Raw genomic sequence first — 56,374 nt, forward strand, 5'->3', positions numbered from 1 at the left:
GCATTGTCATCAAGAGCCATGGCGGCGCCAATGCAGACGGCATCGCTGCTGCCATCGAGGTCGGCTATGATATGGCCAAGAATGGCCTCAATCAGAAAATAGAAAACGATCTTAAGAAATATCATGCCAAGCGGTTACCCCCGATGGGGCCGGAAGCCGCATGAGCAAAGAGGTTTAGCCAGAATGATCCGTTCAGTGGTTCGCGGGTTCGGAGCCGCACTTCCGAAACGCGTAATGACCAATCGCGAGATGGAAGATGTCGTCGATACGTCTGACGAATGGATCGTCCAGCGCACCGGCATCCGCCAGCGACATATCGCAAGCGATGACGAAACCACGTCTTCGCTTGGCGAGCGGGCTGCGCGTGCGGCGCTCGACAAGGCCGGCCTGACGCCTTCCGATATCGATCTCATCATCTGCGCCACCTCGACGCCGGACAACACCTTCCCGGCCACGGCGGTCAATATCCAGAACCGTCTCGGCATGCACCACGGCTTCGCCTTCGACGTTCAGGCAGTCTGCACAGGCTTTGTCTATGCCGTGACGACGGCCGACGCCTATATCCGTGGCGGCCTCGCCAGGCGTGCCCTCGTGATCGGTGCGGAAACCTTCTCGCGCATCCTCGACTGGAACGACCGCACCACCTGCGTGCTGTTCGGCGACGGCGCCGGCGCGATCGTGATCGAGGCTGCCGAAGGGGAGGGTACGACAGCTGATCGAGGCATCCTGACGGCGCATCTTCGCTCCGATGGCTCGCACAAGGAGAAACTTTTCGTCGATGGCGGCCCGTCTACCACCGGCACGGTCGGCAAGCTGCGCATGGAAGGCCGCGAAGTCTTCAAATATGCCGTCGGCATGATCACTGACGTAATCCAGGCCGCCTTCGATTCGACCGGCACGACCGCAGAAGATCTCGACTGGCTGGTGCCGCACCAGGCCAACCGTCGCATCATCGACGGATCCGCCAAGAAGCTGCACATCGCCCCGGAGAAGGTCGTCATCACAGTCGATATGCACGGCAACACCTCAGCCGCCTCGATCCCGCTCGCACTTGCCACTGCAGCAGGGGATGGACGCATCAAGAAAGGCGATCTGGTGATGCTGGAGGCAATGGGCGGCGGCTTCACCTGGGGTGCTTTGCTGCTGCGCTGGTGACGGTGAAGAATCGCAAAAAACTGGCGACGAACAAGAGCTTGACCGTAAGGCGCAAGACAAATAGTCTTTGCTCGCTTTTAAAAAATATTTTGTAGAATTGGCGGGGAGACCATGAGCGGAAAGACAGTGACGCGAGCAGACCTGGCGGAATCGGTTTTCCGGAAGGTCGGTCTCTCCAGGACCGAATCCGCCGAACTCGTCGAGACCGTCCTCGACGAAATCTGCAACGCCATCGTCCGTGGCGAAACCGTCAAGCTTTCCTCCTTCGCAACCTTCCAGGTCCGCGATAAGAACGAGCGCATCGGCCGCAATCCCAAGACGGGCGAAGAAGTGCCGATCTCGCCCCGCCGGGTGATGACCTTCAAGGCTTCGAACGTCCTGAAGACCCGTATTCTCAAGGCGCACACCCTGCGCAAGGTCAAGCAGAAGCCCGCAAATCCTGCCATGTAAGAGCGCAAGGGGATAAGGTGATTTCCTGTTCCTGATTGCTGCTTCCCGATCATTTTTCCAACCGCACTTTCCCGCTTGTGGGCTATGCGAAGACATGACTTGAATTCAACGCCGCAAACCGTTGAAATATGATGAGTCGCGGTTTGGACCGCCACCGGTGATCGCGTAGGGAGTACGACCTTGGACAAGAGCCCCGATGCTTTCCGAACAATCAGCGAAGTTGCTGACGATCTCGATCTGCCGCAACACGTTCTGCGTTTTTGGGAAACGCGCTTTCCGCAGATAAAGCCGATGAAAAGGGGCGGAGGGCGCCGCTATTACCGGCCGGAAGACGTGGATCTGCTGAAGGGTATCCGGCATCTCCTTTACGACCACGGCTATACGATCAAGGGCGTTCAGAAGCTCCTGAAGACCAACGGCAACAAGTTCGTCGTCGCTGTCGCGCAGGGTGATCTTGCCAGCGTCGAGGCGCTTGCCGCCGGTGGCAGGGACAGCGCCCCGGGCGAACCGCGCGTCGGCATTGCGGAGGAGGATCAACTGGTCGGCCGTGCAAAGCCGCCGATTACCCGCCGCTTCTTCAATTTCGTCGCCGGTGACGACGATCAGTCTGAAGTTTCGATCGGCAAGTCGAGCGTCAGCAAGGAGGACAGGGCGCTTCTGCAGGAGGCACTCTACGATCTTCTGGAATGCAAGCGCCTTCTCGATCAGGTGCGCTAAACGCCTTGTCCGCCGAGAATGTCATTGCCGGCTCGCCGGAGGCGGGCGCGAAGCTCTGGCTTCGCGCCCGATCGCATCACTCGAGAATCTGGATGACGCGGTGCGTCTGGGGTTCGACGATTACCCTGCGATTGTTGACGACTGTATAAGCATAGCCGTCCATCTCCGGGACCTCGTGAATTTCGACGGTTTCCGGAAGCGTCGTTCCAACAACGACGTCGCCCTCATAGACGACAGAAGGGACCTGCTGCTCCATCACATAGGTGCGAACTTCCCCCGGCAGCACGATGGAGCCGGTGGGCGCGGGGTCGACGATTATCGTACTCTGCGCGAGGGCGGCAGAGCAGACCGTCAGCGTTGCGGCGGCCGTAGCCAGCATGGTCTTGCGCATAGGACAAATCTCCTTTTCCTACCCAGCCTTGATGAAAAACGCCCGCATGGATCGGATGTTCCGGAAAAGGACCAGTTGCTGGTGCTCCTGCGCGCGTGGCACTGACCTTGGCAAAGCCACCGGCATCTGTTTAGAGAAGAGCGCACGAAGGTTCGTGCGCTGAGAACCACCAGGAGAACCAGGAAGATCCAACCTTGATCTCCGTCCGAATTTCTGTTTCCAGAGCCCCATCTTCACAAGGAATTCCCCCCGTGTCCTCTTCCAATGTACCCGGCAAGGCCTACGATGCATTTCTCTTCGACATGGACGGCACGCTGCTTAACTCGATAGCGGTCGTCGAGCGTGTCTGGGGCGATTGGGCAAAGGATCACGGCCTCGAGCCGGAAGTGTTCCTGAAGACGATCCACGGCGTGCGTGCCAGTGACACCATCCGTCAACTGGCACTTCCTGGTGTGGATGCGGTGCTTGAAGCGAAAAAACTGTTGATCGAGGAAATGGCAGACGTCGACGGTATCGTGCAGATCCCCGGCGCAATCCGCTTTCTGGACGGCATTCCCGCCGACAGATGGGCTATCGTGACTTCCGCCCCATTTGAACTCGCCAAGCGACGCATGGCCGCCGCCGGTATCCCGATGCCGAAGGTCATCGTCACCGGCGAGGAAGTCCAGGCAGGCAAGCCCAGCCCCGAATGCTACCTGCTCGGCGCCAGCCGCCTGGGTGTCGATCCGAAACGCTGCTTGGTCTTTGAAGACGCGGTTGCGGGCATACTTGCGGGAGAAGGTGCAGGAGCCGATGTGACCGTCATTACCGCGACACATGCCACGCCCTTCGAAACGCCGCATTTCTCGATTGCGGATTACGAGGCATGGACCGTAGAGACAGTCGGCGGCATCGGCATCGGAATCGTCGGAGCCTAAGCGGCACATCGGCTTTTTGCGCGCAGTGCGGCTTTTTCCGCTTGCATTGGGCGACACGAAAAACTAAACGAAACAAGCTGTTTCGGCAGGTCGAGGCGTTGCGCAATCACGTAGCGCGCTTGACTGGGTCAAGCGGGCGCTTGGTTCGACAAAAGGACCGGCGAGACGTTGAGCCCTACCGAATGAGGCATGTGACGGAATGTAGCGCAGTCTGGTAGCGCACTTGACTGGGGGTCAAGGGGTCGTCGGTTCAAATCCGGCCATTCCGAGATTTTCACTCGTTGGTTCAACGAGTATGTTCGGGCATCCGGAAAAGCGGCTGGTTGGGCAACGCCCGACTGGCCGCTTTTTCTGTCCGGACCAATCACTTCGGGCTCTGAGCCAGACTGAAATAGCCATGCGCCTGGTGCGGTTGATCCCAGTGTAGCCGCCAGCACGACCACGACACGTGGAAGTTCCATGCAAAGCAACTGCTCTGCCTTGGACAAGTCGCGGACTGTCGCTGGGGGCGGCGACGTCCAATAGCGATCTTGTCCAGGGAATGGTCGAATCGCATCGCCTTTCTTGCTTGTGTCCACTCAATCGACGCTGTCGACCACATCGCGCCGTCTTACGAGCTTGAGGCTCCGGTCCGGCTGAATGATGTAGGTTTCCTCCACCCATCGGCCGGTCGGGTCGATAAACTGATGGGGGAGAACAGAGCCGGGCGGCGATTTGGTAAGGCGCGCCTGTGGCTGGCCTCCATATGTGATGCTTCCGCGTATTGGCTCAATTCCTTGCGAGTCGCTGGTGCAGCCAGACAACGCCAATGCAGCTATCAAAGTCGTCCGTCGAATTCCCATTACAGTCGGCCCTCTAATGTTTTTCTGCGCAACAGCGCAATGTTTCCCTATCGCGCGCCTCCGGCGCAGGAAGTAAATGGTGCGCTGTTTTATATGGGAAAGCATAAGCTTGATTGGCATGCAAAATAAAAACAGGCAGAACGCCAGTCAGGAGGCGCACCGGAAACCAGCCTGCGACCGCAGACATTTGTACCAGTTGCCAAGCCTGAAATCGGCGCGCATATTATCTGCATCGTCGGCCATGGATGGGCGCCTGGCGAATGATGCGGTTGTGCTTTCGCCCTCATGGGAAGTGCGGCTTGATGCTCGATGCAACTTTTCATCCCCGTGATCTGCCGCTCTTTTCGGAGGACCTGGATCTGATTTCCGAAGTGTTGGATGTCGTCTGCAAGGCGAGGGGCCTAAGCCGCAACACGCCGGAAGCCGAGCACCTCGGCGCGCTGATTATCCAACTCTATCGCCAGGGCGCCAAGGACAGCACCAAACTCACCGCGCTTGCGAAAGCCTATCTCTAGAAGCCCTCAGAAGCCCTCATTTTTCCTCGACCGAAATGCCGTTCTGGCCGATGCGGAGTTCGATGCCATCGGGCTTGCGTTCCTCATTGAAAATATAAGCGCCAAGGCCGATGACGACGACGACCAGGGCGCCGATGACGAAATAGAGACCATTGTAGCGGTTCAAGATGTTTTCCCCAACGTTTTGATATCGAAGAAAAAACGCGTAACGAGCCGGTTGGTTCCCCGTGCGGGCCGCCTTCAGTCGTCGTTGGCGGCGTTGAGGTTTTCGGGGCGAATGCCGTCATCGTTTGACGTGCGCGCCCGCAGACGCACGCCGGGGCCGCCTTCGTCCTGATTGCCGCTTGCGATAAAGATCACGCCGGCTGCTTCCAGCGCGTGCTTGGCGGCTAGGAATGCGCCAGGCTCGCCCATTCCGTCGCCGTCTTCGAGTGCCTCTACAGCTTCCGGCGTCAGGCCGGACGCAGCGGCTAGTTCATCGATGCTCATACCGGTCATGGCGCGAGCGCCGCGTATCTGCATTCCTGTAATCATGCTTGGAAGTTTAGCGCGAATGCCGCCGTTCTCAAGTAGTTAGGCCGCGCTATGTCCGGGGAAATTCTGCCGATAGCGATGTTCGAGTGCTGCGCACCCCCAGACGATGCCGAAGAGCAGATAGACATGCCGCCAATGGTCGATGTCGATCACGTTGCCGATGACCGCGTGGCCGATGACGCAGATCCAGGCGATCATCAGATAAGGTTGCCAAGGCCGGTTCCTGAGCAGGTTCTTGAAGCCGAGGTAAAGCGTCCACACAAGCAGCGACACATAGGAGACAAAGCCGAGCCATCCGTAGGTCGTCAGCGTCTTCAGCCAGATATTGTGCTCGTCTTCCGGAAAGATGGTACCGAACACCATTGGGCCTAGACCGAGCGGTCTCTCCATCATCATCTGAAAACCGATCCGGTGGCGGTCGAAACGACCGAGATACTCGCCGTCATACTCTTGGACGAGTTGTGCGCGCGTGCTGAATAGATCGGCAACTTGCGGGAGTTGAAGCGCGATTAGAAGGGCTGCCACCATCAAAACGATCGCCAGAAGCGAGAGGATGAGGATGCGCAGCCGGAATGCGCCGCTTCGCTCCTTCAGCAGCATCAGGAAGATGAGCAGCACCACGCCGAGCAGGAAGAGACCCCAGGCGGCGCGCGAGAATGACAGGAATACTCCGAGCGCAACGATCAGCAGCGCGGCGGCGCGGACCGGCGAGGTCTTCAGGTCGCGCGTCAAAATGCCGTGGATCAGATAGAGAGACGGTACCACGAGGAACGGTCCGAAGACGTTCGGATCCTGGAATGCGCCCTTTGCGCGGTCGTAGAGCGTAAAGACCTCGGCGCCGGGAAAGGCATGGAAATATCCAAGTATGCCGAGCAACGAGGTGATGACGGCTGCAAAGACCCAAGCATTGAAGATCAGCGGCAGCCGCTTGGCGCTGTCTTCGATAATGGCCGCATAGAAGACCGAGGTCAGGGCAAGGAAGGTAGAGACCGCGACATACATCGGCCCGCCAGTCAGGTCCTTCATTTGCGTCAGCGAAAGCATGCCGCCGACATTGAAGGTCACGAGCAGGGTCAGAAGCATCGCGGTGAAACGCGAGATCCGCAGACCGAGGATGAACCAGATGCCGACGAGGCCGGCCATCCACAGTTCGTAAGGGGCAGGCTCATTGATGACGAAGCCAGCGAGGAAGACGCCGAAGGCAACCATCGCCGAGCCGATCAATCGCAGTGCGGCGCGCTGCGGTTGGGCGACGCGCGAATATGCCGCCTCGATCGCGCTCAATAGGCGTTTTCCGTGTTGAGCAGCCGCACCGGCGTCAGGAACAATATCTTGAGATCGAACCAGAGCGACCAGTTCTCGATATAGTAGAGGTCGTAGGCAGTGCGGAACTTGATCTTGTCGTCATTGTCGATCTCGCCGCGCCAGCCGTTGATCTGCGCCCACCCGGTCACGCCGGGCTTGACGCGGTGACGGGCGAAATAGCCTTCGACGATGTCGCCCCAGGCGCGATCTTTGGTCTGGGCAAGTACTGCGTGCGGCCGGGGCCCGACGAGCGAGAGATCGCCTTTCAGCACATTGAACAGTTGCGGTAATTCATCGATCGAGGATTTGCGGATGAAGCGGCCGACCGATGTCACGCGCGGATCGCCCTTGGTCACAACGACCTTGGCGTTGTGATCGCTCATGTTTGTGTACATCGAGCGGAACTTGAAGACGTTGATGACCTCATTGTTGAAGCCGTGCCGCTTCTGCATGAAGAAGATTGGACCCTTGGACGTCAGCTTGATTGCAATGGCCGTCAGGATCATCACCGGCCAGAGCAGGGCAAGCGCAAGCGATGCGAAGAAGAGGTCGAAGCCGCGTTTGGCGACCGAGTCCCAATCGCGGATCGGCTTCTTGAAAATGTCGAGCATCGGCACGGAGCCGATATGCGAATAGGCACGCGGCCGGAACCGCAGGCGGTTGGCGTGTGCAGCAAGGCGGATATCGACCGGCAGGATCCAGAGTTTTTTGAGAAGCTGCAGGATGCGGGCTTCGGCGCTGAGCGGCAATGCGATGATCAGCATGTCGATCCGGGTCAGCCGTACGAATTCGACCAGTTCGGCAACGGTGCCGAGCTTCGGATAGCCGGCGACCATGATCGGCGAGCGCTTTTCGCCCCGGTCGTCGAAGATGCCGCATATGCGGATGTCGTTGTCCGCCTGCTGCTCGAGAACGCGGATCAGATCCTTGGCAGGTTCGCCGCCGCCGACAATCACGGCGCGACGCTCCATGACGCCGTTGCGAGCCCAGTTGCGAATACCGTAGGCGACCAGGAAGCGTGAGCCGAGCAGGAAGGTTGAGGCAAGCGTGAACCAGGCGACATGCAGGCTTACCTGGCCCCAGGCAAGATCGCGGAAGAGCGAAAAGATCGCTTCCGTTGCGGCAAAGCCAGCCGCCCAGGCGGCGAAGATGCGCGGCAGCAGGCGAATGCGAGCCCGCAGCGCGGGAATGGAATAGGTATCGGCAAGCTGGAGCGCCAAGACGCCAAGGGCCGCCGCGGCGGCTGCGATGCCCGCCCGCTCGCCAAGGCTTTCGCTGCCGTCTCCAGGCCAGATCAGGAAGGCAAGCAGCCCGATTGCGAATTGCGAGAAGAATTCGAAGAGGCGCAGCTGGCCGATGACCATCGATGGCGAACGTGTTGCCTTGCGGAACTGTTCGGCGATCTGCCGGGCATAGGCGTTGATCTCTCCGGGCGTTTCCTTTCCGCCACCGTCTGTGTTGGCAGCGGAAACCCGCTTGCGCAGGGCCTCCACGTCGAACTGATCGCTCTTTTCTGCTTTGTTCATGGGGCTTCAGTCGCTCGTTGTTTCGAACGGCATTAGCAGAAAGGCACTAAGAAAGATTTACGGATGCCTCGTGGGATTCGGAGGCTGAGGGCCCCTCGACGAGCGCGTGGTACAGCTTCAGGACATCTCTTGCCATCACCGACGAGGAAAAAACGGACTTCACCGAGTCGATCGAAGGCATGACGGCATTGTGCCAGCCCGGTGTCGTCAGCGCATCGGCCATGACGCGGGCTAGGTCATCCGCGTTGTCGGGCGCGACCAGGGCAGGGCTGCTCCTGCCGAGCACTTCCGGAATGCCGCCGACGCGGCTGGCAATGACGGTCTTTCCGGCGCCAAGTCCTTCCAGGATGATGTAGGGCATGGCTTCGGCGCGCGATGGCACCACCAGGGTTTGCGCCATCGCGAAGGCTTCCTGCACACGCATCGGCGGCAGCATGCCGATACGCTTGCCGAGGCCGCGCTCGACCATCATGTCGCGATATTTCTCGCGATCCGGCCCGTCGCCGATCATCAGCGCGGAAAGAGGGCGCCCAATCAGCCGCTCGGTCCTGGCAAATGCATCCACAAACAGATCAGGACCCTTAAGGTCCCGGAGCATTCCGACATAGATGAAATGGACCGCATCGGATCGTGTAGGAATGGTCTGGAAATCCCGCTCCCCGATCCCGTTGTAGATCAGCCGCGTCATGGATCTCGGCCGGCCCACTTTCTTTGCATAGGTGTCTCGTTCGTATTCGCAGATGAAGACGAGGGCATCCGTAAAATATTCCTGCAACCGCTCCATCCGCAGAACGAACTGTCCGCTGAGCGACGAACGGGAATAGTGCAGGCTTCCGCCGTGGGCGGTATAGAGGCGGGCTACGCGATACCTGTTCACCCGCAAGGCTGAGCCGACAAGGCGCGCGAGCACGCCGCCCTTGGCGCCGTGTCCGTGCAGCACGTCCGGCCGCAAACTTTTGATCTTCTTGTATGTCTCCCATATCACGCCGATATCGGAAAGCGCGACGGAACGCCGGATCGGTATGCGCGTCAGCCCGAGCGAGAGAAAGGGGCGGATATCGTCGAAAAGCCGGTCCTCGTGCTCGCCGCCGGTGGAACTGTCGCAGAGGATGCCGATCTCATGTCCGGCCGTGCTGTGTTCTTCCACCAGATCGCGGACGTGGCGAAATATCCCGCCTACGGGCGATCTGAAACAATGGAGTATGCGGAGGGGGCGCGGTTCTGCCATCAGCGATCAGAACAGCCGTTCGCGGACATAGATCGTGTCACCGGCGATAATCGAGGACGAAATGTTAACACGCCCGGTCAGCACCTGACCGTTGATCTTGCGAGTGACGTCGACCGTGCCCTGATTGGCGCGGGAGGTGAAGCCGCCGGCAACGGCGATCGCGTTCTGCACCGTCATGCCCGGCACATAGGAATACTGGCCCGGCTGGCCGACTTCACCCATGATGAAGATGGAGCGGTAGCGGTCGACATCGATCGTCACATCGGGATCGCGCAGATATCCCTGCTGCAGCTTCTGGGCGATTTGGCCGGAAAGCTGCTGCAGCGTGCGTCCGCGCGCCGGCACCTGTCCGACGAGCGGGAAGGCGATGTAGCCTGCCTGATCGACCATATAGGTATTGGTCATGCTCGGCTGATCGAAAACGGTGATGCGCAGGCGGTCGCCGCTGTCGAGCGTATAGGGCTGGATCGTTGCCTGATTGAAAGCTCTCGGCGCTGGCTTATAGGTGTTGCAGCCGCTCAGTGCCGCCGTCATGGCGACAAGGCTCAGAGCCAGAAGCGTCTTGGGCTGGACAAAAAGCATCCGCGTTATGCTCACAGGAAACGAACTCGATCCTGCCGTTATCGATCCGTTAGGGTTAATGGCTGGTAAAAGATGCACGGCATTTTTTTGCTTTCTGCCCGGCCACGCTTTGTTCTGCTAATGCGGGCAACATTAACCGTCGGGTTACTATAGTCCTTTACGCTTCGCGCCATGTTTGTTCTCGGAGTACGAGTATGTCCGGCGTGACGGGTAATCAGGATGTGGACATCGACCTTGGCCAGCTCGTTCGAGCCGTCTGGGCCTTCCGGCTGAAAGTCCTCGCCGTCACGCTGATCGGGGCAGGGGTCGCATTTGCCGGCGCCAAGATGATCTCGCCGAAATACAGAGCCGAAACGCGTCTGCTGATCGAGCAGCGTGCACCGGCTTTCGCAAACACCCAGTCGAACGACGGCAACGGCGGACCGCTGCTCGACGAGTTGAACATTGCGAGCCAGGTTCAGCTTCTGCAGTCTGCCGATATCATCAAGCAGGTCATCAACAGCGAAAAGCTCTATGAGCTGCCCGAATTCGACGATGCCGTCAACGGCTCTGCGTTGAGCGACATCCTTGTGGCACTGCATCTCAAGAAGAACCCGCTTGAAAATCTGCCCGAAGAACGCGTGATCGATGCATTCATCGAGCGTCTTCAAGTCTACCAAGTCCCCGGTTCGCGCGTCATCGGCATCACCTTCACGTCGAAGGATCCGAAGATTGCTGCGCGCATTCCGAATGCCATGGCGAATGTCTATCTCGCGACGCAGAGCGGTGCCAAACTCGATACGAACTCGGAGGCCACTCGTTGGCTTGAGCCGGAAATCGAGAACCTTCGCCAGAAGGTAAACGACGCCGAGCAGAAGGTTGCCGAGTACCGCGCCAAACACGGTCTCCTGCCGACGAACGGCGGCAGCAACTTTCCGCAGCAGCAGCTGAACGATATCTCCGTCGAGCTGACCCGCGTACGCGGCGAAAAGGCCAATGCCGAGGCGCGCGCCCAGTCCGTCCGCAACGCGCTCGCCTCCGGTGAGGCGTCCGACACGTTGCCCGACATCATGTCCTCGCAGTCCATGCAGCGGCTGAAGGCTACTGAGTCGGGCCTACAGTCGCAGATTTCCGATCTCAGCACGTCGTTGCTCAACAACCACCCGAAGTTGAAGAGCCTGCGGGCGCAGCTTGCCGACATCAAAGCTCAGATCCGCCAGGAAACGCAAAAGATCCTGGCCAGCGTCGAGAGCGAGGCGAAGGTCGCCGGTCTTCGTGCTGCCGAACTCGAGCGCCAGTCCGGCACGTTGCGGGCAAACAGCGCACAGGCGGGCGAAGACGAGGTCGGCCTCAACGCCCTGCAGCGCGAGGCAAATGCCCAGCGCCAGCTGCTTGAAACTTACCTCGCTCGCTACCGGGAAGCCGCTTCCCGCGCCGACAGCAATTCGAGTCCGGCAGATGCGCGCATCGTCTCGCGCGCCATCGAGCCTGTCGATCCTTTTTTCCCGAAGGTCGTGCCGATCGTTGCCGTCGCTGCCGTCGCGACGTTGATCATGAGCGCCATCGTCATCATGCTCGTCGAACTCTTCAGTGGCCGGGCGCTGCGTCCGGTCGACGGCAACGTCGAGCCTGCCTCGCCGATCGAAGAAAAAACGCAGGCCGCCGTGCCGAAAGCCAAGCGTGATATCAAGCCCAGCATGCTTTCGGCACCGGTGGAAGAGGAGCCTGGGCCGCAGGCGCCTCCACCTCTGCAAGACGAAAACGAATTCTCGATCAGCTCTGTCGCCGACTATCTCACGAGCAGCCGGGCAACGCTCGCTGTTGCGATATCGCCGACTGGTGACGACGGTTCCGCGGCGACCGTTTCGCTCGCCCGTGCGCTTGCCGATGTCGGTCAGCGCGTGGTTCTGGTCGACATGACCGGCTCCGGCTATCCGACCAAGCTGATGGGCGACGACCCGAATGCGCCGGGCGTGACCGATCTGCTGTGCGGCGCTGCCGCTTTCGGCGAAACGATCCATGGCGACCGTTACTCAGACGCTCATCTGATCCCGCAGGGCATCAGCGACATCCGCCAGGCGATGCGCGGGGCAGACCGGCTTTCGCTGCTGCTCGACGCATTGGCCTCAGCCTATGATCTCGTGATTGTCGAGTGCGGCGCAGCCGATGTTGCCGGTGTCTCCCGCCTGACGCGCAGCAAGGATGTCGAGATCATCCTTTCCATGCCAGTCGTGATCGAAGAGGACTTCGTCTTCGCGATGACGGAATTCGAAAAGGCGGGTTATCAGCGCGTCGTGTTGATGTCGGGCGACGAAACAATAGCGCAGGACCTCCCGCGCCGGGCGGCCTGATCAGACGCCGATCTTTGAACGAGCGCGCTGTGCGAATATATAGAGGCCGGGCCGTGCCTTGATGTGGGCCTTGCTCCGCGTGATGGCCCAATGCGCAAGTCCGGCGATATTTCCAGACAAGGACAGCGGCAGCACCACATCGTGATGATCCGTTTCGATCGGTGCCCAAGAACGTTTGTAGACCTGATCGCCGAGACCGAAATCGAAGAGCGCGACGCCTTTCCCGTGCAATCTCGAAATCATCTGCCAAAAGAGGAATTCACCCGGACTTGCATCCTTTGCAATGCTTTCGTTGATCGAACTGAACTGGCAGATCACATGATCGCCCTTGCGCGAGATGCCGGATAGCGCGGCGATATGCCCTTCGTTTTCGCCCTTGAGGCGGATCGCGTGCATCTCGAGGCCGAAGTCGTCGCCGTGGCGAATGTCGATCAGGCCATGGAGAAAAGTCCGTGTTTTGGGGTCGGCAAACACGTCGGGCAGCCCGAGCGCCTTGAAGCGCTCGGCCTTTTGAGCGAAGAACTGGTCAAGAAGGGCGTGCTGCTCGCCGGCCGTCCCGCCAGCGACATAGTCGAATCCGCCGATGGATTCGAGCCGCTTCGACTGCACCCGGAACTTCTTCCGGCGGCTCTTGGAGTTCAACTGCTTGAGCGTCGCCTCGAAATTTTCAAGCAGCGGCAGCTGATAGGCGTGGTTCTGGTTCTGCACCAACGGCAACAGACCGAGCAAGCTCTTCCGGCCGCGCCAATCCAGCGGGATGTTCTGCAAGAGCAGCAGATCGGCCTTGCCGCGAAGGGCGTGACGAAGGCCCTCGGCAAAGCGATACGGGTCAACGGCGTCTTTGAGGAAACGCTTCGTGAAAAGTCCGGTATTGATATTGCTGTGATCGGCGCCGATGAATTTCGCGATCCGCACGCCATGGCTGCGCTCGATTTCGATCGGCAGGATAAAGGCCGTTTCTGACCCGCAGACGCCCCGCAAAATGACGAGCGGTCGTCGATGGGCCTCGATCCAGCTACGGCACCAGTCATAGCCCTGATGGAGAGAGGTCAGATTGTCCCGCTCCAGGGCGCGCCAATCCTTTTCCAGCATTGCAATCGTGTCGAAGACCGAGACATCCAGTTCCGCGTTCGGCGAGCGAAGGCTCGCAGAGCCTGCCTCGGCTTTCGCCGCTTCGTCGAGCAGCTGTTGATGGATATCGAGCTTGTGCGTCTGCACGGGTCTTCTCCGGTCAAGATGGCTTGACGGGAAGCATAAGGGGCGAGCGCCTTCATTTGGCTTAAATGCAAAGGGGCAGACTGTCTTTTCCGCTAATCACGGTTATTTCGGCGTTAACGGCGTTCACTTCTGCCGCGGACCGGCCATCCATTTGATGATCAGCATCGCCGGCAGGACCCAGACCAGGCCCGTCAGCGAGAAATAGAGGAGGTGAACCCACCACGACGATCCCCCGAGTGCCGCGACGGCGATCGTGTTCGCCAAAAGCGCATAAAGAAGCACGAGAACGACGATGAGGATCGTGCCGATGAATTTGCGCAAGCGGACGGGCATGAATTCTCTTTCCGGGCTGTGTGGACCCGCGCGACGGCATGCCGCAAAGGTTCGGGGCTTGTTTTGCATGAGGCGTTGGGGCAAATCAACTGCCGGAAAGAAGGAGTGATCATGGCCGTCGCGAATTTGACCACGGAACAGTCAATCTTGAGCGAGGTCCGCAGGTTGGACCGGAACCGCCGTGCATTGCGCGTCTGGCTGGGATTCGTGCTCGTCGCGCTCGTCTGTCTCGTGCTCGTCGGCGGCGCCACGCGTCTTACCAATTCGGGCCTTTCGATCACGGAATGGAAGCCTATCCACGGCGTCGTTCCGCCTGTCACTGCTGCTGAATGGGAGGAGGAATTCAAGCTCTACCAGCGCATTCCCGAATTCCAGCAGCTAAACAGCCACATGACCGTGGAGGATTTCAAGACCATTTTCTGGTGGGAATGGGCGCACCGGCTGATCGCCCGCGCGATCGGGGTCATCTTCGCTCTGCCGCTTGTTTTTTTCTGGCTGACGGGCATGGTCGAGCGGCGGCTGCGCTGGCCTCTAGCCGGCATCCTGGCGCTCGGCGGCCTGCAGGGTTTCATCGGCTGGTGGATGGTCTCATCCGGTCTTTCGGTGCGCACCGACGTCAGCCAGTATCGCCTCGCGACGCACCTCGTCATGGCCTGTCTGATCTTCACTGCCTGCATGTGGATCATGCGCGGACTTTCCCCGCATTCGAACGACGCCGCGCCGACCGAAGGCTCGCGGACATGGGCGGCGATAATTGCTGTTTTCGCGCTCTTCCAGATCTATCTTGGCGCGCTGGTGGCCGGCCTTGACGCCGGCTTCGCCTACAATACCTGGCCGCTGATGGACGGCGCGATCATCCCCTCCGATCTTCTCATCCAAAAGCCCGCCTGGCTCAACTTCTTCGAGAATCCGAAGACCGTTCAATTCACCCATCGCGCCGGCGCCTACGTGCTTTTCGCGCTCACTTTCGTCAACATGGTGGTTGCGCTTCGCGCAGCTCCCCAAACCACCCACGCCCGGCGTGCTGTCGTCCTCTTCGCACTCGTCACGCTGCAGGCGGCAATCGGCATCGCCACTATCCTCCTGCAGGTCCCGCTTCATTGGGGTCTTTTGCACCAGGCAGGCGCCTTGATCGTTTTGGGCTTCGCCGTCGCCAACTGGCGCGGCTACTACGGCGAGTTTTCGCACGACACGATGATTGCGGAAAGGGACTGAGCCGGAGGGTGCGTCAGGCGCTTACCGCAAAGCTCCGTCGAGCGCTGGCATGCCGATGATGGCGGCCGCAGCGATGAGCAGATAGCAGATCAGCCGGAACGTGCTTTCCTTCGCCAAGCCGAACAGCTTCGAGCCGCCATAAAGGCCGAGCGCGTAGCCCGGCAGGATGACGAGCGTCAGAGCAAAGACGGGCTGCACGAAAAGACCCAAGGCATAATAGCTGATTGCGCTGAAGCAGGTGGAGATCGAGAAGTAGAGGATGACATTCGCCCGCACGCGGGTGAAGTCGCTCTTGCCGCCGAGCCAATAGGCAACGACCGGTGGGCCGCCAAGCTGTGCCGCGCCGCTGAAAAGGCCGGCGATCAGGCCGACCCCGGCGCTCAGCGGCGCTCGCGGCTCGCCATGATGACGCCAGCCCGACACCAGGAGCGCCAGCAGCGAGATGGCGACGGCGGTGATGATCCATCGGAGCGTCAGAGGATCCATCAGCGCAAGCGCAACTGTGCCCGCAGGAACGCCGAGAGCAGCGCCGATCGCCATTGCGAAGACTTCAGGCCGGTTGGCGCTGCGCCAGGCAGGCGGGATCATTCCAAGTGTCGCAAGCCCGTCGATGATAAGCAAAACGGGAGAAACCAGCTTCGGGCCGACGATCGCGCCGCCCAGTGGAATGAAGATCAGCGCCGCCCCGAAGCCCGAAAAGCCGCGTGCGAGCCCGGCAATGAAGGCAAAGAGGATCAGCCCATAGATGCCGTGATCCGGCAGCGCAGCGCAAAACCATTCGGCAACGCCGGCCGAAAGCGTATCGATCGGCATGTCCGCGGAGCTCCGGAAGGCTTACGAGGCGAGCATCAGATCCATGTTTTGGACGGCCGCACCCGAGGCGCCCTTGCCAAGATTGTCGAGCAGAGCGACGAGGTTGACCTGACTGGTGCCCGGCGTGCCGAACACGAAGAGCTTCATCGTGTCCTTCCCGGCAAGCTCGACGGCATCGATCCGGGCAAGTGCCCGACTCTCCTCGAGCGGGACGACCGTGACGATATCCTGACCGGCATAATGGGCCGTCAGGGCCGCATGGATGCTTTCGAGCTTCGCATTGCCCGAGAGAGCGTCGAGATGCAGCGGCACCTGGACGATCATGCCCTGCGGGAATTTGCCGACCGAAGGCGAGAAGATTGGCGCTCGGTCGAGCAGGCCATGGATTTTCATCTCCGGCACATGCTTGTGTGTCAGCGGCAAGCCATAGAGGAAATGCGGCGCGGTGATTTTATCGTCGCGGCTCTGGTCTTCGATCTGCGCGATCATCTGCTTGCCGCCGCCGGTATAGCCGGAGACCGCATTGACGGTAACTGGATAGCCGTCGGGCAGAATGCCTGCAGCTCGCAACGGCCGGATGAGGCCGATGGCGCCTGTCGGGTAGCAGCCGGGGTTGGCGACAAAACGGGCGGCCCTGATCTTTTCGGCCTGCTCCTTGTCCATTTCGGCAAACCCATAGGCCCAGCCGGGATTGACGCGGAAGGCGGTCGACGTGTCGATAACGCGGACATTGTTGTTGGCCGAAACCATCTGGACGGCTGCCTTCGACGCATCGTCGGGCAGACATAGGATGGCGATATCGGCGCTGTTCAGCATGTCCTCCCGCATCGCGGCATTGCGGCGCTCAGCTTCCGGAATGGACACGAGCTCGACATCGCGGCGGCCGGCCATGCGCGTGCGGATCTGCAGGCCCGTCGTGCCGTGTTCGCCGTCGATGAAGATTTTCGGTGCCATGATAATCCTGCGCTTTCAACGAGTTCGAATTGCTTCCGGAGTCAGTGTCTCATGAAGTTGATTCAGTCTGATAACCGCCCAGGGCGGCTGCGTGCCTCTCGGCGCAGAGGCCCAGCATATACATCGCGACCGTCGCCCCTGCAATGGCGGTGATATCGGCGTGATCATAAGGCGGCGAGACCTCGACCACGTCTGCGCCGCGGATATCGAGCTGCTGCAGGCGCTGCAGGACCGAAAGGATCTTGGCGCTCGACGGCCCCCCTGCAACTGGAGTGCCGGTACCTGGGGCATAGGCCGGATCGAGGCAGTCGACATCAAAAGTCAGATAGGCCGGAGCGTCCTTGGTGTGCGAGACGATTGCCGAGGCGATCTCAGCGGCATTCATTTCTTCGACCTGATGGCCGTAGAGGATGCGGATGCCGCAATCCTCCGGCGCGTGGGTGCGGATGCCGATCTGGATGGATCGCTCCGGATTGATTATGCCGTCACGGGCAGCGCGTGCGACGAAGGAGCCGTGATCGATCCGCCGATTGTCGTCGAGCCAGGTATCCTGATGCGCGTCGAACTGCACCAGCGCCAGCGGACCATGCCTGGCTGCATGGGCCTTCAGGATCGGCCATGTGACATAGTGGTCGCCGCCGAGCGTGAGCAGGAAGGCGCCGCTATCAAGAATCGTATTCGCCTGCCGCTCGATTGCCGCCGGCGCCTCCTGGTGATTGCCGTAGTCAAGCAGGCAGTCGCCGTAGTCGATCACCGCCATTTCGGCGAAGAGATCGCGATTGAAGGGATATTGTGCATCGTTGTCGAAGATCGCCGAGGCGCGGCGGATCGCCTGCGGCCCGAAGCGCGTTCCTGGCCGGTTGGAGGTTGCCGCATCGAAGGGGATGCCCCAGACGACGGCGTCCACGCCTGAAAGAACCTTGGTGAACCGACGCCGCATGAAGGAGAGGGCTCCAGCAAATGTCGGGTCAGTGGCCGAGGATGTGAGGCTGGTCGCCATAAAAGCGTGATCGATCGACTTCTCTGCCATGGCGTCCCTCCATCACATGTTGGCGGGACGTTGGACAATCAGCCTCGACAAGGCAAGCCCCGAACGAAACGAAATTCCTGTCCTCAGGACGCCTTGGCTTCGAATGCCGGCGGAAAGTCGCCGAGCGCCTTGGCCTCGTTGATGCGGGCGCCGATATCTTCCTCGATGATCGACTCCAACTGCGAAAAGCTTTCGATCACGTAGTAGATCGGCTGGACGATATCGATCCGGTAGGGCGTTCTCAGCGCTGTCATCAGGTCGAAGGACCGGAATTCGCATGCCTTGCCTTCCATTGCTGCCCGCGTCTCGCTGGGCGAGGAGACGATACCGGCGCCGAAGCAGCGGCGCCCTTGCGGCGTGTTGATGAGACCGAATTCCACAGTGAACCAGAAAATCCGAAACAGGTGCCAGGAATACCCCTTGCCGAGGCCGACGGCCTTCTCGCCGAAGCGGCGCACGAAATTGGCGTAGCTTTTGTTGGTCAGCAGCGGGCAATGGCCGAAGACCTCGTGGAAGATGTCCGGCTCTTCGATATAGTCGATATGCTCGCGACGCCGGATGAACGTCGCCAGCGGAAACTTGCCCTGCGACAGCAATTCATAGAAGCGCGACGGCGGGATCAGGGCTGGGACGCCTTCGACGCCGAAGCCGGTGGTCTCGCTCAGACGCCGATTGACGTCGCCAAGCTGCGGAACCTTGTCCGGCTTCAGCCCGAGAGTCGTCACGCCGTCCAAATATTCCCGGCAGGCCTTGTCTGCGAGCAGCGTCATCTGGCGCTGATAGAGCTCGCTCCAGATTTGGTCTTCCTCAGCGGTGTAGTGATAGATGCCGTGCGCATCCGGCAGATTTGCCGTGTAGGTGCTCTCCTTGGTCATGAGCGGCCTCCCGTCCTCTGATCCAATGAGCCGGGTAATTCCGACCCCGGCTGTCATGTCACCATTATATCCCTGGGAATGCGGGTAAACATTTCAGCATTGCCGGATTATGGTTAGAAAATGGGAGAAAAATCCGTGAGGAGGGTAAAGAGTGAAAGAAAACTTGAAGGCGGCCCGCAAGCTCCTGCAGCTTGTGCAGGCCGGCAGCAGTCTGTCGCTCGCCGAGCTGGCGGAAAAGGCCGGCATGTCGCAAAGCACCGCATGGCGCAAGATGCAGGAACTGGAGACGGAAGGCGTCATTCGCAAGCGTGTGGCGCTGCTCGATCCGGCAAAGCTCGATCTCAAGCTCTGCATCATCGCCCATGTAACCTTGGAGGACCACCACGAAGAGGCGATCGAAGCCTTCGCCGCCGCAGTGCGCGACCGGCCCGAGATCATGGAATGCTATGCGCTATCGGGGACGTTCGACTATATGCTGAAGATCAGGGCGCGCGACGTCGAGGCCTACGAGGCGTTCATGACGCGCTACCTGATGCGCAATCCACATGTTCGCAATGTGGTTTCGAGCTTCGTCCTGCGCGAACTCAAGTCGACGACAGAGCTGCCGATCTGAGGGCCGGCTGCGATCGGTGGCATATGAAAAGGCCGGGGAGAACCCGGCCTTCGCAAAATCCGTATTCTGGAGCGATTAGCGCTTCGAGAACTGGAACGAGCGGCGGGCCTTGGCCTTGCCGTACTTTTTACGCTCGACGACGCGGCTGTCGCGGGTCAGGAAGCCGCCCTTCTTGAGCACGCCGCGAAGGCCCGGCTCGAAGTAGGTGAGGGCCTTCGAGAGACCGTGACGAACGGCACCGGCCTGGCCGGAAAGACCGCCGCCTGCAACCGTTGCGACAATGTCGAACTGGCCGTCGCGGGCTGCAGCGACAATCGGCTGGCGCAGGATCATCTGCAGGACCGGACGGGCGAAGTATGCCGTGAAGTCCTTGCCGTTGACGGTGATCTTGCCGGAGCCGGCCTTGAGCCAAACACGGGCTACGGCGTCCTTACGCTTGCCGGTCGCATAGGAGCGGCCAAGCGAGTCGACCTTGCGGACGTGAACCGGAGCAGCTGCTTCCGACGACGTGCCGAGATCCTTCAGGGAAGAGAGGTCAGCCATTATCAGGCGCTCCTTACGTTCTTCTTGTTCAGCTTGGCGACGTCGAGGACGGTCGGCTGCTGTGCTTCATGGGGATGGTTGGAACCGGAGTAAACGCGGAGGTTCTTCATCTGGCGGCGGCCGAGGGGACCACGCGGGACCATGCGCTCGACGGCCTTCTCCAGGACGCGTTCCGGAAAGCGGCCTTCGATGATCTGGCGAGCGGTGCGCTCCTTGATGCCGCCGGCATAACCGGTGTGCCAGTAGTAGACCTTGTCGGAATACTTCTTGCCGGTGAAAACGACCTTGTCGGCATTGATGACGATAACGTTGTCGCCGTCGTCAACGTGAGGGGTGAAGGTTGCCTTGTGCTTGCCGCGCAGACGCATGGCGATGAGGGAAGCTAGGCGGCCAACGACAAGCCCTTCGGCGTCGATGATCACCCACTTCTTCTCCACCTCTGCGGGCTTCTGGGAGAAGGTTGCCATAGTAATTCTCTCTTTCGGATCCCTGAGCCCGAGGGCCAAGGGCGTTTCTTGTTGCTTGGTTTGACGCGCTCACAAGCCCGCCAAAAAGAAAGCAGCCGGGTAAGGCTGCGTTTCTGGCGCGGTGTATAGAGGGAAAGCCCCTGGCGGTCAATACCACCTATCTGCGCCAGTGTAAAAAATGCAAAGTAAAATCAACGTGTTGGTAATGTGGTAATATGATACCGCAAATTTATCGCGGTGGAATCGAATAAGTTGCCGTCGCATGGGCCACCAATTCGGCGGGATCTTCCTGGAAAATGCTGGCTTCGATAACGGCGAGACGCTTTCCGAGCTTGAGGATCCGGCAGGTGCAGGTGGTCGGCTGCGGCTTAGGCAGGCGCAGGAAATTGATGTTGAGGCTGGTGGTCACGGCAAGTGCGACCGGGCCGACATGGGCAAGCACCGCGGCATAGGCGGTGACGTCAGCCAGCGTGAAGAGGGCAGGACCGGACACGGTGCCGCCAGGGCGCAGATGCCTTTCGGACGGATCGAACCGCGTCGAGACGCTGCCGGGGGTAATGTCCGTCACGGTAAAGACGCGCCCGTCCGTGTGGATCTGCGGGAAATCGGTCTCCAGAAACTGGTGGACCTCCTCGATCGTCATGACCGGCTGCATCGCTTCTCCTCGAAATTGACGATAGCTTGTGAGAACTGTTAGCACGAAATCGCAATGCAAGGAGTTAGTACCATGGCCGAAGTCGTATCCTTCCGGAAGGGCGCAAACGAGGATGGGAGCGTCCCCGTTACAAGCTCGCTTTGCGATGGCGTGCTGCGGCTTACGCTCAACAACCCGCCGGCGAACGTCCTCTCGATCGCGGTGATGGAACTGTTGATGGGCGAGCTTCAAAAAGCTGCTGACGACGGCGAAGTTCGCGTCGTGGTCATTGCCTCGACCGGAAAGGTGTTCTCTGCGGGGCACGATCTCAAGGAGATGACCGAGCATCGGGCCGACGCCGATGGCGGGGTAGCCTTTTTCGAGGAGACATTCGCGCTTGCAGCCGATCTCATGCTGGAGATCACCCGCCTGCCGAAGCCGGTGATCGCCGAGATCGACGGGCTTGCGACCGCAGCCGGCTGTCAGCTCGTAGCCTCCTGTGATCTTGCGATCTGTACCGACACCGCGACCTTCTGCACACCCGGCGTCAATATCGGGCTGTTTTGCTCGACGCCAATGGTTGCCGTCACCCGCGTCGCGCACCGCAAGCAGGCGATGGAAATGCTGCTGACCGGAGAAACCATCGATGCTTCGACCGCCAAGGACTTCGGCCTCGTCAACCGTATCGTGCCCAAGCAGTATCTGACGCAGGTCGTGGCCAAATACGCTTCCGTCATCGCTTCGAAATCACCCTTGACACTGAAGATCGGCAAAGAGGCCTTCTACCGCCAGATCGAAATGCCGATAGAGGAAGCATATGGCCATGCGGCCCAGGTGATGGTTGACAACATGATGACTGCGGACGCCGAAGAGGGCATCGGCGCCTTTCTTGCAAAACGGATGCCGCGCTGGACCGGCGAGTAGCGCTCGACATTTCCCGCGACGCGTGGACAAGACCAGTCGTTGCTCCATCATGCGAAATCGCTCGACGAGTTAGCGATCGGAAAGGTCAGTGGGCAATCCACATTCGATGGCGCTTGGCGCTTGTGTTCGCTTCGAAAACGTCAAGTAATCCGCAGCTTGGGCAAACGGCAATCTGCTTTCGATCTGGCTGTGAAAGGGCGTGGAGATGGGCGGTCGGCTTCAAGAAAGGGTCTTCAAACGCAATCTGCCGCGCAGCTTTTACCCGAGTTTCAGGATCAACCCGCCGCTCGCGATGATCACGCCTGCCAGATAACGCCACGGGCCGGCTTTCTCCTTCAGGACCAGCACCGAAATGATGAGGGCAAAGAGGATCGACGTTTCTCGCAGCGCGGCGACTGTGGCGACGGGCGCCTTGGTCATGGCCCAAAGGGCAAACCCGTAGGAGGCGATCGAACCGGCGCCGCCAATCAGACCGCGCCACCAATTGTAACGGAAATGGATCGCGACTGGAACAAGGCCGCGGCGTGAGATCGCCCATGCGAAGAGCAGCACAGGCGGCAGCAGCGCCATCCACAGCGTATAGGACACGGCATTGCCGGAAACGCGCGCGCCGATGCCGTCGACATAGGTATAGGTGGCGATAACGCAGGCATTGACGAGCGCGAGCATGATGGCATGCTTGCTGCCGCCCCGCGCCTCGAAGGCAAGGGTCAGAATGCCGGCGCAGATCGTCATCGTGCCGATGAGCGCGCCGCCCGACAGGCTTTCGTTCAACACCAAGGCGCTTGTGGCGCTGATGAGGAGCGGCGCGCAGCCGCGCATCAGCGGATAGACGAGACCGATATCGCCTGCACGGTAGGCCGCCGCGACCAATTGAAAATAGGCAAATTGCAAGACGGCCGACGCGCCGATGAAAGGCCAGGCCGTTGGCTGCGGCAGCGGCAGGAAGGGCAGGAGCGGCAGCGCCGCCACTGCTCCGCCGGCCGATACGAGCGCCGCGTCCAGCGACTTGTTGGTCCCCGCCTTGATGATCGCGTTCCATGTTGCATGCAGGAATGCACCGAAGAGAACGAGCAGAATGACGTCGAGGGGCACGATGCGGACCGGAATGGGAGAAACGAAAAGGCCATCTGGGGAGAATGGGTATGGGCCGTGTTGATGCGAAAATCAATCTTGCGATCGGATTATGCAACCGATGGGTTGTCTCCTGTTTGAAATTGACAATTGTCATGCTCGGTTCTGCCGTTTACGCGCAGCAACGACAGGCTCGGGGCGCGCGCTCGAAATACGTTTATTTTAGCGGCCAACACTCAACTATGAGGTGTTCCTAATGGACGCAGGAACGGAATAGGAACAAAGCAAATACAAAAGAAGTCTAATAGATGATAATATTTCTCCGCTTAGTTCATCTCAAATTATACTTCTGTAATAAAGATTTTATTCTATAATATTGCTATATCCATATTGATACAAATCCAAGTAGCAATCGAACCGCTTCTCCGGAAGCTGGGTGTTTCCGGCACCTGCGAAATCGTTTCCGGGTGGCGATCGAAAGCTACAGGGAGTTGTTTGGTATGAAGAACATCCCGTCGAGATTGTCGATACTCTGGCAGTTGAGGACCGGGCACGAACGATCGTCTCTCGTCGGTATGTTCTTCCACTCCGCATATTCGTTGGAATCGCAGTACCGACTGTTGCGGACGTAGCGATCGTAAATCGGCAGGCCGCGAGGCGAGGTCCAGCGGAAGATGACGGCGCCCTGATTGTGGATGGCGGCGCGTGCACTTTGGCAGGTCATGGACATCGGATTGTAGCGGGAGATTGCCAGCGATGGTGAAGCCGCAAGAAATATTGCCGCGGCGAGAGCGAGTTTTTTCATCGTTTTTCCTCCCTTGGGAACCCGGACGCCTATATATACGCCCGAAGGAACTGTCAGTTTCAGCTCTCTGCAAATAATGTCGACTGGAGGAAAGATGATGAATCACGACCGTTATCCGGACGATTACATTGCCGGAATTCTGAACTCCGTAAAGACGATCGCGCTGACTGGGGCGTCGCCTAATCCGGCCCGCCCGAGCAACGGCGTGATGGGCTATCTCCTGTCGCGCGGGTACAATGTCATTCCCGTCAACCCCGGGCAGGCGGGTAAGCAGATCCAGGGCCAGCTCGTCTATGCCCGGCTTGCCGATATCCCGGTGCCGGTCGATATGGTCGATGTATTCCGCGCCTCGGAATATCTCCATGGCGTCGTGGATGAGGCACTGGCTCTTGCCTTGCGACCGAAGGTGATTTGGTCGCAGCTCGGCGTGCGTGATGATGCAGCCGCGGCGAAGGCGGAGGCAGCTGGCATAAAAATCGTGATGGACCGCTGCCCGGCAATCGAAATCCCGCGCCTTGCCGCGTGAGTGCACGGATTTTTCCCCAGACGCCCGATGGTTGAAATGCAAAGCTGTTAACATTTGCACATCGTAGTCTATGCTCCGCCATCGATAGCGACGGGAGGACGTAATGGCGACGAGCGATCCGGGTTTCAACACGCTGGCAATCCATGCCGGTGCACAGCCGGATCCGGTGACGGGCGCGCGCGCAACGCCGATCTATCAGACGACGGCCTTCGTCTTCAACGATTCCGATCACGCGGCCTCGCTCTTTGGCCTGCAGGCCTTCGGCAATATCTATACGCGCATCATGAACCCCACGCAGGCGGTTTTGGAGGAGCGCGTGGCAGCCCTTGAAGGCGGAACGGCAGCGCTTGCGGTAGCTTCTGGTCACGCAGCGCAGGTCATTGTCTTTCATACGATGATGCGTCCGGGAGAGAATTTCGTCGCCGCCAGGCAGCTTTACGGCGGCTCGATCAATCAGTTCGGCAATGCCTTCGGGAATTTCGGCTGGCAGGTGCGCTGGGCCGATTGCGACGATCCGGCAAGCTTCCAAAACCAGATCGATGAGAAGACACGGGCGATCTTCATCGAAAGCCTGGCCAATCCCGGCGGGACCTTCGTCGATATCGCAGCGATCGCCGAGGTGGCCCATCGGCACGGCCTGCCGCTGATCGTCGACAACACGATGGCCACGCCTTACCTCGTCCGGCCGATCGAGCATGGCGCCGACATCGTCGTGCATTCGCTGACGAAGTTCCTCGGTGGCCATGGCAATTCCATGGGCGGCATCATCGTCGATGGCGGCACCTTCGACTGGTCGAAGTCCGGCAACTATCCGATGCTGTCCGCCCCGCGCCCCGAATATAACGGCATGGTACTGCATTCGACCTTCGGCAATTTCGCCTTCGCGATCGCTGCCCGCGTGCTCGGCCTTCGCGACCTCGGACCGGCCATTTCGCCCTTCAACGCCTTCCTGATCCTCACCGGCATCGAAACACTGCCGCTCAGAATGCAGCGCCACAGCGACAATGCCATAGCGGTCGCCAAATGGCTGAAAGCCCACAGCAAGATCGCCTGGGTGAACTATGCGGGTCTCGAAGACCATGCAAACCACCCCCTGCAGCAGCGCTATTCGCCGAAGGGTGCTGGCTCGGTCTTCACCTTCGGTGTCAAGGGCGGCTATGAGGTGGGTAAGGCCCTGGTGGAAGGCCTCGAGCTCTTCTCACACCTCGCCAATATCGGCGATACGCGCTCTCTGGTCATCCACCCGGCTTCGACCACCCATCGCCAGCTCACCGACGAACAAAGGACCGCTGCCGGCGCCGGTCCCGATGTCGTCCGCATCTCGATCGGCATCGAGGACGTGAAGGACATCATCGCCGACCTCGAACGATCGCTTTCGAAGATCTAATATCGTCTGACGCGTACGTCAGTACCTCTGACAACTTTTTCGAGCAGGTTGTATTCGATTTCACCGCCCAGAAACCCCCGAAAACAGGCCTCTCGGCGGTCGAACCTTTTCTCAACCTGCTTCGTGGACCGGCCGTACGTCCGCTGGTCACTTTAGGGAAGGGGTTGTGCCGATCTTGTTGGGCGAACCAGGTTCGTAAGCACAAACCGCTTCAAGTAATTTGATCGTTAGCTCGTGAGCCTGGCCCGGGATGTGGGAGAACTTCTCGCGAAAGAAAAGCTTGCCCATCATCGTCTCGGCAAATCGCGAGTCCATCTTCCCGGCGACATCCAAAACAACGGCGGCAAGTGGCCAACGCCATCGAGTATCCTGCGAGAGCAGAGAACTTCCGAGCGATGTCAGATGCTGCGGAATGATCAATATGCATTTCGTCCAGGAACGAATTCTGGAGGCCTTCATCTTGTCCACGGGCGGTCCACAGTCGAGATTGACGTAGTCACCATCTCTGGAGATCAGCCGTCCGCCTTTAGTGGAGTTGGCATCGGCCGGACGCTAATCAATTTGGAAGAAACTACCCGGGCAGGTCAGCGGCGAGCAGATTGTGTTCGCTCATTATATTATAATTAGCTAATTTAAATTGAGATGGTTTTCCACTATTGAAACCGCCATCCGGTCCTATTCTCGCGCCGGCCAATTCGTCCGTACGCCTCTTTTTTTCACACTATCAATCGACTTTTTGGGGAGGGTGACATGCACGTGTGGAGAAAAGCATCCACAGGGCACCGCATTATCGCTGAATTGCTTGGCGGTCTTTTGATGGCTGCGACAATATTCGATGTCGCCTTGGCCGGCGAGCTTGTGGATATGCAGCTAGTGATCGCGGCTGACGTTTCGACATCAATGGATGCGGAGGAAAAGGCGCTCCAGCAGCGGGGCTTCGTCGAGGCGTTTCGGCGCCCGGAAATTATCGAAGCAATCATTGCAGGCAGGAACGGCCGGATCGCCGTCGCTTATGTCGAATGGGGCGGCGATGGAGAGCGAAGGCTGGTCATCCCATGGACCACCATAACGAGTGAGATGGATTCGTGGCTTTTTTCGCTGAAGCTTGAGGCGAATTTACCGGCAACGATAAGCCGGGGCACGTCCATCAGCGGCATGCTTTCCTATGCCGATTATCTGATCCGCTCCAGCGGCTATGAGGCGACGCGCTCGCTCATCAATATCTCCGGCGACGGCGTCAACAACAAGGGGCGCGATGTCATGCCCGTCCGCGCCGGCGTCCTTGCCCGCGGCATCACCATCAATGCCTTACCTGTTGTGTATGGCGGATTGCCGGGGGATGAGGAAGAGGCCATATCGCCCGAAAACCTGCTTGCCTATTTTAGGAGCGAGGTGATCGGCGGGCCAGACGCCTTTGCGGAACCGGTCGCAGCTCCCGAGCAATATTCGCCGGCAATCTACCGAAAACTTTTGCGCGAAATCTCCAACATGAGCGAAATCGCAGCGATCGGTGACAAGGCCCTTCATCGCTGAGCTTTGGCCGATAACCGTCACCACGCCAGATTCAGCGCATCCAGCCCGTGGAAGTGGTAGACGTCCTTCACAGACGGCGTCTTCGCCAGCTTGAGGCCGGGCAGCCGTTCGAAGAGGATCGGCAGGACGACATTGAGTTCGAGCCTGGCGAGCGGCGCGCCGATGCAGAAGTGGATCCCGGCGCCGAAGGAGAGGTTCGGCGCTTCGTTGCGGTCGGGCCTGAAGCTCAGCGGATCGGTGAATTTCGCCGGATCAAGATTGGCGGCGGCAAGGATCAGGCTCACCTTGTCGCCGCGCTTGAAGGAGATGCCATCGATCTCGACGGGCTCCAAGGCCCAGCGCTGGAAGATATGCACCGGCGCGCAGATACGCAGCGTTTCCTCGATGGTGCGCTCCGTTGCCGCTTCGTCTTTGAACAGTTCGGCGGCATCACAGCCGCTTTCCAGAATGACGCGGACCGAGTTGCCTATCTGATGCACGGTCGCCTCGTGGCCGGCATTGAGAAGCACGATGGTCGTCGAAACCAGCTCGGCATCGGTCAGATACTGGCCCTTGTGCTCCGTGTGGATCATGTGCGTCAGCAGATCGTCTCTCGGGCTGGCGCGACGCTCGGCAATCACCGTCTTCACATAATCAGAAAAATCGCTTGCGGCTCGATCGGCGCCGTCCTCGTCTTGGCGCGTGCGGCCGAAAAGATACATGCGGATGTAGGCATGTGACCATGCTAGAAGCTGCGGTCCCATCTCTTCCCGAATGCCGATCATGCGGGCGATCATCGTCACGGGGATGATATCGGCGAAGGCAGAAAGCAGCTCGACCTCGCCCCTGTCCTTGAAGCCGTCGATGAGCCTGTTGGCGAGCTCCGCAAGCTCCGGCTTCATCTTCTCGACATGGCGTGAGACGAAGGCGCGGTTGACGAGGGTGCGCAGGCGCGTGTGCTCCGGCGGCTCGAGTTCGAGCAGCGAGTAGCGCTCGGCCAGATCGAAATTTGCCAGATGCTGCTCCGGCTCGGCAAGGCCCAGCTCTTCGCGCGTCGCCATATGCAGGATCTGGCGGCCGAAGCGTCGGTCGCGCAGCAATGCGTTCACATGGTCGTAGCCGGTAAAGAACCATTGCTTCTGCTGTTCCCAGTAAAAGGTCGGACAGTGGCGGTGCAGCGCTGCATAGACGGCGTTCGGATTGCCGTAGAAAGCCGGATCGCTGCTGTCGAGAAAAACGCGGCGGGTGGCGGGGTCGATCGAGAAAAAGGGCGCTATCATCATGTTCCGAGGCTTAGCGGATTTGACAGGCCTCGAAAAGATGGATCGGAAGGTCAGCCGGCCCGTGACAGCGAACCCATCCGCCGGAGCGCGTCGACCTGATCGTCAACCGTCGGGACCAGTTCGCCCGCATTCCTACCCGTTTGCGCAGGTGCGGGGGCTGCGGCTTCTTCCGCTCCGAAAATGACGCTGCAATTCCGGCCAGCGGCCTTTGCCGCATAGAGTGCCCGGTCGGCTGCGGAAATCAGCTTGTCCATATTGGTTTCGGCCGCAGAGCTCAGCGCAATGCCGATGCTGACGGTAGCCGGCACGATCGCCTCGCCGGTTGCGACCGGCACGCGGCAGAATTCGGCGCGGATCGATTCGGCAAGCGCCTCTGCTTCTATCTGGTCGGCAACGATCGCGAATGCCGCGAATTCCTCGCCTCCCATGCGGCCGAAGACGCTGTCCGGCACGAACTGGCGCGCGGTCCTCGCAAATGCCGAAAGAACGGCGTCGCCCGCCTGATGGCCGAAACGGTCGTTGACGCGTTTGAAATGATCGAGATCGAAAAGCAAAACCGCGATCTGCCGCTTGTCGTCGAAGGCCTTCTCCTGCATTGCATCGAACCGGGTGAAAAGGCCGCGCCGGTTCCAGACCCCGGTTAGTGAATCGGTGAGGCTCAAGGCGCGCAGGTGCTTTTGCGAACGTTCCATGATCATGCGGCAGGTGAGTGCGAAGGCGATCGTCAGCAGGAAGGCACTCGCCATCGCAGCCGCGCCGCTGTAATTGGTCGCTTCCGCGTCGCTCGGCAAGGTCACGGCCATCGTCAAAGCCACGGCAAAGCAAAGCCATGCCTGGACGATGAAGACGGCGGCAAGTTTGCCGCGCGTCGGTTCGCGACGCATGCCGGCGTTGCAGACGGCCATGGCAAGGCCGGTGGCGCCGGTCGCCGAAGCGAGATTGTAAAGGATGACGCGGTTGCCGTAGTCGTCGTGGACCCAGGGCAGGTAAACGCCGCCAAGCCATATCGCCGGCGGCAGCAGCGCCCACCATTCGATCTTCCGGCGATCGAGCGCCATGAAGCCTGCAACCCAGGCGCTCTGGCCGAGGAGTGCGGTCGCGTTGCCCGCCTCGATCGACAGGATATCGGGGATTTGGTTGCGCAGCGCGATCATGGCAAAACCGGTGCCGCTCAAAAGGAAGCCTAGTCCCCAATAAAGATAGGCTCTGTTACGCACGTTATGGCGCCATGCCATGAACAAAAGCAAAGCGAGCGTCATGGCTTCCGAGCACCAGATGGCTAATCCTGTCGTAACATTAAACACGGCAACACCCCTTGAAATGCGGGCATTCTCGCCGCTGAAATTCTCCAGTCGATTAATCCCGGGACGCCTTGTGCCCTATATTCGCCATTAGGCTTTCCACAATGTAAACCGCCTTAGAGCTGTCCGAATGCATTTAGCTTTCGTTCATCCTGTCGCGGACAAAAGCTGTGAGCGTTCTTGCCGGCCTCTCCCGGTCAAGCGGCAACTGGGAGATAGCCCTGTCAAGAGGTTCATCCTTCGAAGGCTCGCCTTCTTAACGTTATCCTTATGCGTGTCTTGAAGAAGAGGGCGGTGACACTCTATGTAGGGATGAAGCATTTTCTTTGATTCCCGGCGGCAGCCGGCAGACGTTGGCAAAGGACGCACATGAGAAACCCAGTCGATACCGCTATGGCCCTCGTGCCGATGGTCGTGGAACAGACCAATCGCGGTGAACGCTCCTACGACATCTATTCCCGCCTGCTGAAGGAACGCATCATCTTCCTGACCGGGGCTGTCGAGGATCATATGGCGACGCTCGTTTGCGCCCAGCTTCTCTTCCTCGAGGCCGAAAACCCGAAGAAGGAAATCGCGCTCTATATCAATTCGCCGGGCGGCGTCGTGACTGCCGGCATGGCGATCTATGACACGATGCAGTTCATCAAGCCCGCGGTTTCGACCCTGTGCATCGGCCAGGCTGCCTCGATGGGCTCGCTGCTTCTGGCCGCCGGCCACAAGGATATGCGCTTTGCCACCCCGAATTCCCGCATCATGGTTCACCAGCCCTCCGGCGGCTTTCAGGGGCAGGCATCCGACATCGAGCGCCACGCCAAGGATATCCTGAAGATGAAGCGCCGGCTGAACGAGGTCTACGTGAAGCATACGGGCCGCAGCTACGAAGAAGTTGAAAAGACCCTCGACCGCGACCACTTCATGGATGCCGACGAGGCTCAGGTCTGGGGCGTGATCGACAAGGTCCTGACGTCGCGCATCGAAATGGAAGGCGATCAGGCCTAGTAATTAATAGGGATGGTGTTTTTGCCGCCACAGTTCTATCCCATTTGTGATTGAACAAGGGGTTTCATGCGGTAGCGAAGACGCTAATAGTAACTATTAATGCTATGTTGAAATTCTATGACATAGCATTCGGCATTCGAAGGGGAGTTCGTTGCCGCCGGAACCCGGGCATGTTTTGGTTGGGTACCGGTATTTACCCCTTAAAGCCTTGGCCGGCTGATGCTCCGGTGGGAGCAGGCCGGCGGGCCATTGAGTGGACCGCGATTTCACCTTGAAATGCGGCGTGCTGGAAGGAAAGTGATATGAGCAAGGTCAGCGGCAGCAACGGCGGCGACTCCAAGAATACCCTGTATTGTTCGTTCTGCGGAAAGAGCCAGCACGAAGTCCGGAAGCTAATCGCCGGGCCGACCGTCTTCATCTGCGATGAATGCGTCGAACTGTGCATGGACATCATCCGCGAGGAGAACAAGTCCTCGATGGTCAAGTCCCGCGACGGCGTTCCCACGCCCCAGGACATCATCAAGGTTCTCGACGAATACGTCATCGGCCAGCGGCAGGCGAAAAAGATACTGTCGGTTGCCGTCCACAACCATTACAAGCGCCTGGCACATGCCACCAAGAACAGTGAAGTCGAACTGGCGAAGTCGAACATCATGTTGGTCGGCCCGACCGGCTGCGGCAAGACCTATCTCGCCCAGACGCTCGCCCGCATCATCGACGTTCCCTTCACGATGGCCGATGCAACGACGCTGACCGAAGCCGGCTATGTCGGTGAAGACGTCGAAAACATCATCCTGAAGCTTCTGCAGTCTGCGGACTACAATGTCGAGCGCGCCCAGCGTGGTATTGTCTATATCGACGAGGTCGACAAGATTTCCCGCAAGTCCGACAATCCCTCGATCACTCGCGACGTGTCGGGCGAGGGCGTGCAGCAGGCGCTTTTGAAGATCATGGAAGGCACGGTCGCTTCCGTTCCCCCGCAGGGCGGCCGCAAGCATCCGCAGCAGGAATTCCTGCAGGTCGACACGACGAACATCCTGTTCATCTGCGGCGGCGCCTTCGCGGGTCTCGACAAGATCATCTCGGCACGCGGTGAAAAGACCTCGATCGGCTTTGGTGCGACCGTCAAGGCGCCGGACGACCGCCGCGTCGGCGAAGTGCTGCGCGAACTCGAACCGGAAGATCTGGTGAAGTTCGGCCTCATTCCGGAATTCATCGGGCGTCTGCCGGTTCTGGCAACGCTCGAAGACCTCGACGAGGATGCGCTGATCCAGATTCTGTCGGAACCGAAGAACGCCCTCATCAAGCAGTATCAGCGCTTGTTCGAGATGGAAGACGTCGAACTCACTTTCCACGAGGATGCGCTGCGCGAAATCGCCCGCAAGGCGATCGTACGCAAGACGGGTGCCCGTGGCCTTCGCTCGATCATGGAGAAGATCCTGCTCGATACGATGTTCGAACTGCCGGCGCTCGAAGGCGTTCGCGAAGTTGTTATCTCCGAGGAAGTCGCGCGCGGTTCTGCCCGTCCGCTCTACATCTATGCGGATCGTCAGGAGGAAAAGGCAAACGCCTCGGCCTGATGCAGGTCCTCGTATGGTTAGATTTAGGGGCTTGCCGAAGGCGGGCCCCTTTCTATTTGAAAAACCGTGAACGGTCCTGTTAATAATGGCTGGCAAGACTGGGAAAATACTATTGTTGACGTTGCGGAATGCTCCGTCCTTGGCGATGATGGAACGATTCCATAGCGGGTTCTCCGGCCTTGTGTTTTAGCCGGTTCGGAAGGGTGAGCTCCGATCCAGTTAGGTGTTTCATTGTACTAGCATGGCGTTGTAATAAAGCTGTCACAACCGTGGAACGCGGACAGTAGCGTGGCTTGAAATGCATAGTCAGAACCTCCACTTGTAGCCACAAGTGAGAGTGCCGCCGGTCGCATGCGGCCGCGCAAAGAGCCCGGAAACGGGACGATGGAAAGGAAATAAAATGACGAAGAAAACGTCTGTAGCGAGCAGCACTGCCTATCCTGTTTTGCCCCTGCGCGACATCGTGGTCTTCCCCCATATGATCGTGCCGCTGTTCGTCGGACGGGAAAAGTCGATCCGGGCGCTTGAAGAGGTCATGGGGTCTGACAAGCAGATCATGCTGGTCACCCAGATCAACGCGAGCGACGATGATCCGGATCCTTCAGCAATTCATAATGTCGGCACGGTTGCCAACGTTCTTCAGCTCCTGAAGCTGCCCGACGGCACCGTGAAGGTTCTAGTCGAAGGCCGCGCCCGTGCCGAGATCGATGCCTATACCAGCCGCGAGGATTTTTACGAGGCGCTCGGCCATGTGCTCGAAGAGCCGCATGACGACCCCGTCGAGCTCGAAGCACTGTCGCGCTCCGTCGTTTCGGAGTTCGAGAGCTATGTAAAGCTCAACAAGAAGATCTCGCCTGAAGTGGTCGGCGCTGCCAGCCAGATCGACGATTATTCAAAACTCGCCGATACGGTGGCGTCGCACCTGTCGATCAAGATTACCGAAAAGCAGGAGATGCTGGAAACCACGAGCGTCAAGGCTCGCCTCGAAAAGGCGCTCGGTTTCATGGAAGGCGAGATTTCGGTCCTGCAGGTCGAAAAGCGCATCCGCTCGCGCGTCAAGCGCCAGATGGAGAAGACCCAGCGCGAATACTACCTGAATGAGCAGATGAAGGCGATCCAGAAGGAGCTCGGGGACGGCGAAGAAGGCCGCGACGAGATGGCCGAACTGGAAGAGCGCATTTCAAAGACCAAGCTTTCCAAGGAAGCGCGCGAGAAGGCCGACGCCGAGCTGAAGAAGCTGCGCCAGATGAGCCCGATGTCTGCAGAAGCAACTGTCGTGCGCAACTATCTCGACTGGCTGCTCGGCATTCCGTGGGGCAAGAAATCGAAGATCAAGTCGGACCTCAACCACGCAGAACAGATCCTCGAAGCCGATCATTTCGGCCTGGACAAGGTCAAAGAGCGGATCGTCGAGTATCTCGCCGTGCAGGCGCGTGCAGCCAAGCTCAAGGGCCCGATCCTGTGCCTGGTCGGACCTCCGGGCGTCGGCAAGACCTCGCTTGCGCAGTCGATTGCCAAGGCGACCGGCCGTGAGTATGTCCGCATGGCGCTTGGCGGCGTTCGCGACGAAGCCGAAATCCGCGGTCACCGCCGCACCTATATCGGCTCGATGCCAGGCAAGGTCATCCAGTCGATGAAGAAGGCCAAGAAGTCCAATCCGCTCTTCCTGCTCGACGAGATCGACAAGATGGGCATGGATTTCCGCGGCGATCCGTCCTCGGCCCTGCTCGAAGTTCTCGACCCGGCCCAGAACTCGACCTTCATGGATCACTACCTGGAAGTCGAATACGACCTGTCGGACGTGATGTTCATCACGACGGCAAATACGCTGAACATTCCGGCGCCTCTGATGGATCGCATGGAGATCATCCGTATCGCCGGCTACACCGAGGATGAAAAGCGCGAAATTGCCAAGCGGCACCTGCTGCCCAAGGCCATCAAGGAACATGCGTTGCAGCCGGAAGAATTTTCGGTCAGCGACGATGCCCTGATGGCAATCAGCCAGCAATACACCCGCGAAGCCGGCGTGCGTAACTTTGAACGCGAACTTATGAAGCTCGCCCGCAAGGCAGTGACCGAGATCATCAAGGGCAAGGCGAAGTCGGTCGCCGTCACGGCTGCCAACATCGACGACTATCTGGGCGTTCCACGCTTCCGCCACGGCGAAGCCGAGCGCGAGGATCAGGTCGGCGTGGTCACCGGTCTTGCCTGGACGGAAGTCGGCGGCGAACTGTTGACGATCGAAGGCGTGATGATGCCGGGCAAGGGCCGCATGACCGTCACTGGCAACCTGAAGGAAGTCATGAAGGAGTCTATCTCCGCTGCGGCCTCGTACGTTCGTTCGCGCGCTGTCGACTTCGGCATCGAGCCGCCGCGCTTCGACAAGAGCGACATCCACGTGCACGTGCCGGAAGGCGCCACGCCGAAGGATGGTCCGTCGGCCGGTGTCGCCATGGCAACCGCGATCGTCTCGATCATGACCGGTATTCCGGTCAACAAGGATGTCGCCATGACCGGGGAGATCACCCTTCGCGGCCGCGTTCTACCGATCGGCGGCCTGAAGGAGAAGCTGCTTGCAGCGCTTCGCGGCGGTATCAAGAAGGTGCTAATTCCGGAAGAAAATGCCAAGGATCTGGCGGAGATTCCGGACAACGTGAAGAACAACATGGAGATCATCCCGGTATCCCGAATGGGCGAGGTGATCAAGCATGCGCTGGTTCGCAGGCCCGAGCCGATCGAGTGGGATGGAACGGTTGAAACTCCGGTCATCGCGACCGTTGAGGGCCTCGACGAGACAGGTGCGGCCATCGCTCACTGAGCGCTGCCTGCCACATTTATGTCAAAATGCTGCAAAACTCGGAAAAGGCTGGCTTAAAACGCCAGCCTTTTTTGTGAAAACGTCACAGAACCGCTTGCTTTTCCTTGATTTGCAGGGCTTTTGGGTTGCGGCGGGCCTGATGAAACTTATTCTGTGCCTGGCTTACAGATTTGAGTCGTTTCGAACCATTGAAAGGGGTGGAAACATGAACAAGAATGAACTCGTGTCCGCAGTTGCCGAAAAGGCTGGCCTCACCAAGGCTGACGCTGCTTCTGCTGTCGACGCTGTTTTCGACGTTGTCCAGGGTGAACTGAAGAAGAAGGGCGACATTCGTCTCGCCGGCTTCGGCAGCTTCACCGTTTCTCATCGCGCTGCCACCAAGGGCCGCAATCCGTCCACCGGCGCCGAAGTCAATATTCCGGCTCGCAACGTGCCGAAGTTCACGCCCGGAAAGGGCCTGAAGGATGCCGTTAACGGCTAATCAGATTTCTGGCCGCCGGATAACGAGACCGGCAGCCCAGGTTTGGAAGGGTTCGGCGAAAGCCGGACCCTTTTCAGTTTGCCGCAGGTCTTGCCGGCTCTTCAATTGTTCGACGCTGCTCTGGGGCGCATCCTCGCCGATCAACCAGGTCTAATGGGCATCGAGCGGAAGCTGTCGCGGTCTGGCTGCTGGTTTGCTTCTGAGGCATGCGCAACGAACTGCCGCGCGCAAACGCTGCATGGACAAGTCGCTTCAAATCGCGCCGCCTGTCATGTGTCTGTCATCAGCGTCCCTCAAAGATCCACCGTTTCGAAATGTTCGACATATGGGGGATTTCATGACCATTTCATCGCGCAAGGCGACGCTGGCTGCCATGCTGATCGCGTCCGTTGCTTCCCCGGCCGCTGCGGAGCCTGTTTTCAATCGTATTGCGTCCTTCCCGGTTGCCGCAAACCTGCCCGCCGGCAAGGACAAGCTTTCCACGACATCCGCCGAAATCATCACCGCCACTGATGACGGCAGGACGCTGATTTACAGCGACAGCCCCCTCGGTGCGATCGGCTTCGTGGACATCGTCGATGCCATGGCCCCCAAGGCCGGGGGCGTATTGATGATGGACGGCGAGCCGACATCCGTTACGTCGGCCGCCGGCAAGGTGCTGGTTGCCGTTAACACCGGCGAAAGCAAGCAGAAGCCTTCCGGCCGCCTGGCAATCGTCGACGTTGTCACAAAAAAGATCGAGAACACCTGCGATCTCGGCGGTCAGCCGGATTCGATCGCGCTCAACAAGGACAAGACGCTCGGAACCATCGCCATCGAAAACGAGCGCGACGAAGACGTCAACGACGGCAAGATCCCGCAGATGCCGGCAGGTGGTCTCGTTATTTTCCAGGTCAAGGACGGAACAGTCGATTGCGGCACGATCAAGCACGTTGCGTTGACCGGTCTCTCGGCCATCGCGCCCGAGGACCCGGAGCCAGAATTCGTCGCCTTCAACGGTCAGGACGAGATCGCACTGACACTGCAGGAAAATAACGAGATCATCATCATTGACGGCAAAACCGCACAGGTGAAGACGCATTTCTCCGCAGGCAGCACGGACCTTTCCGGTATCGACACGAAGAAGGACGGGGCGCTGAGGTTTGCTGGCGAACTGAAAGGCATTCTGCGCGAACCCGACGCTGTGAAATGGCTGGACGACAACCGTATCGTCGTCGCCAACGAAGGCGATTACGAAGGCGGCTCGCGCGGATTCACGATCTTCGACAAGGCCGGCAAGCTTCTCTACGAATCCGGCAGCACTTTCGAGCGTGCCGTGGCTGATCTCGGCCATTATCCGGACGGCCGCTCTTCTTCGAAGGGCGTCGAAGCGGAGGGGCTGGAAGCAGCCACCTTCGGCGGCCAGCAATATTTCTTCGTGCTTGCAGAACGCGCTTCTGTTGTCGGCGTCTACAAGGACACGGGCGCCGACCCGGAACTTTTGCAGATCTTGCCATCTGGCGTTTCGCCGGAAGGCGCTGTCGCCATTCCCTCGCGCAACCTCCTTGCGACCGCCAACGAAGTCGACCTCGGCAAGGACGGCGGCCCGCGCTCGCATGTCATGATCTACGAGCTTGCCGAAGGCGAGAAGGCCTATCCGCAGATCGTCGCTGCCCAGAAGGATGGCAACCCTGTCGGCTTTGCCGCCCTTTCGGGCCTTGCTGCCGTTCCGGAAATGCCCGGCAAGGTCTTTGCGGTCAGCGACAGCGTGCTCGGCATGCAGCCGACGATCTACACGATCGACGCGACGCACAAGCCCGCCGTCATCACCCAGACGCTGACGGTCAAGCGTGACGGTGCTTTCGCCCAGAAGCTCGACATCGAGGGGATCGCCGTCGATGAGAAGGGCTGGTTCTGGCTCGCTTCCGAAGGCAATAGCGAAAAGCTGCTGCCTCACGCACTCTACCACGTCAATCCGAAGGGCGAGATCAAGGCCGAGATCGCCCTGCCGAAGGAGCTGATCGCCAACGAAATCCGCTACGGTTTCGAAGGTGTGACGATCATCGGCTCGGGAGATGATGCAACGCTGTGGATGGCAATTCAGCGCGAATGGAAGGACGACGAAAAGGGCTTCGTCAAGCTCGTCTCCTACAATCCGAAGACCAAGGAATGGGGCGGGGTGCGCTATCCTCTCGACAGGTCCGAAAACGGCTGGGTCGGCCTTTCGGAAATCTCTGCCCACGGCGACAGCGTCTATATCATCGAGCGCGACAACCTCGTGGGCGATGCAGCGAAATTGAAGAAGCTCTATAAGGTGGCGATCGCCGACCTCAAGCCCGCCAAGCTCGGCGGCGAGCTGCCGACAGTCAAGAAGACAGAAGCCTACGACTTCGTAAACGAGCTGAAGAGAGCCACCAATGGCTACGTGCTCGACAAGATCGAGGGCTTCACCTTCGACGCCGGCGGTAAGGTCTATGCCGTCACCGACAACGACGGGGTGAGCGACTCCTCAGGTGAAACCCTGTTCTTCCCGGTCAATTTGGTCGGCATGAACTGAGGTCCCCGAAAGAAAGAAATGGCCGGTAGCCCGGCCATTTCCAAGGCCGATCGGTTGCGTTACCAGCGCTGATGCACATGCGGTGCAACCAGCCGCTCATAGATCTCGCGCGTCGCATCCATCACGTCGTGGGAAAGCGGCGCAAGATCTGCGGCGGCTGCGTTTGCCCTTGCCTGTTCGGCGTTGCGCGCGCCGGGGATGACCACGGTCACGGCATCGTTCATCAGTATCCAACGCAGCGCAAAGGCTGCCATGGAGGTGCCCTGCGGCACCAGCTTGCGCACCTCCTCGACCGCCTGCAGGCCGACTTCGAAGGGCACGCCCGCGAAAGTCTCACCGACATCGAAGGCCTCGCCATGGCGGTTGAAATTGCGGTGGTCGTCGCTTGCAAACTTGGTGTCGCGGCTGATCTTGCCGGAGAGCAGGCCGCTTGCGAGCGGCACGCGGGCGATCACGGCGACGTTCCTGCGGCGGGCTTCCTGGAAGAACAGGCGATCGGGGCGCTGACGGAATATGTTGTAGATGATCTGGATGCTTTCAACGCCCGGAAACTCGATCGCTTTCAAGCCTTCCTCCACCGTCGAAACGCTGACGCCATAGCCCTTGATCTTGCCGGCCCTCTGCAGCTCGTTGAGACCGTCGAAGGCTTCCTGACGGTAAAGCACCTCCGTCGGCGGGCAGTGGAGCTGGACGAGATCGAGACTGTCGACCTGCAGGTTCTTCAGGCTGCGGTCGATGAAGCCCTCGAGATTGGCCTTGGTATAGCCGCCCGCGACATGCGGGTTCAGCCTACGGCCGGCCTTGGTGGCGACCATCGGGCGCGTGCCGCCACGGTTTCTTACAACGTCGGCGACGATTTTCTCTGACCGGCCGTCGCCATAAACGTCCGCCGTGTCGATGAAGGTGACGCCGGCATCGAGTGCCGCGTTGAGGGCCGTCCGGCCGTCAGTCACGCTGACATCGCCCCAGGAACCGCCTATCTGCCATGCGCCGAACCCGACATTGCTGACTGAAAACGGCATGCGGCCGAAAGAATGCTGTTTCATGGGAATCCTCCATTCGTGATGAAAAGCTCGCGGCGTATCAGCCGGGCACCGGGCGGGTAAGCGCTTGCGGGGAAAATAGGGCGCAGACCTTGCTTATTCGAGAACGGTGCCGATGGTCTGGCATATCTTCCCGCTCCACTTCAAATGGTTCGACTGGTGACCTACTTTCTGCAGAGGACGCGCCGGATCAAACAACCAAGAGGCAACGGCATGGAAATCAAGACAGCCGGTTCCCGGCCATCGGCGAAGGCTTCGCCGGACTATTTCGCTGGCACCGTACGGCTCGATCCGTTGATCGAAGCGCCGGATCCGGCCCGCGTGAGGGTCGTGCACGTGACATTCGAGCCGGGAGCACGCACCGCCTGGCACACGCATCCTCTGGGCCAGACACTGATCGTCACGTCCGGCAAGGGGCTTGTGCAGAGCTGGGGCGGCGAAATCCGAGAAATCCGGCCGGGCGACACCGTCTGGTTCGCCGCGGGCGAAAAGCACTGGCATGGCGCAGCCCCGGAAACGGCGATGACGCATATCGCCATCCAGGAATCACTGAATGGCAGCGTGGCCGACTGGATGGAACAGGTCAGTGACGAGCAATATGCCGGAAATGCCTGAAGCGGCTTCAGACACGAGAAAAAGGGTCGGAAGTCCTGTCAATGTTAAGCTCTTGTGCGAGGGCTGGACTTCGCTTTGAAAACAATTTCCGGACTGTCATGGTTTTGTCTCCAAACCTGCTTGACACTCAAATGCGAACCCCTTAGTTAGCCGCTCATCGAAGCGGCCTGTCCGTTTTGACAAGGATGCGAAAGCTCCGGATGACTTGAAATGAAGTGCGGGTGTAGCTCAGTCGGTTAGAGTGCCGGCCTGTCACGCCGGAGGTCGCGGGTTCGAGCCCCGTCACTCGCGCCATTTTAAGATGTGCCGCAAGGCGCTTCCGGTCTTTCCGTCAAGATGCGCGGGTGTAGCTCAGTCGGTTAGAGTGCCGGCCTGTCACGCCGGAGGTCGCGGGTTCGAGCCCCGTCACTCGCGCCATTCTTTTCTCCGAGCCATGCAGTTTTTGGTTGGCTGCCATGCATCCTCCCGCAACTTGTGCGTATTTGTCGCGACATCGTTGCATCTGCTTGATAATGTCGCATCCTCGCAGGTGGAATTGGCTTTCTAAAAGTCTTGCGCCATGGCTCCGGCTGCGCTAACGACGGCTTGTTGCAACGCACGTTCGCTTGCCGGGCATTTGCCCGTTGCGCTGCCTGGCGCATTCGGCAAGCAGGGATGAACATGATGACTGAACTGCTCAGTTCCTATATTCCGATCGCCATCTTCATCGGCATTGCCCTCGTCATCGGCCTGGCGCTTCTGATTGCGCCGTTTGCCGTGGCCTTCAAGGCGCCCGATTCGGAAAAGCTTTCCGCATACGAATGCGGCTTCAACGCCTTTGACGATGCTCGCATGAAATTCGACATCCGCTTCTATCTCGTGTCGATTCTCTTCATCATCTTCGACCTCGAAGTCGCCTTCCTCTTCCCATGGGCCGTTTCCTTCGGCGCCATCGGCTGGTTCGGCTTCTGGTCCATGATGGTGTTTCTTCTCGTGCTCACCGTCGGCTTTATCTATGAATGGAAGAAGGGAGCCCTGGAATGGCAGTGACCCCCTCAAGCAACCACGCGCTCGTGGCGCCGCAGCCGAAGGGGATCCTCGATCCCGCAACCGGCAAGCCGATCGGCAGCAACGACGCGTTCTTCGGCGAGATCAACAACGAACTGGCCGACAAGGGTTTTCTCGTCACCTCGACCGACGAACTGATCAACTGGGCGCGTACCGGCTCGCTGATGTGGATGACCTTCGGTCTAGCGTGCTGCGCCGTCGAAATGATGCAGCTGTCGATGCCGCGTTACGACGTCGAACGTTTCGGCTTTGCACCGCGCGCTTCGCCGCGCCAGTCGGACGTGATGATTGTCGCTGGCACGCTCACCAACAAGATGGCGCCCGCGCTGCGCAAGGTCTATGACCAGATGCCCGAGCCGCGTTACGTGATCTCGATGGGCTCCTGCGCCAATGGTGGTGGATACTATCACTATTCTTATTCGGTGGTGCGCGGCTGCGACCGCGTCGTGCCGATCGACATCTACGTGCCTGGCTGTCCCCCCACAGCGGAGGCGCTGCTTTACGGCGTGCTTTTGCTGCAGAAGAAGATCCGGCGCACCGGCACGATCGAGCGGTAAGGGTTAAGGACAAGACACATGAGCGAAGCCCTCACTGAGCTTTCGTCCTATCTCTCGGAAGCGCGTGGCAGCCTGATTGCCGCGACGCAACTGAAATTCGGCGAACTGACACTGACGACGACGGGCGAAAACCTGATCGCGCTTCTGACGTTCCTGCGCGATGACGCCAAGTGCGGTTTCATCAATCTGACGGACGTCTGCGGCGTGGATTGGCCGCAGCGCGAAAAGCGTTTCGACGTTGTGTATCATCTTTTGTCGCCGAAGCAGAACTCGCGCATCCGCGTGAAGGTCGCGACCGACGAGGATACGCCGGTTCCTTCGGCCTGCGCGGTCTATCCCGGCGCCGACTGGTTCGAGCGCGAGGCCTGGGACATGTACGGCATTCTCTTCACCGGGCACCCGGATCTCCGCCGCATCCTGACCGACTACGGTTTCGAAGGACATCCACTTCGCAAGGACTTTCCGACGACCGGCTTCGTCGAAGTCCGTTATGACGATGCGGCAAAGCGGGTCGTTTACGAGCCGGTGGAACTGAAGCAGGAATTCCGCAACTTCGACTTCATGTCGCCTTGGGAGGGCACCGAGTACGTGCTGCCAGGCGATGAGAAGGCGAAGCAGTAGAAGCAAATAGCGAGCAGCGACCAGCTGGAAGGGGTGGCAGACGATAAACTTCTACAAGGATCTCAAGGTCTGGCAGTTGTCGATCGGCGGCAGACTGCTATCGAATGACCGGGGATTTTTCCAAGGAGGAGATTTACGGTCTGACGACCCAGATTTGTCCAGGTTCGTCGAAGGAATCGGAAACAAATATTCATTTCTCACCGCGTTGTTTTGCTCGGCGAGATTGAGTTCAGGCAGATGACCGAAAACTGCGACGAGATCAGAGGGATGTTCACGGCGCTGTTACGGAGTCTCCAGGAGAAACAATGAAACGGAACGAAACTTTTCGCTATTCGCCATCCGCCATTCGCCTAACCAGCGGCGCACTTGGCCTGGAGTTCGCAGCATGACCGAACATAACGTCCGCAACTTCAACATCAATTTCGGACCACAGCATCCGGCGGCGCACGGCGTTCTTCGTCTTGTCCTGGAGCTTGACGGCGAGATCGTGGAGCGCGTCGATCCGCATATCGGCCTGCTGCATCGCGGTACCGAGAAGTTGATCGAAACGAAGACTTACCTGCAGGCCGTTCCCTATTTCGACCGCCTCGACTATGTGGCGCCGATGAACCAGGAACATGCCTACGCGCTGGCCGTCGAAAAGCTGCTCGGCATCGAGATCCCGATTCGCGGTCAGCTGATCCGAGTCCTCTATTCGGAAATCGGCCGTATCCTGTCGCATCTCCTCAACGTCACGACCCAAGCCATGGACGTCGGCGCGCTGACGCCGCCGCTTTGGGGCTTCGAAGAGCGTGAAAAGCTGATGGTGTTTTATGAGCGCGCGTCCGGCTCGCGCATGCATGCGGCTTATTTTCGTCCAGGCGGCGTCCATCAGGATCTGCCGGAAAAACTCGTTCAGGATATCGGCGACTGGTGCGATCCGTTCCTGAAGGCGTTGGATGACATTGACGATCTTCTGACCGGCAACCGCATCTTCAAGCAACGCAACGTCGATATCGGCGTCGTATCGCTGGAAGATTGCTGGGCTTGGGGCTTCTCGGGCGTCATGGTCCGCGGTTCGGGCGCGGCCTGGGATCTTCGCCGCGCGCAGCCTTACGAGTGCTATTCCGATCTCGAGTTCGATATCCCGATCGGCAAGAACGGCGACTGTTATGACCGTTATCTGATCCGCATGATCGAAATGCGCGAATCGGTCCGCATCATGAAGCAGTGCGTAAACCGCCTGCTTGGCGATGCAAGCACTGGACCGTTCTCGTCGGTCGACGGCAAGGTCGTGCCGCCAAAGCGCGGCGAGATGAAGCGCTCCATGGAAGCTCTGATCCATCACTTCAAGCTCTATACCGAAGGCTACCACGTTCCCGCCGGCGAAGTTTATGCCGCCGTGGAGGCGCCGAAGGGCGAGTTCGGGGTCTATCTCGTCTCCGACGGCTCCAACAAGCCGTATCGCTGCAAGATCAAGGCTCCGGGCTATGCCCATCTTCAGGCGATGGATTTCATGTGCCGCGGCCACCAGTTGGCTGACGTCGCTGCCATTCTCGGCTCGCTCGACATCGTGTTCGGCGAGGTTGACCGCTGATGCAGCTTGCCGCGCTTTCAGCCGCCGTTTTCCTCATGGCATCCGGAGCGTTCGCTCAGGATAATCAGGGATTCGGCCAGAAGCTGGGCGCGCAGGATGTGGCGCCTCCGAGCGGCCAGGCCTCCATGGGCGAGCTATTGTCCAGGGGCTATGAAATCAAGGCTGCCGTTCCGAACGGCAACAAGTTCGTTGTGTTTATGCAGAAAGACCAGTCGGCCTATGCTTGCGAGATGCAGTCTCTGACCGCCTCGCGGTGTGGGACCCTAAACTGACAAGGCGTGAGGAAGAATGTCCGTTCGTCGACTAGCCGAAGATCAATTCCAGCCTGCCGCATTCGCCTTCAATGACGAAAACGCGGCTTGGGCGGACAAAACGATCAAGAAATATCCCGCAGGCCGTCAGCAGTCGGCGGTCATCCCGCTGTTGATGCGGGCGCAGGAACAGGACGGCTGGGTCACCCGCGCGGCGATCGAGAAAGTCGCCAACATGCTGGACATGGCCTATATCCGTGTCCTCGAAGTCGCGACCTTCTACACCCAGTTCCAGTTGGGTCCGGTCGGCACGCGTGCGCACGTCCAGGTCTGCGGCACGACGCCCTGCATGCTGCGCGGATCTGAGGGCCTGATGAAGGTCTGCAAGAGCAAGATCCACGATCATCCGTTCGAGCGCAATGCCGAAGGCACGCTCTCCTGGGAGGAGGTCGAATGTCTCGGGGCCTGTGTGAACGCACCGATGGTGATGATCGGCAAGGACACCTACGAAGACCTGACGCCGGAGCGCCTGGAAGAGATCATCGACACGTTCAATGCCGGCAATGGGGCGAGCATCAAGCCCGGGCCGCAGATCGACCGTCATTTTTCCTCGCCTGAAGGCGGTCCGACGACGCTTCTGGCGCCGGATCCCAAGCCGAAGGCTTCCGCAAGGAAGGCCATCAACGATGCCGTCAGTCTTCCGCCTTCCGAGGCCGGCCGTCCAAGGAGCGGGGACGCTGAAACCAATCCGGTGCTGAAGACGCCCCATACCGCGCCGAAGGCCGCGGCCAAGAATGTCAAGGCCGTCGAAGCTGCGCCGCTGCCTGCACCGGCCGAAAAGCCCGCAAAGGCAGCCGCTGCTCCAGCCGCCGGCAAGCCGGCGCTGACCGACAAGAACCGCCCGGTCGGCATCGAAAAGCCGGCAGCTGCGGACGATCTCAAGCTGATCTCGGGCGTCGATCCGAAGATCGAGGCCATTTTGAACGAACTCGGCATCTTCACCTACGCGCAGGTCGCAGGCTGGAAGAAGGCCGAACGCGAGTGGGTCGATGGATACTTGAACTTCAATGGCCGCATCGAGCGCGACGACTGGGCCAAGCAGGCCAAGGCGCTCGCCAAGGGCGGCGAAGCGGAATATATCAAGGTCTTTGGCAAGAAGCCGCGGTAAGAGGTGTGAACAATGTTACAAGATAAGGACCGCATCTTTACCAACATCTACGGCCTCAAGGACAAGTCCCTGAGAGGCGCGATGAGCCGCGGCCACTGGGACGGCACCAAGCAGATCCTCGAAAAGGGCCGCGACTGGATCGTCAACGAGATGAAGGCGTCCGGCCTTCGCGGCCGTGGCGGCGCAGGTTTTCCGACCGGTCTCAAATGGTCCTTCATGCCGAAGGAAAGCGATGGCCGGCCGCACTATCTCGTCGTCAATGCCGACGAGTCAGAGCCCGGCACCTGCAAGGACCGCGACATCATGCGCCACGATCCGCATACGCTGATCGAAGGCTGCGTGATTGCGAGTTTCGCCATGGGCGCCAACGCCGCCTACATCTATGTCCGCGGCGAATACATCCGTGAGCGCGAGGCGCTACAGGCGGCGATCGACGAATGCTATGATGCGGGCCTTCTCGGCAAGAACAACAAGCTCGGATGGGACATGGAAATCTATGTCCATCACGGCGCCGGCGCTTACATCTGCGGCGAAGAAACCGCACTGCTCGAAAGCCTTGAGGGCAAGAAGGGGCAGCCGCGCCTGAAGCCGCCGTTCCCGGCCAATATGGGTCTCTACGGCTGCCCGACGACTGTCAACAACGTCGAATCGATCGCCGTTGCCCCGACGATCCTTCGCCGCGGGGCCGGCTGGTTCTCCTCGATCGGCCGTCCGAACAATGTCGGCACCAAACTTTTCATGCTCTCCGGCCACGTCAACAAGCCGTGCACGGTCGAAGAGGAAATGGGCATCACCTTCCGCGAGCTTGTCGACCGTCACGCCGGTGGCATTCGCGGCGGCTGGGACAACCTGCTCGCCGTCATTCCGGGCGGCGCCTCGTGCCCGATCGTGCCCGCCAAGGACATCATCGACTGCCCGATGGATTTCGACGGCCTGCGCGCTGTCGGTTCGTCCTTTGGCACGGCCGCCGCGATCGTCATGGACAAGTCCACGGACGTCATCAAGGCGATCGCCCGCATCTCGGCTTTCTTCAAGCACGAAAGCTGCGGTCAGTGCACGCCGTGCCGCGAAGGCACTGGCTGGATGTGGCGCGTGATGGAGCGTATGGCCAAGGGCAATGCCCACAAGCGCGAGATAGACATGCTCTTCCAGGTCACCAAGCAGATCGAAGGCCACACCATCTGTGCGCTCGGCGATGCTGCCGCATGGCCGGTGCAGGGTCTGATCCGCAACTTTCGTCCGGAGATCGAAGCGCGCATCGATCAGTATACGGCGAGCGCTTTGGATCACGGTGCGGTTCTCGAGGCAGCGGAGTAGGAAGATGACGAAGGCATCTGGCAGCACAGGCAAGGATGGAGTGGCCGATTTCCAGGCGGACTTCGGCCGTCTTGCAGCCGAGATGGTGGAGCGGGCTCTGCCGATGCATCCCCTGATGGCCCCGCCTGTAGCGGCGATGGCTGCGGCAACTGCGATCGGCTTTGGTTTCTCGACGCAGCTTGCTGGCGCTTTCTTCGGCGCTCTGCAGGGTGTGTTTGAGGAGTCCAACAGGCTGGCGGAAGCGCTTGACGACACGCCGCCGGAAGAGCCAAAGCCGGAAGTGCGCGTCAAGCCGGAGAATATCCGGCCGGCAGTGGTTAAGAAGGCCAAGCTCTCGATTGTCGGCGAAACGGGATCAAAGCCTACTGAACCGAAGAAGCCGCCAGCACGTGCGAAGAAGGCAGACGACCTGAAACTGATCGCCGGCATCGGTCCGAAGCTCGAGCAGGTGCTGAATGCGAAGGGCATCCGGACCTTTGCCGAGATTGCCGGCTGGACGGATGCGGAAATCGCAAAGCTCGACGCCGAACTTGGTTTCAACGGCCGCATCGCACGCGACGATTGGACCGGACAGGCCAAGGCGCTTTCTGCCAAGGGCCGTAAGCGGACGTGATTTTTCGGCTGACCCAAGCAGCCGGAGGGGAATGGCGAAGTGGCAAGCGGGCAGGGGCCGGCGAACTGCGCGCCGATCGGGTTTCGGGCTCCCCGATTCCTGGAAGGACAATTTGGGCGACAACCGGTGCCTGCGGGGGCAAAATCCCGCCCGGCAGCGGTCGTGTTGCAAAATAGGTTTGTTTGCCGCCATCCGGCGAACGGGAAACAGGACTGAGTGACGATGGCAAAACTGAAGATAGACGGCAACGAGATCGAAGTTCCGGATCATTACACGCTCATCCAGGCGTGTGAGGAAGCCGGCGCTGAAGTTCCGCGCTTCTGCTTCCATGAGCGGCTGTCGGTCGCCGGCAACTGCCGTATGTGCCTTGTTGAGGTGAAGGGCGGTCCGCCGAAGCCGCAGGCATCCTGCGCTATGGGAGTTCGCGACATTCGCGGCGGCCCGAATGGCGAGCTCCCGGAAGTCTTCACCAACACGCCGATGGTCAAAAAGGCCCGCGAAGGCGTCATGGAATTCCTCCTGATCAATCATCCGCTCGATTGCCCGATCTGCGACCAGGGCGGCGAATGCGACCTGCAGGACCAGGCGATGGCCTTCGGAATCGACACGTCGCGCTATCAGGAAGACAAGCGCGCCGTCGAAGACAAGTATATCGGTCCGCTCGTAAAGACGGTCATGAACCGCTGCATCCACTGCACGCGCTGCGTCCGCTTCACGACGGAAGTCGCCGGCATCTCGGAACTCGGCCTGATCGGCCGCGGCGAGGACGCCGAAATCACCACCTATCTCGAGCAGGCGATGACCTCCGAGCTTCAGGGCAACGTCGTCGACCTTTGCCCGGTCGGCGCGCTGACCTCGAAACCCTTCGCCTTCACCGCCCGTCCGTGGGAGCTGAACAAGACGGAATCGATCGACGTCATGGACGCGCTCGGCTCCGCCATCCGCGTCGATACCCGCGGCCGCGAGGTCATGCGCATCCTGCCCCGGGTCAACGAGGCGATCAACGAGGAGTGGATATCCGACAAGAGCCGCTTCATCTGGGACGGGCTGAAGACGCAGCGTCTCGACAAACCCTATGTCCGCAAGGGTGGCCGCCTGCAGCCTGCGAGCTGGGCCGAAGCCTTCGGCGCGATCAGGGCTGCAGTTTCCAAGACGACGGGCGAAAAGATCGGTGCGATCGCCGGCGACCTCGCCTCGGTCGAGGAAATGTACGCGCTCCGTGAACTGGTGAAGTCGCTCGGTTCGGAGAACCTCGACTGTCGCCAGGATGGGACGGCACTCGATCCGTCGCTCGGCCGCGCAAGCTACCTCTTCAACCCGACGATCGAAGGCATCGAACGGGCTGATGCGCTGCTCATCATCGGCGCCAACCCGCGCTTCGAGGCTGCCGTGCTCAACGCCCGCATCCGCAAGCGCTGGCGCCGCGGCGGCTTTCCGATCGGCGTGATCGGCCAAGGCGGTGACCTGCGTTACGATTACGAATATATCGGTGCTGGAGGGGATACGCTGAAGGATCTGGTGGATGGCAACCATGCCTTCGCCAAGGTTCTGGCAGAGGCCAAGAAGCCGCTGATCATCATCGGCCAGGGCGCGCTTTCCCGCACGGATGGCGCGGGTGTCCTGGCAAGCGCTGCAAAGCTCGCCGTCAATGTCGGCGCCGTGGCCGAAGACTGGAACGGTTTTGCCGTCCTGCACACTGCCGCATCGCGTGTCGGCGGCCTCGATCTGGGCTTCGTGCCCGGCGCCAAGGGCGTCAACGCGGCTGCCATGCTGGCCTCCATGGACGTGCTTTTCCTGCTCGGCGCTGACGAACTGGACTTTAGCGCCAAGAAGGCCAAGCTCACGGTCTATATCGGCTCGCACGGCGACAGCGGCGCGCACCATGCCGACGTCATCCTGCCGGCTGCCGCCTATACTGAAAAGTCGGGCACTTGGGTCAACACCGAAGGCCGCGTCCAGATGGGCAGCCGCGCCGGTTTCGCACCGGGCGATGCCCGCGAAGACTGGGCGATCCTGCGTGCGCTTTCCGACGTCCTGGGCAAGAAGCTTCCCTTTGATTCGCTTGGCGAACTGCGCTCGAAACTCTATGCGGCGTTCCCCCATTTCGCCGCCGTCGACGAGATCGCCGTAGGCGACAGCGCCAAAATTGCCGCACTGGCCAAAAAAGCCGGGAAGATGAACAAATCCGGGTTTGCGTCACCGGTCAAAGACTTCTATTTGACGAACCCGATCGCACGCGCCTCGGCTGTCATGGCCGAATGCTCGGCATTGGCCCGCAACAACTTCAAAGTTGCGGCAGAGTAAGGGCAGGGACTATGGACTCTTTCTTTTCCACATATGTCTGGCCGGGGATCATCATGGTCGGCCAGTCGCTTCTCCTGCTGGTCTGCCTTCTGATCTTCATCGCCTACGTGCTGCTTGCCGACCGCAAGATCTGGGCGGCGGTGCAGCTTCGCCGCGGCCCGAACGTCGTCGGCCCCTTCGGCCTGTTCCAGTCCTTTGCCGACCTTTTGAAGTTCGTCTTTAAGGAGCCCATCATCCCGGCGGGCGCCAACAAGGTCGTCTTCCTGATCGCGCCGCTCGTCGCCGTGCTTCTGGCGCTGTCCACCTGGGCGGTCGTGCCGCTCGCAGACGGCTGGGTGATTGCCGACATCAATGTCGGCATTCTCTATATCTTCGCGATCGCCTCGCTCGAGGTTTACGGCATCATCATGGGCGGCTGGGCTTCAAATTCGAAGTATCCGTTTCTCGGCGCTCTTCGCTCTGCCGCACAGATGGTGTCCTACGAAGTCTCGATCGGCTTCGTCATCGTCAGCGTTTTACTTTGCGTCGGTTCGCTGAACCTGACCGACATCGTCAACGCGCAGCATGACGGCCTTGGAACGATGCTCGGCCTGCCGGCCTCCTTCCTCGATTGGCATTGGCTCGCGCTGTTTCCGATGTTCATCGTCTTCTTCGTTTCCGCGCTCGCCGAAACCAACCGGCCGCCCTTCGATCTTCCGGAAGCCGAATCGGAGCTGGTCGCCGGCTTCATGGTCGAGTACGGCTCCTCGCCGTACATGATGTTCATGCTTGGCGAATACGCGGCCGTCTGCCTGATGTGCGCGCTGACGACGATCCTCTTCCTCGGCGGCTGGCTGCCCCCGGTCGACGTTTGGTTCCTGAACTGGGTACCGGGTATCATCTGGTTCACGCTGAAGGCCTGCCTGGTGTTCTTCATGTTCGCGATGGTCAAGGCCTTCGTGCCGCGCTACCGCTACGACCAGCTGATGCGCCTCGGCTGGAAGGTTTTCCTTCCGCTGTCGCTTGCCATGGTGGTCATCGTTGCATTCGTGCTGAAGCTGATGGGATGGGCATGATGACGTTCCCCCGCGTTTTCAGCAATTTTGGAGGTTGAAGATGGCAAGCTTGTCCAACGCCGTCAGCTCGCTGTTCCTCAAGGAATTCGTTGGCGCATTCTTCTTGTCGATGCGCTATTTCTTTCGCCAGAAGGCGACGATCAACTACCCCTTCGAAAAGGGTCCTGTCAGCCCGCGCTTCCGCGGCGAACATGCGCTGCGCCGCTATCCGAACGGCGAAGAGCGCTGCATCGCCTGCAAGCTCTGCGAGGCGATCTGTCCCGCTCAGGCGATCACCATTGAAGCTGGACCGCGCCGCAATGACGGCACGCGCCGCACGGTGCGCTACGACATCGACATGGTGAAGTGCATCTATTGCGGCTTCTGCCAGGAGGCTTGCCCGGTCGACGCGATCGTCGAAGGCCCGAATTTCGAATTCGCCACGGAAACCCGCGAAGAGCTTTATTTCGACAAGCAGCGGCTTTTGGACAATGGCGACCGGTGGGAACGCGAGATTGCCCGCAACATGGCAATCGACGCACCGTACCGCTGATTGGATTTGAAATGCCGCTGGGCAGGCACTCGCCTCCCCGCGGTCAACATGCACCGGAGCTTGCGGGCTTGACGTCACGCCAGGCTCCATTCGGGCAGGGAAACTCCCGGCTGCCCGGGGGAAGATGAAAAAGGCACCAACATGGGTCTGCAGGCTCTATTTTTCTATCTTTTCGCCTTTGTCGCGGTAGCGTCGGCGTTCATGGTCATCTCGGCGAAGAATCCGGTTCATTCGGTTCTTTTCCTCATCGTGACCTTCTTCAATGCCGCAGGCCTCTTCCTGCTGCTCGGCGCCGAGTTCTTGGCGATGATCCTGCTCGTTGTCTATGTCGGCGCAGTCGCGGTCCTCTTCCTCTTCGTGGTCATGATGCTCGACATCGACTTCACGGAGCTGCGAGCGGGCGTTCTCGAATACGCTCCGATCGGCGGTCTGATCGGTCTGGTTCTTGCCGCCGAGCTCATCGTCGTTGTCGGCGGCAGCGTGATCTCTCCGGAAGTCGCAAAGACCGTTGCGATGCCGATCCCGGCCATTACCGAGCGCACGAATACCGCCGCCCTCGGCGACGTGCTCTATACGAATTACGTCTATTTCTTCCAGATCGCCGGCCTGGTGCTTCTTGTCGCGATGATCGGAGCGATCGTGCTGACGCTCAGGCACCGTACCAATATCAAGCGGCAGAATATTCCGAGGCAGGTTGCCCGCACGCCCGCAACTGCCGTCGAGGTGGTCACGGTCAAGCCGGGGCAGGGCCTCTAAAGGCAGGGACAAGGAACAAAGAACATGGTCATCGGTCTTTCCCATTACCTGACGGTTAGCGCCATCCTCTTCACGATCGGCATTTTCGGCATCTTCCTCAACCGGAAGAACGTCATCGTCATCTTGATGTCGGTCGAACTCATCCTGCTTGCGGTCAACATCAACATGGTCGCCTTCTCGTCGTTCCTGAACGACATCGTCGGCCAGGTCTTTGCACTGTTCATTCTGACCGTTGCTGCGGCTGAGGCAGCAATCGGTCTTGCAATTCTCGTTGTCTTCTACCGCAACCGCGGCTCGATCGCGGTCGAAGACGTTAATATGATGAAGGGCTGAGTGGCTCATGTTCCTCTATAAGGCTATCGTCTTTCTTCCCTTGATCGGCGCAATCATCGCCGGCCTCTTCGGCCGTGCGATCGGCGCCAAGGCATCGGAATACGTCACCTGCGGCCTGATGATCCTCGCTGCCGTCCTGTCCTGGTACGTCTTCGTCACCGTCGGGATGGGGCATCTGGAAGGCGGGCCGATCAAGGTCGAGGTCCTGCGCTGGATCCAGTCGGGCGGCATCGACGTCTCCTGGTCGCTGCGCGTCGACACGCTCACCTCCGTCATGCTGATCGTGGTCAATACGGTCTCGACGCTGGTGCATATCTACTCGATCGGATATATGCACCACGATCCGCATCGTCCGCGCTTCTTCGCCTATCTCTCGCTGTTCACTTTCGCCATGCTGATGCTGGTGACCTCCGACAACCTCGCCCAGATGTTCTTCGGCTGGGAGGGCGTGGGTCTGGCTTCGTATCTTCTCATCGGCTTCTGGTACAAGAAGCCTTCTGCAAACGCGGCCGCAATCAAGGCCTTCGTGGTCAACCGCGTCGGCGACTTCGGCTTCGTGCTCGGTATTGCCGGCATCTTCGTTCTATTCGGTTCGATCAACCTCGACACGATCTTCGCCAATGCCTCGAGCTTTGCGCCGCATGAAGGTGCCGGAGCCGCAGGTGAAGTTGTTCTTAACCTCTTCGGCATGCAGCTCGACAAGGCGCATGCGCTGACCGGCATTTGCCTGTTGCTCTTCATGGGCGCGATGGGCAAGTCCGCTCAATTCCTGCTGCACACCTGGCTGCCGGACGCTATGGAAGGTCCGACTCCGGTTTCGGCACTCATCCACGCCGCGACCATGGTCACCGCTGGCGTCTTCCTCGTTGCGCGCATGTCGCCCCTCTTCGAATTGTCGCCCGATGCACTGGTCTTCGTCACCATGATCGGCGCGATCACCGCCTTCTTCGCGGCGACCGTCGGTCTCGTGCAGAACGACATAAAACGGGTCATCGCCTATTCGACCTGCTCACAGCTCGGCTACATGTTCGTGGCCCTCGGCGTGGGAGCTTACGGCGCGGCGATCTTCCACCTCTTCACACACGCCTTCTTCAAGGCGCTGCTCTTCCTCGGCGCCGGCTCGGTGATCCATGCCGTCGACGGCGAGCAGGACATGCGTTACATGGGCGGCCTTCGTACGCACATTCCGGTCACGTTCTGGATGATGACGATCGGCACGCTGGCCCTGACCGGTGTCGGCATTCCGTTCACGCCGGTCGGTTTCGCCGGCTTCTTCTCGAAGGACGTGATCATTGAAGCGACCTATGCCTCGCATTCGCCGGTTGCAGGCTTTGCCTTCACGCTTCTGGTGATTGCGGCCCTGTTCACGAGCTTCTATTCCTGGCGTCTTGCCTTCCTCACCTTCTTTGGAACGCCACGTGCCTCGCACGAGGTGATGCACCACGTTCATGAATCGCCGCAGGTGATGCTGGTGCCCCTCTATCTTCTGGCGGTCGGCGCGGTTTTTGCGGGTATCCTGTTCGAGGGCTATTTCTACGGCCACCACTATGCCGATTTCTGGAAGGGCGCGCTCTTCACCGGCGCCGAGAACGAATTGCTCGAAGAATTCCACCACGTGCCGGCCTGGGTGGCACTGAGCCCGTTCATCGCCATGCTCGTCGGCTTCGTGACGGCTTGGTACATGTATATCAAGTCGCCCTCGACCCCGCGCGTTCTTGCGCAGCAGCACCGCGTGCTCTACCAGTTCCTGCTCAACAAGTGGTACTTCGACGAGCTTTACGATTTCCTCTTCGTCCGTTCCGCCAAGGCGCTCGGCCGCTTCCTGTGGAAGAAGGGTGATATCGGCGTCATCGACGCTTACGGGCCGAACGGCGTTGCCGCCCGCGTCGTCGACGTCACCAATCGCGTCGTGCGCCTGCAGACCGGTTACCTCTATCACTATGCCTTCGCGATGCTGATCGGCATTGCCGCACTCGTTACCTGGATGATGCTCGGGAGTTCCTTCTGATGACCGATTGGCCTATTCTTTCAACGGTCACCTTCCTGCCGCTCGTGGGCGTGGTGCTTCTGCTGCTGATGAGCGAAAACGGCCCGAGCGGCAGGCGCAACGTGCTCAACATCTCGTTGATCACGACCATCGTCACGTTCATCGTTTCGCTGTTCATCTGGATCGGTTTCGACAATGCGAATCCGGGCTTCCAGATGGTCGAGAAGCATGGCTGGCTCGGCACGGGCATCGGCTATCATGTGGGCGTCGACGGCATCTCGATGCTGTTCGTCATCCTGACGACGGTCCTCATGCCGTTCTGCATCCTGGCGAGCTGGCTTTCCATCGAAAAGCGGCTGAAGGAATACATGATCGCCTTCCTCATCCTTGAAGTGATGATGGTCGGTGTCTTCGTGTCGCTCGATATCGTGCTCTTTTACGTCTTCTTCGAAGCGGGCCTCATTCCGATGTTCCTCATCATCGGCGTCTGGGGTGGCAGGGACCGCGTTTATGCAAGCTACAAGTTCTTCCTTTACACGCTGCTCGGTTCGGTACTGATGCTGCTCGCCATCATGGCGATGTACTGGCAGGCCGGCACGACGGATATTTCCGCGCTGCTCGCCTACAAGTTCCCGCCTGCCATGCAGACCTGGCTGTGGCTTGCCTTCTTCGCCTCCTTTGCGGTGAAGATGCCGATGTGGCCGGTTCACACCTGGCTGCCGGATGCGCACGTCCAGGCACCGACAGCCGGATCCGTCATCCTGGCAGGCGTACTGCTGAAGCTCGGCGGTTACGGCCTCATCCGCTTCTCGCTGGGCATGTTCCCGGTCGCATCCGATTTCTTCGCGCCGCTGGTCTTCGCCCTGTCGGTGATCGCCATCATCTACACCTCGCTGGTCGCGATGATGCAGGACGACATCAAGAAGCTGATCGCCTACTCGTCGGTTGCCCACATGGGCTACGTCACCATGGGGGTCTTTGCTGCGAACATGCAGGGTGTGCAGGGCTCGATCTTCCAGATGCTGTCGCACGGTATCGTTTCGGGCGCGCTCTTCCTTTGCGTCGGCGTCGTCTACGACCGCACCCATACCCGCGAGATCGTGGCCTATGGCGGCCTAGTCAACAACATGCCGAAATACGCCGTCGCCTTCATGGTCTTCACCATGGCGAATGTCGGTCTTCCGGGCACCTCGGGCTTCATCGGCGAATTCCTGACGCTGATCGGCGTCTTCCGCGTCAATACCTGGGTAGCGCTGTTTGCGGCAACCGGCGTGATCCTGTCGGCAGCCTACGCTTTGTGGCTCTATCGCCGCGTGATCTTCGGCGCGCTGGAAAAGGAAAAGCTGAAGGCGCTTCTCGATCTTTCGCCGCGCGAGCAACTGATCCTCTATCCGTTGGTGGCGCTGACGATCTTCTTCGGCGTTTATCCGGCACCGGTCTTCGATGCAACGGCCGCCTCCGTGGATATGCTGGTGAACAACTATACGGCTGCCGTAAACGCTGCGCACGACGTTGCGCTGTCGATGAATTGATGACGGGACTTTTTGGACATGACCGCTGAAACCATTCTCGCAAGCCTGCATCTTTCCGCGCCGGAGATCATCCTCGCGGTCGGTGCCCTTGTCCTGCTCATGATCGGCGTCTTTGCGGGCGAGCGATCGGGCCGTATGGTGAGCGTTCTGGCGCTGATCTTGTTTGCGGCCTCTGCGCTGTGGCTGATCTTCGTGCCGGGCGATGGCCTCGCTTACGGCGGCGTCTACCAGGCGGACGGTTTCTCCCGCTTCATGAAGATCACCGCGCTCGTCGGCTCCTTCGCGGCGCTCTTCATGTCGATCGGTCTTGCCAGGGAAAATCAGCTCGACAAGTTCGAGTTCCCGGTCCTGCTCGTGCTCTGCACCCTGGGCATCTTGCTGATGATCTCGGCAAACGACCTGATCGCGCTCTATCTCGGCCTCGAGTTGCAGTCGCTGGCGATCTATGTCGTGGCGGCGATCAACCGGGAGAACCTGAAGTCCACCGAAGCGGGACTCAAGTATTTCGTTCTCGGCGCGCTTTCCTCGGGCTTGCTGCTTTACGGCATGTCGTTGGTCTACGGCTTCACCGGCCATACGCATTTCGACGATATCGCCCAGGCGCTTTCGGCTGAAGGTGCCCGCTCCCTCGGCCTCGTCTTCGGCCTGGTCTTC

General features: G+C 59.7%; 58 protein-coding genes and 3 tRNA genes (2 of these 61 running past the window's edge). 38 read left to right on the forward strand and 23 right to left on the reverse strand.

The genetic code is table 11. The annotated features are described in order from the left end of the window. The 4 genes from plsX to EV130_RS20805 form a co-directional block, all read left to right on the forward strand. On the forward strand, positions 1–164 hold the final stretch of the coding sequence (gene plsX, locus EV130_RS20790; RefSeq protein ID WP_074060790.1) for a phosphate acyltransferase PlsX. 883 nt of this gene lie to the left of the window's left edge; 164 of the gene's 1,047 nt are visible here — the last part of the coding sequence; its start codon lies off the left edge, out of view; it ends in the stop codon at positions 162–164. A gap of 19 nt (positions 165–183) precedes the next feature. After that, positions 184–1,155: a beta-ketoacyl-ACP synthase III gene (locus EV130_RS20795; RefSeq protein WP_074060791.1), complete on the forward strand. Its 972-nt coding sequence runs from the start codon at positions 184–186 to the stop codon at positions 1,153–1,155. Positions 1,156–1,266: 111 nt separating this feature from the next. Then, a complete protein-coding gene (locus tag EV130_RS20800) occupies positions 1,267–1,605 on the forward strand; it encodes an integration host factor subunit alpha (RefSeq protein WP_074060792.1) in 339 nt (112 codons plus the stop codon). Positions 1,606–1,785: 180 nt separating this feature from the next. Further along, positions 1,786–2,322, forward strand: coding sequence for a MerR family transcriptional regulator (locus EV130_RS20805; RefSeq protein WP_039844517.1), 537 nt, complete (start codon positions 1,786–1,788; stop codon positions 2,320–2,322). 76 nt (positions 2,323–2,398) lie between these two features. On the opposite strand, the gene EV130_RS20810 is transcribed toward EV130_RS20805, so the two are convergent. Next, positions 2,399–2,713: a DUF1236 domain-containing protein gene (locus EV130_RS20810; RefSeq protein ID WP_074060793.1), complete on the reverse strand. Its 315-nt coding sequence runs from the start codon at positions 2,711–2,713 to the stop codon at positions 2,399–2,401. A gap of 251 nt (positions 2,714–2,964) precedes the next feature. On the opposite strand from EV130_RS20810, the gene EV130_RS20815 reads away from it, so the two are divergent. Together EV130_RS20815 and EV130_RS20820 are read left to right on the forward strand one after the other, a co-directional pair. Further along, the gene (locus EV130_RS20815; protein ID WP_281029293.1) at positions 2,965–3,630 is read left to right on the forward strand and encodes an HAD family hydrolase; all 666 of its coding nucleotides are present in this window, start codon (positions 2,965–2,967) and stop codon (positions 3,628–3,630) included. A gap of 195 nt (positions 3,631–3,825) precedes the next feature. Then, positions 3,826–3,899, forward strand: a tRNA-Pro gene (locus tag EV130_RS20820). 309 nt (positions 3,900–4,208) lie between these two features. On the opposite strand, the gene EV130_RS33440 is transcribed toward EV130_RS20820, so the two are convergent. Next, positions 4,209–4,472 carry a hypothetical protein gene (locus EV130_RS33440; protein WP_132552149.1) on the reverse strand — a complete coding sequence of 88 codons (264 nt, stop codon included), beginning with the start codon at positions 4,470–4,472 and terminating at the stop codon, positions 4,209–4,211. Positions 4,473–4,774: 302 nt separating this feature from the next. Between EV130_RS33440 and EV130_RS20830 the strand changes: the two genes are divergently transcribed. Beyond that, a complete protein-coding gene (locus EV130_RS20830; RefSeq protein WP_074060854.1) occupies positions 4,775–4,987 on the forward strand; it encodes a hypothetical protein in 213 nt (70 codons plus the stop codon). Positions 4,988–5,003: 16 nt separating this feature from the next. Here EV130_RS20830 and EV130_RS32625 read toward each other — a convergent pair whose 3' ends face one another. From EV130_RS32625 to EV130_RS20855, 6 genes are all read right to left on the reverse strand, one after another. Then, entirely contained in the window at positions 5,004–5,153 is a 150-nt protein-coding gene (locus EV130_RS32625; protein ID WP_165918552.1) for a hypothetical protein, read from the reverse strand. A gap of 74 nt (positions 5,154–5,227) precedes the next feature. Continuing rightward, the gene (locus EV130_RS20835) at positions 5,228–5,521 is read right to left on the reverse strand and encodes a helix-turn-helix domain-containing protein (protein ID WP_074060855.1); all 294 of its coding nucleotides are present in this window, start codon (positions 5,519–5,521) and stop codon (positions 5,228–5,230) included. A gap of 39 nt (positions 5,522–5,560) precedes the next feature. Beyond that, positions 5,561–6,805: an O-antigen ligase family protein gene (locus tag EV130_RS20840; protein WP_132661226.1), complete on the reverse strand. Its 1,245-nt coding sequence runs from the start codon at positions 6,803–6,805 to the stop codon at positions 5,561–5,563. Next, positions 6,802–8,352, reverse strand: coding sequence for an undecaprenyl-phosphate glucose phosphotransferase (locus tag EV130_RS20845; protein ID WP_132661229.1), 1,551 nt, complete (start codon positions 8,350–8,352; stop codon positions 6,802–6,804). The genes EV130_RS20840 and EV130_RS20845 overlap by 4 nt, the downstream gene beginning before the upstream one ends. A gap of 46 nt (positions 8,353–8,398) precedes the next feature. Further along, complete coding sequence (locus tag EV130_RS20850; RefSeq protein WP_132552152.1) at positions 8,399–9,580, reverse strand: glycosyltransferase; 1,182 nt, start codon at positions 9,578–9,580, stop codon at positions 8,399–8,401. A gap of 6 nt (positions 9,581–9,586) precedes the next feature. Continuing rightward, positions 9,587–10,162 carry a polysaccharide biosynthesis/export family protein gene (locus EV130_RS20855; protein WP_022714777.1) on the reverse strand — a complete coding sequence of 192 codons (576 nt, stop codon included), beginning with the start codon at positions 10,160–10,162 and terminating at the stop codon, positions 9,587–9,589. A gap of 194 nt (positions 10,163–10,356) precedes the next feature. On the opposite strand from EV130_RS20855, the gene EV130_RS20860 reads away from it, so the two are divergent. Beyond that, entirely contained in the window at positions 10,357–12,492 is a 2,136-nt protein-coding gene (locus tag EV130_RS20860; RefSeq protein ID WP_132552153.1) for a GumC family protein, read from the forward strand. Here the strand turns inward: EV130_RS20860 and EV130_RS20865 are convergent, their stop codons facing one another. Together EV130_RS20865 and EV130_RS20870 are read right to left on the reverse strand one after the other, a co-directional pair. Next, positions 12,493–13,710: a GNAT family N-acetyltransferase gene (locus EV130_RS20865; protein ID WP_132661232.1), complete on the reverse strand. Its 1,218-nt coding sequence runs from the start codon at positions 13,708–13,710 to the stop codon at positions 12,493–12,495. A gap of 123 nt (positions 13,711–13,833) precedes the next feature. Beyond that, on the reverse strand, positions 13,834–14,043 hold the full coding sequence (locus EV130_RS20870; protein WP_132552155.1) for a DUF2842 domain-containing protein: 210 nt from the start codon (positions 14,041–14,043) through the stop codon (positions 13,834–13,836). A 111-nt stretch (positions 14,044–14,154) separates the two neighbouring features. On the opposite strand from EV130_RS20870, the gene EV130_RS20875 reads away from it, so the two are divergent. Next, a complete protein-coding gene (locus EV130_RS20875) occupies positions 14,155–15,258 on the forward strand; it encodes a COX15/CtaA family protein (RefSeq protein WP_132552156.1) in 1,104 nt (367 codons plus the stop codon). Between the two features lie 21 nt (positions 15,259–15,279). Here the strand turns inward: EV130_RS20875 and EV130_RS20880 are convergent, their stop codons facing one another. The 4 genes from EV130_RS20880 to EV130_RS20895 all read right to left on the reverse strand — a co-directional run bounded on the left by EV130_RS20880 (position 15,280) and on the right by EV130_RS20895 (position 18,930). After that, positions 15,280–16,071, reverse strand: coding sequence for a sulfite exporter TauE/SafE family protein (locus EV130_RS20880; RefSeq protein ID WP_132552157.1), 792 nt, complete (start codon positions 16,069–16,071; stop codon positions 15,280–15,282). A 21-nt stretch (positions 16,072–16,092) separates the two neighbouring features. Next, positions 16,093–17,025 carry an N-acetyl-gamma-glutamyl-phosphate reductase gene (gene argC, locus EV130_RS20885; RefSeq protein WP_132552158.1) on the reverse strand — a complete coding sequence of 311 codons (933 nt, stop codon included), beginning with the start codon at positions 17,023–17,025 and terminating at the stop codon, positions 16,093–16,095. Between the two features lie 49 nt (positions 17,026–17,074). After that, positions 17,075–18,055 carry an agmatinase gene (speB, locus tag EV130_RS20890; RefSeq protein ID WP_132552159.1) on the reverse strand — a complete coding sequence of 327 codons (981 nt, stop codon included), beginning with the start codon at positions 18,053–18,055 and terminating at the stop codon, positions 17,075–17,077. Between the two features lie 83 nt (positions 18,056–18,138). Next, entirely contained in the window at positions 18,139–18,930 is a 792-nt protein-coding gene (locus EV130_RS20895; protein WP_132552160.1) for a phenylalanine 4-monooxygenase, read from the reverse strand. A gap of 151 nt (positions 18,931–19,081) precedes the next feature. On the opposite strand from EV130_RS20895, the gene EV130_RS20900 reads away from it, so the two are divergent. Then, entirely contained in the window at positions 19,082–19,543 is a 462-nt protein-coding gene (locus tag EV130_RS20900; protein ID WP_039844539.1) for an Lrp/AsnC family transcriptional regulator, read from the forward strand. 75 nt (positions 19,544–19,618) lie between these two features. Here EV130_RS20900 and rpsI read toward each other — a convergent pair whose 3' ends face one another. From rpsI to EV130_RS20915, 3 genes are all read right to left on the reverse strand, one after another. Then, positions 19,619–20,086: a 30S ribosomal protein S9 gene (gene rpsI, locus EV130_RS20905; RefSeq protein ID WP_022714787.1), complete on the reverse strand. Its 468-nt coding sequence runs from the start codon at positions 20,084–20,086 to the stop codon at positions 19,619–19,621. A 2-nt stretch (positions 20,087–20,088) separates the two neighbouring features. Beyond that, positions 20,089–20,553 (reverse strand): 50S ribosomal protein L13, encoded by a 465-nt coding sequence (gene rplM, locus EV130_RS20910; RefSeq protein ID WP_022714788.1) that lies wholly within the window; start codon positions 20,551–20,553, stop codon positions 20,089–20,091. A gap of 229 nt (positions 20,554–20,782) precedes the next feature. Then, positions 20,783–21,208: a PaaI family thioesterase gene (locus EV130_RS20915; protein ID WP_074060866.1), complete on the reverse strand. Its 426-nt coding sequence runs from the start codon at positions 21,206–21,208 to the stop codon at positions 20,783–20,785. Positions 21,209–21,280: 72 nt separating this feature from the next. Here EV130_RS20915 and EV130_RS20920 point away from each other — a divergent pair, with 72 nt between their 5' ends. Beyond that, positions 21,281–22,111: an enoyl-CoA hydratase gene (locus tag EV130_RS20920; protein WP_132552162.1), complete on the forward strand. Its 831-nt coding sequence runs from the start codon at positions 21,281–21,283 to the stop codon at positions 22,109–22,111. 258 nt (positions 22,112–22,369) lie between these two features. Here the strand turns inward: EV130_RS20920 and EV130_RS20925 are convergent, their stop codons facing one another. Together EV130_RS20925 and EV130_RS20930 are read right to left on the reverse strand one after the other, a co-directional pair. Beyond that, entirely contained in the window at positions 22,370–23,206 is an 837-nt protein-coding gene (locus tag EV130_RS20925) for an EamA family transporter (protein WP_132552163.1), read from the reverse strand. A 460-nt stretch (positions 23,207–23,666) separates the two neighbouring features. Next, on the reverse strand, positions 23,667–23,990 hold the full coding sequence (locus EV130_RS20930) for a hypothetical protein (protein WP_132661234.1): 324 nt from the start codon (positions 23,988–23,990) through the stop codon (positions 23,667–23,669). 97 nt (positions 23,991–24,087) lie between these two features. On the opposite strand from EV130_RS20930, the gene EV130_RS20935 reads away from it, so the two are divergent. Both EV130_RS20935 and EV130_RS20940 read left to right on the forward strand, forming a co-directional pair. Beyond that, positions 24,088–24,516, forward strand: coding sequence for a CoA-binding protein (locus tag EV130_RS20935; RefSeq protein ID WP_132552226.1), 429 nt, complete (start codon positions 24,088–24,090; stop codon positions 24,514–24,516). A gap of 103 nt (positions 24,517–24,619) precedes the next feature. Beyond that, positions 24,620–25,903: an O-acetylhomoserine aminocarboxypropyltransferase gene (locus EV130_RS20940; RefSeq protein WP_132661236.1), complete on the forward strand. Its 1,284-nt coding sequence runs from the start codon at positions 24,620–24,622 to the stop codon at positions 25,901–25,903. Positions 25,904–26,050: 147 nt separating this feature from the next. Here EV130_RS20940 and EV130_RS20945 read toward each other — a convergent pair whose 3' ends face one another. After that, positions 26,051–26,371: a hypothetical protein gene (locus EV130_RS20945; RefSeq protein ID WP_132661239.1), complete on the reverse strand. Its 321-nt coding sequence runs from the start codon at positions 26,369–26,371 to the stop codon at positions 26,051–26,053. Between the two features lie 282 nt (positions 26,372–26,653). Between EV130_RS20945 and EV130_RS20950 the strand changes: the two genes are divergently transcribed. After that, positions 26,654–27,436, forward strand: a complete 783-nt coding sequence (locus EV130_RS20950; protein ID WP_132661242.1) for a DUF1194 domain-containing protein — start codon at positions 26,654–26,656, stop codon at positions 27,434–27,436. Between the two features lie 17 nt (positions 27,437–27,453). On the opposite strand, the gene EV130_RS20955 is transcribed toward EV130_RS20950, so the two are convergent. Continuing rightward, positions 27,454–28,698 (reverse strand): cytochrome P450, encoded by a 1,245-nt coding sequence (locus EV130_RS20955; protein WP_132552167.1) that lies wholly within the window; start codon positions 28,696–28,698, stop codon positions 27,454–27,456. Between the two features lie 50 nt (positions 28,699–28,748). Beyond that, positions 28,749–30,002 carry a diguanylate cyclase gene (locus EV130_RS20960; protein WP_132552168.1) on the reverse strand — a complete coding sequence of 418 codons (1,254 nt, stop codon included), beginning with the start codon at positions 30,000–30,002 and terminating at the stop codon, positions 28,749–28,751. A gap of 366 nt (positions 30,003–30,368) precedes the next feature. Here EV130_RS20960 and clpP point away from each other — a divergent pair, with 366 nt between their 5' ends. From clpP to EV130_RS20985, 5 genes are all read left to right on the forward strand, one after another. After that, the gene (clpP, locus tag EV130_RS20965; RefSeq protein ID WP_132552169.1) at positions 30,369–30,998 is read left to right on the forward strand and encodes an ATP-dependent Clp endopeptidase proteolytic subunit ClpP; all 630 of its coding nucleotides are present in this window, start codon (positions 30,369–30,371) and stop codon (positions 30,996–30,998) included. A gap of 302 nt (positions 30,999–31,300) precedes the next feature. After that, entirely contained in the window at positions 31,301–32,578 is a 1,278-nt protein-coding gene (gene clpX / locus EV130_RS20970) for an ATP-dependent Clp protease ATP-binding subunit ClpX (protein ID WP_022714809.1), read from the forward strand. 400 nt (positions 32,579–32,978) lie between these two features. Next, entirely contained in the window at positions 32,979–35,396 is a 2,418-nt protein-coding gene (gene lon, locus EV130_RS20975) for an endopeptidase La (RefSeq protein ID WP_074060877.1), read from the forward strand. A gap of 205 nt (positions 35,397–35,601) precedes the next feature. After that, positions 35,602–35,877 carry a DNA-binding protein HupB gene (gene hupB, locus EV130_RS20980; RefSeq protein ID WP_074063120.1) on the forward strand — a complete coding sequence of 92 codons (276 nt, stop codon included), beginning with the start codon at positions 35,602–35,604 and terminating at the stop codon, positions 35,875–35,877. A 325-nt stretch (positions 35,878–36,202) separates the two neighbouring features. Beyond that, the gene (locus EV130_RS20985) at positions 36,203–38,413 is read left to right on the forward strand and encodes an esterase-like activity of phytase family protein (protein WP_132661245.1); all 2,211 of its coding nucleotides are present in this window, start codon (positions 36,203–36,205) and stop codon (positions 38,411–38,413) included. Between the two features lie 59 nt (positions 38,414–38,472). Here EV130_RS20985 and EV130_RS20990 read toward each other — a convergent pair whose 3' ends face one another. After that, the gene (locus tag EV130_RS20990; RefSeq protein WP_074060878.1) at positions 38,473–39,459 is read right to left on the reverse strand and encodes an aldo/keto reductase; all 987 of its coding nucleotides are present in this window, start codon (positions 39,457–39,459) and stop codon (positions 38,473–38,475) included. Positions 39,460–39,669: 210 nt separating this feature from the next. Between EV130_RS20990 and EV130_RS20995 the strand changes: the two genes are divergently transcribed. The 19 genes from EV130_RS20995 to nuoN form a co-directional block, all read left to right on the forward strand. Continuing rightward, the gene (locus EV130_RS20995) at positions 39,670–40,071 is read left to right on the forward strand and encodes a (R)-mandelonitrile lyase (RefSeq protein WP_074060879.1); all 402 of its coding nucleotides are present in this window, start codon (positions 39,670–39,672) and stop codon (positions 40,069–40,071) included. Positions 40,072–40,288: 217 nt separating this feature from the next. Beyond that, positions 40,289–40,365, forward strand: a tRNA-Asp gene (locus EV130_RS21000). 46 nt (positions 40,366–40,411) lie between these two features. Next, positions 40,412–40,488 (forward strand) — tRNA-Asp (locus EV130_RS21005). Positions 40,489–40,734: 246 nt separating this feature from the next. Then, positions 40,735–41,100, forward strand: a complete 366-nt coding sequence (locus EV130_RS21010; RefSeq protein ID WP_028739579.1) for an NADH-quinone oxidoreductase subunit A — start codon at positions 40,735–40,737, stop codon at positions 41,098–41,100. Beyond that, positions 41,091–41,675, forward strand: coding sequence for a NuoB/complex I 20 kDa subunit family protein (locus tag EV130_RS21015; RefSeq protein ID WP_074060880.1), 585 nt, complete (start codon positions 41,091–41,093; stop codon positions 41,673–41,675). Before EV130_RS21010 ends, EV130_RS21015 begins: the two co-directional genes overlap by 10 nt. Positions 41,676–41,693: 18 nt before the next feature. Next, a complete protein-coding gene (locus EV130_RS21020; RefSeq protein ID WP_074060881.1) occupies positions 41,694–42,296 on the forward strand; it encodes an NADH-quinone oxidoreductase subunit C in 603 nt (200 codons plus the stop codon). 385 nt (positions 42,297–42,681) lie between these two features. Next, positions 42,682–43,872, forward strand: a complete 1,191-nt coding sequence (locus tag EV130_RS21025) for an NADH-quinone oxidoreductase subunit D (RefSeq protein ID WP_022714819.1) — start codon at positions 42,682–42,684, stop codon at positions 43,870–43,872. After that, on the forward strand, positions 43,872–44,144 hold the full coding sequence (locus tag EV130_RS21030; protein ID WP_074060882.1) for a hypothetical protein: 273 nt from the start codon (positions 43,872–43,874) through the stop codon (positions 44,142–44,144). The genes EV130_RS21025 and EV130_RS21030 overlap by 1 nt, the downstream gene beginning before the upstream one ends. Before the next feature lie 16 nt (positions 44,145–44,160). Further along, on the forward strand, positions 44,161–45,291 hold the full coding sequence (locus tag EV130_RS21035; RefSeq protein ID WP_074060883.1) for an NADH-quinone oxidoreductase subunit E: 1,131 nt from the start codon (positions 44,161–44,163) through the stop codon (positions 45,289–45,291). Positions 45,292–45,303: 12 nt separating this feature from the next. Then, positions 45,304–46,608, forward strand: coding sequence for an NADH-quinone oxidoreductase subunit NuoF (gene nuoF / locus EV130_RS21040; RefSeq protein WP_074060884.1), 1,305 nt, complete (start codon positions 45,304–45,306; stop codon positions 46,606–46,608). Positions 46,609–46,612: 4 nt separating this feature from the next. Then, entirely contained in the window at positions 46,613–47,221 is a 609-nt protein-coding gene (locus EV130_RS21045) for a 5' DNA nuclease (RefSeq protein ID WP_074060885.1), read from the forward strand. 222 nt (positions 47,222–47,443) lie between these two features. Further along, positions 47,444–49,525 (forward strand): NADH-quinone oxidoreductase subunit NuoG, encoded by a 2,082-nt coding sequence (gene nuoG, locus EV130_RS21050; protein WP_074060886.1) that lies wholly within the window; start codon positions 47,444–47,446, stop codon positions 49,523–49,525. 11 nt (positions 49,526–49,536) lie between these two features. Then, the gene (gene nuoH, locus EV130_RS21055; RefSeq protein ID WP_039844561.1) at positions 49,537–50,580 is read left to right on the forward strand and encodes an NADH-quinone oxidoreductase subunit NuoH; all 1,044 of its coding nucleotides are present in this window, start codon (positions 49,537–49,539) and stop codon (positions 50,578–50,580) included. Between the two features lie 40 nt (positions 50,581–50,620). After that, a complete protein-coding gene (gene nuoI, locus EV130_RS21060; protein WP_028739580.1) occupies positions 50,621–51,112 on the forward strand; it encodes an NADH-quinone oxidoreductase subunit NuoI in 492 nt (163 codons plus the stop codon). Between the two features lie 141 nt (positions 51,113–51,253). Further along, the gene (locus EV130_RS21065; protein ID WP_022714827.1) at positions 51,254–51,868 is read left to right on the forward strand and encodes an NADH-quinone oxidoreductase subunit J; all 615 of its coding nucleotides are present in this window, start codon (positions 51,254–51,256) and stop codon (positions 51,866–51,868) included. Positions 51,869–51,892: 24 nt separating this feature from the next. Then, positions 51,893–52,201 carry an NADH-quinone oxidoreductase subunit NuoK gene (gene nuoK, locus EV130_RS21070; protein WP_074060887.1) on the forward strand — a complete coding sequence of 103 codons (309 nt, stop codon included), beginning with the start codon at positions 51,893–51,895 and terminating at the stop codon, positions 52,199–52,201. A 7-nt stretch (positions 52,202–52,208) separates the two neighbouring features. After that, a complete protein-coding gene (nuoL, locus tag EV130_RS21075; protein ID WP_074060888.1) occupies positions 52,209–54,209 on the forward strand; it encodes an NADH-quinone oxidoreductase subunit L in 2,001 nt (666 codons plus the stop codon). Then, complete coding sequence (locus EV130_RS21080) at positions 54,209–55,720, forward strand: NADH-quinone oxidoreductase subunit M (protein WP_074060889.1); 1,512 nt, start codon at positions 54,209–54,211, stop codon at positions 55,718–55,720. Before nuoL ends, EV130_RS21080 begins: the two co-directional genes overlap by 1 nt. An 18-nt stretch (positions 55,721–55,738) precedes the next feature. Beyond that, positions 55,739–56,374, forward strand: partial view of an NADH-quinone oxidoreductase subunit NuoN gene (nuoN, locus tag EV130_RS21085; RefSeq protein WP_074060890.1) — the 5' end (the start) only. It continues 810 nt past the right edge of the window; 636 of the gene's 1,446 nt are visible here — the first part of the coding sequence; the start codon lies at positions 55,739–55,741; the stop codon falls past the right edge of the window.

Origin of the sequence: Rhizobium azibense (genome assembly GCF_004342325.1) — a bacterium.
In the GTDB taxonomy this organism is placed as follows: Bacteria; Pseudomonadota; Alphaproteobacteria; order Rhizobiales; family Rhizobiaceae; genus Rhizobium; species Rhizobium etli_B.

Coding starts and splice junctions, on each gene's coding strand:
- EV130_RS20795 (WP_074060791.1), top strand. CDS start 184: ATGATCCGTTCAGTGGTTCGCGGGTTCGGAGCCGCACTTCCGAAACGC.
- EV130_RS20800 (WP_074060792.1), top strand. CDS start 1,267: ATGAGCGGAAAGACAGTGACGCGAGCAGACCTGGCGGAATCGGTTTTC.
- EV130_RS20810 (WP_074060793.1), bottom strand. CDS start 2,713: ATGCGCAAGACCATGCTGGCTACGGCCGCCGCAACGCTGACGGTCTGC.
- EV130_RS33440 (WP_132552149.1), bottom strand. CDS start 4,472: ATGGGAATTCGACGGACGACTTTGATAGCTGCATTGGCGTTGTCTGGC.
- EV130_RS20830 (WP_074060854.1), top strand. CDS start 4,775: ATGCTCGATGCAACTTTTCATCCCCGTGATCTGCCGCTCTTTTCGGAG.
- EV130_RS20835 (WP_074060855.1), bottom strand. CDS start 5,521: ATGATTACAGGAATGCAGATACGCGGCGCTCGCGCCATGACCGGTATG.
- EV130_RS20845 (WP_132661229.1), bottom strand. CDS start 8,352: ATGAACAAAGCAGAAAAGAGCGATCAGTTCGACGTGGAGGCCCTGCGC.
- EV130_RS20850 (WP_132552152.1), bottom strand. CDS start 9,580: ATGGCAGAACCGCGCCCCCTCCGCATACTCCATTGTTTCAGATCGCCC.
- EV130_RS20855 (WP_022714777.1), bottom strand. CDS start 10,162: ATGCTTTTTGTCCAGCCCAAGACGCTTCTGGCTCTGAGCCTTGTCGCC.
- EV130_RS20860 (WP_132552153.1), top strand. CDS start 10,357: ATGTCCGGCGTGACGGGTAATCAGGATGTGGACATCGACCTTGGCCAG.
- EV130_RS20870 (WP_132552155.1), bottom strand. CDS start 14,043: ATGCCCGTCCGCTTGCGCAAATTCATCGGCACGATCCTCATCGTCGTT.
- EV130_RS20875 (WP_132552156.1), top strand. CDS start 14,155: ATGGCCGTCGCGAATTTGACCACGGAACAGTCAATCTTGAGCGAGGTC.
- EV130_RS20880 (WP_132552157.1), bottom strand. CDS start 16,071: ATGCCGATCGATACGCTTTCGGCCGGCGTTGCCGAATGGTTTTGCGCT.
- argC (WP_132552158.1), bottom strand. CDS start 17,025: ATGGCACCGAAAATCTTCATCGACGGCGAACACGGCACGACGGGCCTG.
- speB (WP_132552159.1), bottom strand. CDS start 18,055: ATGGCAGAGAAGTCGATCGATCACGCTTTTATGGCGACCAGCCTCACA.
- EV130_RS20895 (WP_132552160.1), bottom strand. CDS start 18,930: ATGACCAAGGAGAGCACCTACACGGCAAATCTGCCGGATGCGCACGGC.
- rpsI (WP_022714787.1), bottom strand. CDS start 20,086: ATGGCTGACCTCTCTTCCCTGAAGGATCTCGGCACGTCGTCGGAAGCA.
- rplM (WP_022714788.1), bottom strand. CDS start 20,553: ATGGCAACCTTCTCCCAGAAGCCCGCAGAGGTGGAGAAGAAGTGGGTG.
- EV130_RS20915 (WP_074060866.1), bottom strand. CDS start 21,208: ATGCAGCCGGTCATGACGATCGAGGAGGTCCACCAGTTTCTGGAGACC.
- EV130_RS20920 (WP_132552162.1), top strand. CDS start 21,281: ATGGCCGAAGTCGTATCCTTCCGGAAGGGCGCAAACGAGGATGGGAGC.
- EV130_RS20930 (WP_132661234.1), bottom strand. CDS start 23,990: ATGAAAAAACTCGCTCTCGCCGCGGCAATATTTCTTGCGGCTTCACCA.
- EV130_RS20935 (WP_132552226.1), top strand. CDS start 24,088: ATGAATCACGACCGTTATCCGGACGATTACATTGCCGGAATTCTGAAC.
- EV130_RS20940 (WP_132661236.1), top strand. CDS start 24,620: ATGGCGACGAGCGATCCGGGTTTCAACACGCTGGCAATCCATGCCGGT.
- EV130_RS20950 (WP_132661242.1), top strand. CDS start 26,654: ATGCACGTGTGGAGAAAAGCATCCACAGGGCACCGCATTATCGCTGAA.
- EV130_RS20955 (WP_132552167.1), bottom strand. CDS start 28,698: ATGATGATAGCGCCCTTTTTCTCGATCGACCCCGCCACCCGCCGCGTT.
- clpP (WP_132552169.1), top strand. CDS start 30,369: ATGAGAAACCCAGTCGATACCGCTATGGCCCTCGTGCCGATGGTCGTG.
- clpX (WP_022714809.1), top strand. CDS start 31,301: ATGAGCAAGGTCAGCGGCAGCAACGGCGGCGACTCCAAGAATACCCTG.
- lon (WP_074060877.1), top strand. CDS start 32,979: ATGACGAAGAAAACGTCTGTAGCGAGCAGCACTGCCTATCCTGTTTTG.
- hupB (WP_074063120.1), top strand. CDS start 35,602: ATGAACAAGAATGAACTCGTGTCCGCAGTTGCCGAAAAGGCTGGCCTC.
- EV130_RS20985 (WP_132661245.1), top strand. CDS start 36,203: ATGGGGGATTTCATGACCATTTCATCGCGCAAGGCGACGCTGGCTGCC.
- EV130_RS20990 (WP_074060878.1), bottom strand. CDS start 39,459: ATGAAACAGCATTCTTTCGGCCGCATGCCGTTTTCAGTCAGCAATGTC.
- EV130_RS20995 (WP_074060879.1), top strand. CDS start 39,670: ATGGAAATCAAGACAGCCGGTTCCCGGCCATCGGCGAAGGCTTCGCCG.
- EV130_RS21010 (WP_028739579.1), top strand. CDS start 40,735: ATGACTGAACTGCTCAGTTCCTATATTCCGATCGCCATCTTCATCGGC.
- EV130_RS21015 (WP_074060880.1), top strand. CDS start 41,091: ATGGCAGTGACCCCCTCAAGCAACCACGCGCTCGTGGCGCCGCAGCCG.
- EV130_RS21020 (WP_074060881.1), top strand. CDS start 41,694: ATGAGCGAAGCCCTCACTGAGCTTTCGTCCTATCTCTCGGAAGCGCGT.
- EV130_RS21025 (WP_022714819.1), top strand. CDS start 42,682: ATGACCGAACATAACGTCCGCAACTTCAACATCAATTTCGGACCACAG.
- EV130_RS21030 (WP_074060882.1), top strand. CDS start 43,872: ATGCAGCTTGCCGCGCTTTCAGCCGCCGTTTTCCTCATGGCATCCGGA.
- EV130_RS21035 (WP_074060883.1), top strand. CDS start 44,161: ATGTCCGTTCGTCGACTAGCCGAAGATCAATTCCAGCCTGCCGCATTC.
- nuoF (WP_074060884.1), top strand. CDS start 45,304: ATGTTACAAGATAAGGACCGCATCTTTACCAACATCTACGGCCTCAAG.
- EV130_RS21045 (WP_074060885.1), top strand. CDS start 46,613: ATGACGAAGGCATCTGGCAGCACAGGCAAGGATGGAGTGGCCGATTTC.
- nuoG (WP_074060886.1), top strand. CDS start 47,444: ATGGCAAAACTGAAGATAGACGGCAACGAGATCGAAGTTCCGGATCAT.
- nuoH (WP_039844561.1), top strand. CDS start 49,537: ATGGACTCTTTCTTTTCCACATATGTCTGGCCGGGGATCATCATGGTC.
- nuoI (WP_028739580.1), top strand. CDS start 50,621: ATGGCAAGCTTGTCCAACGCCGTCAGCTCGCTGTTCCTCAAGGAATTC.
- EV130_RS21065 (WP_022714827.1), top strand. CDS start 51,254: ATGGGTCTGCAGGCTCTATTTTTCTATCTTTTCGCCTTTGTCGCGGTA.
- nuoK (WP_074060887.1), top strand. CDS start 51,893: ATGGTCATCGGTCTTTCCCATTACCTGACGGTTAGCGCCATCCTCTTC.
- nuoL (WP_074060888.1), top strand. CDS start 52,209: ATGTTCCTCTATAAGGCTATCGTCTTTCTTCCCTTGATCGGCGCAATC.
- EV130_RS21080 (WP_074060889.1), top strand. CDS start 54,209: ATGACCGATTGGCCTATTCTTTCAACGGTCACCTTCCTGCCGCTCGTG.